53 protein-coding genes, 1 tRNA gene and 2 pseudogenes (2 of these 56 running past the window's edge) are annotated in these 55,905 nt (G+C 65.7%); 25 read left to right on the top strand and 31 right to left on the bottom strand.

All coding sequences use genetic code 11. The features are described 5' to 3' along the window. On the top strand, positions 1-305 hold the 3' portion of the coding sequence (locus tag C1720_RS01145; protein ID WP_102282949.1) for an integration host factor subunit alpha. Its footprint begins 19 nt before the window's first position; the window shows 305 of its 324 coding nt (coding positions 20-324); the start codon falls outside the window, past its left edge; the stop codon is at positions 303-305. A 789-nt stretch (positions 306-1,094) separates the two neighbouring features. Here C1720_RS01145 and C1720_RS01150 read toward each other — a convergent pair. Further along, positions 1,095-1,784, bottom strand: coding sequence for an ankyrin repeat domain-containing protein (locus C1720_RS01150; protein WP_102282950.1), 690 nt, complete (start codon positions 1,782-1,784; stop codon positions 1,095-1,097). Further along, entirely contained in the window at positions 1,781-2,587 is an 807-nt protein-coding gene (locus tag C1720_RS01155; protein ID WP_102282951.1) for a TatD family hydrolase, read from the bottom strand. Before C1720_RS01155 ends, C1720_RS01150 begins: the two co-directional genes overlap by 4 nt. A gap of 225 nt (positions 2,588-2,812) precedes the next feature. Here C1720_RS01155 and C1720_RS01160 point away from each other — a divergent pair, with 225 nt between their 5' ends. Both C1720_RS01160 and C1720_RS01165 read left to right on the top strand, forming a co-directional pair. Beyond that, the gene (locus C1720_RS01160) at positions 2,813-3,283 is read left to right on the top strand and encodes a hypothetical protein (protein ID WP_102282952.1); all 471 of its coding nucleotides are present in this window, start codon (positions 2,813-2,815) and stop codon (positions 3,281-3,283) included. A 355-nt stretch (positions 3,284-3,638) separates the two neighbouring features. Beyond that, the gene (locus tag C1720_RS01165) at positions 3,639-5,429 is read left to right on the top strand and encodes an acyl-CoA dehydrogenase C-terminal domain-containing protein (protein WP_102282953.1); all 1,791 of its coding nucleotides are present in this window, start codon (positions 3,639-3,641) and stop codon (positions 5,427-5,429) included. Between the two features lie 288 nt (positions 5,430-5,717). Here the strand turns inward: C1720_RS01165 and prmB are convergent, their stop codons facing one another. The 4 genes and pseudogenes from prmB to C1720_RS01185 all read right to left on the bottom strand — a co-directional run bounded on the left by prmB (position 5,718) and on the right by C1720_RS01185 (position 10,181). Beyond that, positions 5,718-6,611, bottom strand: coding sequence for a 50S ribosomal protein L3 N(5)-glutamine methyltransferase (prmB, locus tag C1720_RS01170; RefSeq protein WP_102282954.1), 894 nt, complete (start codon positions 6,609-6,611; stop codon positions 5,718-5,720). A gap of 269 nt (positions 6,612-6,880) precedes the next feature. Continuing rightward, on the bottom strand, positions 6,881-8,569 hold the full coding sequence (locus C1720_RS01175; RefSeq protein WP_102282955.1) for a PhoH family protein: 1,689 nt from the start codon (positions 8,567-8,569) through the stop codon (positions 6,881-6,883). Between the two features lie 647 nt (positions 8,570-9,216). Beyond that, a pseudogene (locus C1720_RS14100) lies at positions 9,217-9,705 on the bottom strand (peroxiredoxin); the annotation flags it as partial. A gap of 98 nt (positions 9,706-9,803) precedes the next feature. Then, on the bottom strand, positions 9,804-10,181 hold the full coding sequence (locus C1720_RS01185) for an Mth938-like domain-containing protein (RefSeq protein ID WP_050715885.1): 378 nt from the start codon (positions 10,179-10,181) through the stop codon (positions 9,804-9,806). 51 nt (positions 10,182-10,232) lie between these two features. On the opposite strand from C1720_RS01185, the gene C1720_RS01190 reads away from it, so the two are divergent. After that, entirely contained in the window at positions 10,233-11,534 is a 1,302-nt protein-coding gene (locus tag C1720_RS01190) for a pyridoxal phosphate-dependent aminotransferase (protein ID WP_050715884.1), read from the top strand. A 253-nt stretch (positions 11,535-11,787) separates the two neighbouring features. On the opposite strand, the gene C1720_RS01195 is transcribed toward C1720_RS01190, so the two are convergent. Continuing rightward, the gene (locus tag C1720_RS01195) at positions 11,788-12,189 is read right to left on the bottom strand and encodes a YccF domain-containing protein (RefSeq protein ID WP_050716568.1); all 402 of its coding nucleotides are present in this window, start codon (positions 12,187-12,189) and stop codon (positions 11,788-11,790) included. 388 nt (positions 12,190-12,577) lie between these two features. Here C1720_RS01195 and C1720_RS01200 point away from each other — a divergent pair, with 388 nt between their 5' ends. The 8 genes from C1720_RS01200 to C1720_RS01235 all read left to right on the top strand — a co-directional run bounded on the left by C1720_RS01200 (position 12,578) and on the right by C1720_RS01235 (position 19,125). Then, entirely contained in the window at positions 12,578-13,885 is a 1,308-nt protein-coding gene (locus C1720_RS01200; protein ID WP_102282956.1) for a replication-associated recombination protein A, read from the top strand. Positions 13,886-14,192: 307 nt separating this feature from the next. Continuing rightward, entirely contained in the window at positions 14,193-14,555 is a 363-nt protein-coding gene (locus C1720_RS01205) for a roadblock/LC7 domain-containing protein (protein ID WP_050715882.1), read from the top strand. A gap of 21 nt (positions 14,556-14,576) precedes the next feature. Beyond that, positions 14,577-15,074 (top strand): PAS domain-containing protein, encoded by a 498-nt coding sequence (locus C1720_RS01210; RefSeq protein ID WP_102282957.1) that lies wholly within the window; start codon positions 14,577-14,579, stop codon positions 15,072-15,074. After that, entirely contained in the window at positions 15,071-15,823 is a 753-nt protein-coding gene (locus C1720_RS01215) for a phosphate/phosphite/phosphonate ABC transporter substrate-binding protein (RefSeq protein ID WP_050715880.1), read from the top strand. Before C1720_RS01210 ends, C1720_RS01215 begins: the two co-directional genes overlap by 4 nt. Positions 15,824-15,857: 34 nt before the next feature. Continuing rightward, a complete protein-coding gene (locus tag C1720_RS01220) occupies positions 15,858-16,457 on the top strand; it encodes a hypothetical protein (RefSeq protein WP_102282958.1) in 600 nt (199 codons plus the stop codon). Then, the gene (locus tag C1720_RS01225) at positions 16,454-17,677 is read left to right on the top strand and encodes a hypothetical protein (RefSeq protein ID WP_102282959.1); all 1,224 of its coding nucleotides are present in this window, start codon (positions 16,454-16,456) and stop codon (positions 17,675-17,677) included. The genes C1720_RS01220 and C1720_RS01225 overlap by 4 nt, the downstream gene beginning before the upstream one ends. Before the next feature lie 6 nt (positions 17,678-17,683). Beyond that, positions 17,684-18,229, top strand: coding sequence for a GTP-binding protein (locus C1720_RS01230; RefSeq protein WP_050715877.1), 546 nt, complete (start codon positions 17,684-17,686; stop codon positions 18,227-18,229). 23 nt (positions 18,230-18,252) lie between these two features. After that, the gene (locus C1720_RS01235; protein ID WP_199170925.1) at positions 18,253-19,125 is read left to right on the top strand and encodes a hypothetical protein; all 873 of its coding nucleotides are present in this window, start codon (positions 18,253-18,255) and stop codon (positions 19,123-19,125) included. Between the two features lie 380 nt (positions 19,126-19,505). On the opposite strand, the gene cobJ is transcribed toward C1720_RS01235, so the two are convergent. After that, positions 19,506-20,525, bottom strand: coding sequence for a precorrin-3B C(17)-methyltransferase (cobJ, locus tag C1720_RS01240; RefSeq protein ID WP_082203252.1), 1,020 nt, complete (start codon positions 20,523-20,525; stop codon positions 19,506-19,508). Between the two features lie 4 nt (positions 20,526-20,529). Continuing rightward, positions 20,530-20,970: a cobalamin biosynthesis protein gene (locus tag C1720_RS01245; RefSeq protein WP_102282960.1), complete on the bottom strand. Its 441-nt coding sequence runs from the start codon at positions 20,968-20,970 to the stop codon at positions 20,530-20,532. Between the two features lie 155 nt (positions 20,971-21,125). Between C1720_RS01245 and C1720_RS01250 the strand changes: the two genes are divergently transcribed. After that, complete coding sequence (locus C1720_RS01250) at positions 21,126-21,485, top strand: DUF4870 domain-containing protein (protein ID WP_156304136.1); 360 nt, start codon at positions 21,126-21,128, stop codon at positions 21,483-21,485. Here C1720_RS01250 and C1720_RS01255 read toward each other — a convergent pair. From C1720_RS01255 to C1720_RS01265, 3 genes are read right to left on the bottom strand one after another with little or no spacing between them, the layout of a single operon-like run. Continuing rightward, positions 21,455-22,246: a cobalamin biosynthesis central domain-containing protein gene (locus C1720_RS01255; RefSeq protein WP_346429786.1), complete on the bottom strand. Its 792-nt coding sequence runs from the start codon at positions 22,244-22,246 to the stop codon at positions 21,455-21,457. The two genes, C1720_RS01250 and C1720_RS01255, sit on opposite strands and share 31 nt — an antisense overlap. Before the next feature lie 59 nt (positions 22,247-22,305). Then, complete coding sequence (locus C1720_RS01260; RefSeq protein WP_050715874.1) at positions 22,306-23,085, bottom strand: oxygen-binding di-iron domain-containing protein; 780 nt, start codon at positions 23,083-23,085, stop codon at positions 22,306-22,308. Between the two features lie 39 nt (positions 23,086-23,124). After that, positions 23,125-23,946 carry a PP2C family protein-serine/threonine phosphatase gene (locus C1720_RS01265; RefSeq protein ID WP_050715873.1) on the bottom strand — a complete coding sequence of 274 codons (822 nt, stop codon included), beginning with the start codon at positions 23,944-23,946 and terminating at the stop codon, positions 23,125-23,127. Between the two features lie 159 nt (positions 23,947-24,105). Between C1720_RS01265 and C1720_RS01270 the strand changes: the two genes are divergently transcribed. Then, positions 24,106-26,226, top strand: a complete 2,121-nt coding sequence (locus C1720_RS01270; RefSeq protein ID WP_233199728.1) for an ATP-dependent DNA helicase — start codon at positions 24,106-24,108, stop codon at positions 26,224-26,226. 226 nt (positions 26,227-26,452) lie between these two features. Here C1720_RS01270 and C1720_RS01275 read toward each other — a convergent pair whose 3' ends face one another. The 9 genes from C1720_RS01275 to tolB form a co-directional block, all read right to left on the bottom strand. Continuing rightward, positions 26,453-26,785, bottom strand: a complete 333-nt coding sequence (locus C1720_RS01275) for a cupin domain-containing protein (protein WP_050715871.1) — start codon at positions 26,783-26,785, stop codon at positions 26,453-26,455. 55 nt (positions 26,786-26,840) lie between these two features. Further along, entirely contained in the window at positions 26,841-28,358 is a 1,518-nt protein-coding gene (gene dnaB / locus C1720_RS01280; protein WP_102282961.1) for a replicative DNA helicase, read from the bottom strand. A gap of 617 nt (positions 28,359-28,975) precedes the next feature. Further along, positions 28,976-29,431, bottom strand: coding sequence for a 50S ribosomal protein L9 (gene rplI, locus C1720_RS01285; protein WP_102282962.1), 456 nt, complete (start codon positions 29,429-29,431; stop codon positions 28,976-28,978). Positions 29,432-29,457: 26 nt separating this feature from the next. Then, complete coding sequence (rpsR, locus tag C1720_RS01290) at positions 29,458-29,739, bottom strand: 30S ribosomal protein S18 (protein WP_102282963.1); 282 nt, start codon at positions 29,737-29,739, stop codon at positions 29,458-29,460. A gap of 10 nt (positions 29,740-29,749) precedes the next feature. After that, positions 29,750-30,043, bottom strand: a complete 294-nt coding sequence (priB, locus tag C1720_RS01295; RefSeq protein WP_050715868.1) for a primosomal replication protein N — start codon at positions 30,041-30,043, stop codon at positions 29,750-29,752. A gap of 45 nt (positions 30,044-30,088) precedes the next feature. Further along, the gene (gene rpsF, locus C1720_RS01300) at positions 30,089-30,460 is read right to left on the bottom strand and encodes a 30S ribosomal protein S6 (protein ID WP_102282964.1); all 372 of its coding nucleotides are present in this window, start codon (positions 30,458-30,460) and stop codon (positions 30,089-30,091) included. A gap of 112 nt (positions 30,461-30,572) precedes the next feature. Beyond that, entirely contained in the window at positions 30,573-31,397 is an 825-nt protein-coding gene (gene ybgF, locus C1720_RS01305; RefSeq protein WP_050715866.1) for a tol-pal system protein YbgF, read from the bottom strand. Between the two features lie 3 nt (positions 31,398-31,400). Beyond that, positions 31,401-31,913, bottom strand: a complete 513-nt coding sequence (pal, locus tag C1720_RS01310; protein WP_102282965.1) for a peptidoglycan-associated lipoprotein Pal — start codon at positions 31,911-31,913, stop codon at positions 31,401-31,403. Positions 31,914-31,956: 43 nt separating this feature from the next. After that, a complete protein-coding gene (tolB, locus tag C1720_RS01315; RefSeq protein ID WP_102282966.1) occupies positions 31,957-33,252 on the bottom strand; it encodes a Tol-Pal system beta propeller repeat protein TolB in 1,296 nt (431 codons plus the stop codon). Positions 33,253-33,606: 354 nt separating this feature from the next. On the opposite strand from tolB, the gene map reads away from it, so the two are divergent. The 3 genes from map (at position 33,607) to C1720_RS14105 (ending at position 36,867) form a co-directional block, all read left to right on the top strand. Continuing rightward, positions 33,607-34,407: a type I methionyl aminopeptidase gene (map, locus tag C1720_RS01320; protein WP_102282967.1), complete on the top strand. Its 801-nt coding sequence runs from the start codon at positions 33,607-33,609 to the stop codon at positions 34,405-34,407. A gap of 97 nt (positions 34,408-34,504) precedes the next feature. Further along, complete coding sequence (locus tag C1720_RS01325) at positions 34,505-35,308, top strand: SDR family NAD(P)-dependent oxidoreductase (RefSeq protein WP_102282968.1); 804 nt, start codon at positions 34,505-34,507, stop codon at positions 35,306-35,308. A 359-nt stretch (positions 35,309-35,667) separates the two neighbouring features. After that, positions 35,668-36,867 (top strand): mechanosensitive ion channel family protein, encoded by a 1,200-nt coding sequence (locus C1720_RS14105; protein ID WP_102282969.1) that lies wholly within the window; start codon positions 35,668-35,670, stop codon positions 36,865-36,867. 11 nt (positions 36,868-36,878) lie between these two features. Here the strand turns inward: C1720_RS14105 and xerD are convergent, their stop codons facing one another. After that, entirely contained in the window at positions 36,879-37,811 is a 933-nt protein-coding gene (gene xerD / locus C1720_RS01335; protein ID WP_102282970.1) for a site-specific tyrosine recombinase XerD, read from the bottom strand. A gap of 148 nt (positions 37,812-37,959) precedes the next feature. Beyond that, positions 37,960-39,318, bottom strand: a complete 1,359-nt coding sequence (locus C1720_RS01340; protein ID WP_102282971.1) for a 3-deoxy-D-manno-octulosonic acid transferase — start codon at positions 39,316-39,318, stop codon at positions 37,960-37,962. 215 nt (positions 39,319-39,533) lie between these two features. Between C1720_RS01340 and fdxA the strand changes: the two genes are divergently transcribed. The 4 genes and pseudogenes from fdxA to ptsP all read left to right on the top strand — a co-directional run bounded on the left by fdxA (position 39,534) and on the right by ptsP (position 43,312). After that, positions 39,534-39,863, top strand: coding sequence for a ferredoxin FdxA (fdxA, locus tag C1720_RS01345; protein WP_050715859.1), 330 nt, complete (start codon positions 39,534-39,536; stop codon positions 39,861-39,863). Between the two features lie 27 nt (positions 39,864-39,890). After that, on the top strand, positions 39,891-40,979 hold the full coding sequence (locus C1720_RS01350) for an NAD(P)/FAD-dependent oxidoreductase (protein WP_102282972.1): 1,089 nt from the start codon (positions 39,891-39,893) through the stop codon (positions 40,977-40,979). A gap of 205 nt (positions 40,980-41,184) precedes the next feature. After that, positions 41,185-41,283 (top strand): annotated as a pseudogene (locus C1720_RS14685) (amino acid transporter); the annotation flags it as partial. A 232-nt stretch (positions 41,284-41,515) separates the two neighbouring features. Next, a complete protein-coding gene (gene ptsP / locus C1720_RS01360; RefSeq protein WP_102282973.1) occupies positions 41,516-43,312 on the top strand; it encodes a phosphoenolpyruvate--protein phosphotransferase in 1,797 nt (598 codons plus the stop codon). A 25-nt stretch (positions 43,313-43,337) separates the two neighbouring features. On the opposite strand, the gene C1720_RS01365 is transcribed toward ptsP, so the two are convergent. Beyond that, positions 43,338-44,225, bottom strand: coding sequence for a fumarylacetoacetate hydrolase family protein (locus C1720_RS01365; RefSeq protein ID WP_102284430.1), 888 nt, complete (start codon positions 44,223-44,225; stop codon positions 43,338-43,340). Between the two features lie 353 nt (positions 44,226-44,578). Here C1720_RS01365 and serS point away from each other — a divergent pair, with 353 nt between their 5' ends. The 3 genes from serS to C1720_RS01380 all read left to right on the top strand — a co-directional run bounded on the left by serS (position 44,579) and on the right by C1720_RS01380 (position 48,791). Beyond that, positions 44,579-45,880: a serine--tRNA ligase gene (serS, locus tag C1720_RS01370; RefSeq protein WP_102282974.1), complete on the top strand. Its 1,302-nt coding sequence runs from the start codon at positions 44,579-44,581 to the stop codon at positions 45,878-45,880. Between the two features lie 373 nt (positions 45,881-46,253). After that, positions 46,254-47,348, top strand: coding sequence for a redox-regulated ATPase YchF (ychF, locus tag C1720_RS01375; protein WP_102282975.1), 1,095 nt, complete (start codon positions 46,254-46,256; stop codon positions 47,346-47,348). Between the two features lie 21 nt (positions 47,349-47,369). Further along, positions 47,370-48,791: a DUF2130 domain-containing protein gene (locus tag C1720_RS01380; protein WP_102282976.1), complete on the top strand. Its 1,422-nt coding sequence runs from the start codon at positions 47,370-47,372 to the stop codon at positions 48,789-48,791. 299 nt (positions 48,792-49,090) lie between these two features. Here the strand turns inward: C1720_RS01380 and C1720_RS01385 are convergent, their stop codons facing one another. From C1720_RS01385 to cysM, 7 genes are all read right to left on the bottom strand, one after another. Further along, entirely contained in the window at positions 49,091-50,314 is a 1,224-nt protein-coding gene (locus C1720_RS01385) for a hypothetical protein (protein WP_146006807.1), read from the bottom strand. Between the two features lie 115 nt (positions 50,315-50,429). Further along, positions 50,430-51,674: a hypothetical protein gene (locus C1720_RS01390; protein ID WP_102282978.1), complete on the bottom strand. Its 1,245-nt coding sequence runs from the start codon at positions 51,672-51,674 to the stop codon at positions 50,430-50,432. An 87-nt stretch (positions 51,675-51,761) separates the two neighbouring features. Then, complete coding sequence (locus C1720_RS01395; RefSeq protein WP_102282979.1) at positions 51,762-52,733, bottom strand: hypothetical protein; 972 nt, start codon at positions 52,731-52,733, stop codon at positions 51,762-51,764. Between the two features lie 245 nt (positions 52,734-52,978). Then, complete coding sequence (locus C1720_RS01400) at positions 52,979-53,875, bottom strand: DMT family transporter (protein WP_102282980.1); 897 nt, start codon at positions 53,873-53,875, stop codon at positions 52,979-52,981. Positions 53,876-53,982: 107 nt separating this feature from the next. Then, positions 53,983-54,288 (bottom strand): hypothetical protein, encoded by a 306-nt coding sequence (locus C1720_RS01405; RefSeq protein WP_146006808.1) that lies wholly within the window; start codon positions 54,286-54,288, stop codon positions 53,983-53,985. A 199-nt stretch (positions 54,289-54,487) separates the two neighbouring features. Continuing rightward, positions 54,488-54,733, bottom strand: a complete 246-nt coding sequence (locus tag C1720_RS01410; protein WP_102282982.1) for a sulfurtransferase TusA family protein — start codon at positions 54,731-54,733, stop codon at positions 54,488-54,490. Positions 54,734-54,860: 127 nt separating this feature from the next. Beyond that, positions 54,861-55,757, bottom strand: coding sequence for a cysteine synthase CysM (gene cysM, locus C1720_RS01415; protein WP_102284431.1), 897 nt, complete (start codon positions 55,755-55,757; stop codon positions 54,861-54,863). A gap of 86 nt (positions 55,758-55,843) precedes the next feature. Here cysM and C1720_RS01420 point away from each other — a divergent pair. Then, positions 55,844-55,905: transfer RNA gene (locus C1720_RS01420), tRNA-Leu, on the top strand (it continues 25 nt past the right edge of the window).

The following is a 55,905-nucleotide window of genomic DNA, read 5'->3' on the forward strand; positions in this document are numbered from 1 at the left end:
ACACCCTCACCAAAGCCGAACTGGCCGATGCGCTATTCGAGCAAATCGGCCTGACCAAGCGCGAGTCCAAACAAGCCGTGGACGCCTTTTTCGCCCTCATCAGCGAACGCCTCGCCGCAGGCGAAGAAGTCAAGCTCACCGGCTTTGGCAACTTCAGCACCCGCATGAAAGCCCCCCGCCCGGGCCGCAACCTGCACACGGGCGAAACCGTGCCCATCGCCGCCCGCCGCGTGGTCACCTTCCACGCCAGCCAGCGCCTGAAAGAAGCGGTGCAACAGGCTCAGAGCAGCGACGGCGGGCGCTAAAGCGTCTGTCCGCAGCCCGGCCGTGGGCGCTAAAGCGCCGTCTTGCAAATCCTCGGCCGGCTGCAAACAAGCGCAAAAGCTCCGCCTGCGCCTTGCCGCCCATTCCAATCCGCGCTTTCGCCCCTTGCGGCCAGACTCTGGGCAAGTTCCCGGTTTTTCGGCCCGAAGAAGAAATTCGCCGCAGCCCCGCCGTCAATCAAAAAGCCGCTGTCGCTGATACAGCCGCCGTTCGGCCTCATGATGAATTCGGCCTGCGGGCTGAAGACGATGCCGGGGCTAAAAACCTGTTCCCCGCTTGTCCGTGAAGGCAGAAAGCGCAAACGAACCTTGAACAGATTCCAGACCGGCCGGGGCGCAGCACGGTGCAGTCCAGGCCGCAGGCTTCACCACGGCGGCAGAGTCGCGCCAAGAGCACGCTGCGGCAGGGCAGGCCAGGCGCTTCGCCGCAGGCAGATGATGCCCATTGAGCTGATGAAGAAGCGCCGCTTCCGCTCCCCCTGGCTCTGCCGTATCACACGCCCGCGCTGGCAAGGAAAGGGCGAAGACGAAAGGCTACAGGGGGAAGAGAATCAGCTCTTCAATTGATAGCATGACGTCCTAGTGGAACGTGCGCAAAAGCCGTTTTCATGCCCCTGAATTCGCTCCGCTTTTTGAGAACGAAGCGCCCGTGCTGGCAGCCAGGGAAAGCCGGCTGGCCGCGCGTCAAACCCTGGAGCCAAGTTCTGAAAACCCGTTCGCAACCAAGCCGCAAGCTGGTTTCGCGGGCTTGGCTGGCGCAGGCGCGGCCCGTCACCACTGGCCGCGTTGCGCGGGCGGGGTGCTTTGCTTTTTCACTTTTTGCAAGATGGCGCGCGCGTCGGGGCGTTCGTAGCGGCGGGCAAAGTCCAGGGCTGTCATGCCTTTCTGGTTGCGCAGCTGCGCATCTGCGCCTGCCTTGAGCAGGCGCTGCACGGCCTCGGGGCTGCCGTAGCCGGCGGCCATCATCAGCGGCGTGGTGCCGTTGGGCGAGGGGGCGTTGAGGTCGGCGTGGTGTTCCAGCAGCAGCTCCAGCATGGGCATGTGGCCGCTGGATGCGGCGTAGTGCAGCGGCGTCCAGCCGGTTTTGTTCACGGCCGCGCCTTGCGCGATCAGGCGGCGGGCCACGTCAAGCTGGCCTTTGAGCGCGGCCATCATCAGCGGGGTTTCGCCGCTGGCGTTTGGCTCGTCGGGCCGCAGGCGGGGCGAGGCCATGAGCGCGTCAGCCGCTTTCATGGACTCTTCCTGCAAGGCCACGAACAGGCCGGGGCGGCCGCGCTCGTCGCGCGTGTTGGGGTCCATGCCCTGATCCAGCAGCTCACGCATGGCGCTGGCGTTGTCGGATTTGATGGCGCGGAAGAATTCGCCAGGGCTTTGCGCCAAGGCGCTGGCGGCAAAGGCGGAAAACGCGAAAAGGGCCGCCAGGGCGGCGGCGCGGGCGCGGGCAGGCAGGTGTTGGGTCATGACTGGGCGGCTTTGGTGAAAAGACGGCTGAAATTGTCGCTGGTGATGCGGGCGATGTGTTCCACGCTCTGGCCGCGCAGCTCGGCCAGGCGCGCGGCCACCAGCGGCACCCAAGCGGGCGAGTTGGTTTTGCCGCGATGCGGCGCGGGGGCCAGGTAGGGGCTGTCGGTTTCAATCAGCAGGCGGTCATCGGGCACGTAGCGGGCGCTTTCATGCACGTCATGCGCGTTTTTGAATGTGACGATGCCGGAAAAAGACACGCAGTAGCCCAGCTCCAGCGCGGCGCGGGCCACTTCGCGGTTTTCGGTGAAGCAGTGAAACACGCCGCCGGCGCACTGCGGGCCGGCTTCGCCTTCTTCGCGCAAGATGGCCAGCGTGTCATCGGCTGCGGCGCGGGTGTGAATGACCAGCGGCAACCGCGCGGCCTGCGCGGCGCGGATGTGGGTGCGAAAGCGATCGCGCTGCCACTGAAGCTGCGCCACGCTGCGCCCGCCCTTGCGCTCGGCCAGCTGGTAGTAGTCCAGCCCCGTTTCGCCCACGGCCACCACGCGCGGCAAGGCGGCGGCGGCCAGCAGGTCGGCCACGGCAGGCTCTTGCACGCCTTCGCTGTCAGGGTGCACGCCCACGCTGGCCCAGATGTGCGGATGCGCCGCCGCCAGCGCCCGCACGGCGGGAAATTCCTCCATCGTGGTGCTGATGCACAGCGCGCGCGTGACTTGCGCGGCCTGCATGGCCGCCAGCACGTCCGGCAGGCGCTGCGCCAGTTCGGGGAAGTTGAGATGACAGTGTGAGTCGGTAAACATGGTTCAGGTCTCAGCGGAGAACGCCGCGTTCATGCGGCGATTGTGCTGCGCCGCAGGCCGGGCTGGCGCCTTCCGTGGCGCTTTCCGTGCGCCTTCCCGCAAGGTTGCCGCTCAATAACCGTTTCATTGACCAGAATAGGTAAAACTTCTATAGTCAATTCAGGTTCGTGAAACAGCTTGCGGCCTGTGTCTATTTCAGAGTTTTGCAAATATCAGGGTGTTTCAATGAAGCGTCGCTTATTCGTTCTGTGCCTGGGCTGCCTGGGCTGCCTGGGCTGCCTGGGCGCTTGCCACCTTGCCGCGCAGGCGGCAGAGCGCATTTCAGCGGCCGATCCGCGCCACTTCATGCAGCCCGTGGAGCCGGGCCGCTTTGCCGAAGAAATCCAGGCGCTGGAGAGCAGCGGCACAGTCGCACTGCTGCAATCGGGCTACGCCATCACGCGGCGCAGCTATTACCTCGCGCCTTCTGCCGAATGGAACTCTTTCGTGACCCAGGGCGACAGCGCGGCGGCGGCCTGGAAGGGCGAGCGCCAGAAACTTCCGGGCCGGCGCGTGGGGCAGGACTGGGTGGAGCTGTGGGCCGACGCAAAGCGCCTGCGCGCCGAGGCGCTGGTCATGAGCCAGCAGCCGGTGGACAGCAGCGGTAATTGCCTGATCGGCTACTACACGCTGGCGCGCAACCCCTCATTGAATTGACCTGAATCAACCCAAAGGCAGAGGCCTGGCAGGGCTTGCCGCGCGTGACGGCAAGCCCTTTTTTTCAGTACCTGCCTGCAATCTGGCCGTGAAGGGCCATGAAGCGCAATGAGCTGCAAGGCGCAGACGGGCCAGATGCCTGCGCGCGGCCCGGCAAAGACTGACAACGCCGCAGAACGCCTGGGGCCGCGCTTTTCCCATTCACTCACGGGCAGCTTTTGAACAGTCTCTCAGCTCGCGCGGGTGGCCGCCCAAACGCTCGCAAATCGTCGAAACGCCCTCTGCCAGACTTACACTCGCAATGTCCCTTGCGCCCGGCGCAAAGGCGTTTTTCCCTAACTTTCAGGAGACAACCATGAGCTTTCAGGCTCCCGTCAAGGATTTGCTGTTCAACATCGAGCACCTGGCCCGCATCGACCAGGTGGCCAAGCTGCCCGGTTTTGAGGAGGCCGGGCTGGAAACCGCCCAGGCCGTGCTGGAAGAGTGCGCCAAGTTCAATGAAGGCGTGGTCGCGCCGCTGAACGTGGCCGGCGACAAGCAACCCGCCACCTTCGCCGACGGCAAGGTGACCACCACCCCCGGTTTCAAAGAGGCTTACCGCCAGTTCACCGAAGGCGGCTGGCAGGGCGTGCAGCACCCCGAAGCCTATGGCGGCCAAGGCCTGCCCAAGACCATCGCCGCCGCGTGCGCCGAAATCCTGCACTCGGCCAACATGAGCTTTGCCCTGTGCCCGATGCTGACCGACGGCGCCATCGAGGCGCTGCTGATTGCGGGCTGCGAAAAGCTCAAGAGCACCTATCTGGAAAAACTCGTCTCCGGCCAATGGACGGGCACCATGAACCTGACCGAGCCGCAAGCCGGCAGCGATCTGGCGCTGATCCGCAGCCGCGCCGAGCGCCAGGCCGACGGCACCTACAAAGTGTTCGGCACCAAGATCTTCATCACCTACGGCGAGCACGACATGGCGGAAAACCTCGTGCACCTTGTGCTGGCCCGCCTGCCGGATGCGCCCGAAGGCGTCAAAGGCATCAGCCTGTTCATCGTGCCCAAGTTCCTGGTGAACGCCGACGGCAGCCTGGGCCAGCGCAATGACGTGCATTGCGTGAGCATCGAGCACAAGCTGGGCATCAAGGGCAGCCCCACGGCCGTGCTGCAATTTGGCGACCACGGCGGCGCGGTGGGCTACCTGGTGGGCGAAGAAAACCGCGGCCTGGAATACATGTTCATCATGATGAACGCCGCCCGCTACGCCGTGGGCCTGGAAGGCGTGGCCATTTCGGGCCGTGCCTACCAAAAAGCCGTGGCCTATGCCCGCGAGCGCGTGCAAAGCCGCCCCGTGGATGGCAGCCTGCCCGGCAGCGCGCCCATCATTCACCACCCCGACATCCGCCGCATGCTCATGACCATGCGCGCCCTCACCGAAGGCACGCGCGCCACCGCCAGCGTGGCCGCCGCCGCGTATGACACCGCGCACCACTCGCCCGACGAGGCTACGCGCAAGCAAAGCCAGGCTTTCTATGAATTCCTGGTGCCGCTGGTCAAGGGCTACAGCACGGAAATCAGCCTGGAAGTCACCAGCCTGGGCGTGCAGGTGCATGGCGGCATGGGCTTCATTGAAGAAACGGGCGCCGCGCAGTACTACCGCGACGCGCGCATCCTGCCCATCTACGAAGGCACCACCGCCATTCAGGCCAATGACCTGGTGGGCCGCAAGACCGCGCGCGATGGCGGCCAGTTCGCCAAGGGCGTGGCCGCGCAAATCGAAGCGACCGAAAAAGAGCTGCTGGCCAGCGGCAGCGAAGCCGCCAAGTCCACCGCCAAGAACCTGGCCGCCGCCCGCAAGGCCTTCCTGGACGCCGTGGAATACGTGGCCGCCAACGCCAAGCCCAACCCCAACGGCGCTTACGCCGCCAGCGTGCCTTACCTGATGCTGACGGGCAATCTGGTGGCGGGCTGGCAACTGGCGCGCGCGCTGCTGGTGGCCGAAAAGCAACTGGCCGCCGGCCAAGATGCCGAGTTCATGAAGGCCAAGATCGCCACGGCCCGCTTCTATGCGGAACACATCCTGCCGCGCACTTCGTCGCTGCGCGACGCCATCACCGGCGGCGCCGCCAGCGTGATGGAAATGGCGCTGGATTCGTTCTGAGCCAGAAAACGGACTCGCCTAGAGCCTGAAGGGCCTTGAATGGCCCTTTCCTCCCAGCCGCCAGCGCCGCAAGCCGGACTGGCGGCTTTTTTTGCGCTCTGCCCTGCCCTTTCATCCGGCGCCATGCCAACCCGCAAGCCGCTCTTTTCATCAGAAAAAGGAGCAAATTCAGGGACGCCAAAACCCGTTTTGCGCTGGTTTCACTAGGACCTCATGCTATGAATCGAGGAGCTGAATCAGCCTTCAGCCCAAGACGTTTGGCCTGCTGGCGGGCGAAAAGCCGCGCCGTCACGCGGCCTGCAACGCCTCGCGAGTGAGCAGCAGCACTTGATCGTCGCCCGCGCTGGTGGGCAGCCACACGGGGTTCAGGCTGGGAAAGGCCGCCTCGAAGTGCCCGCGCTCGTGGCCGATTTCCAGCACCAGCGCCGCCTGGGGCTGCATGCGGGCGGCGGCTTCTTGCAGCAGGGGGCGGATGAAGTCCATGCCGTCGCGCCCGCCGCGCTGGTTGCCGCTCAAGGCCATGTGCGGCTCGGCGCGGTATTCGGGCGGCAAGGCAGCCATGCTGTCCGCGTTCACATAGGGCGGGTTGCACAAGATGAGGTCGTACGCCGGCCGGCCCTGGCAGGCGGCCAGCCCGTCGCCTTGCAGCAGGCTGATGCGGCCTGCCAGCGCATGTTTGGCCACGTTGATGCGGGCCACTTCCAGCGCATCGGCGCTGAGGTCGGCGGCGTCCACGGCGCAGCCGGGCCAGGTCAGCGCGGCCAGCACGGCCAGGCTGCCATTGCCCGTGCACAAGTCCAGCGCGCGGCGCGGCTCGTCCGGCAGCCAGGCGTCAATTTGCCCCTCGGCCAGCGCTTCGGCGATCAGGCTGCGGGGCACGATGGCGCGCTCATCCACATAAAAAGGCACGCCTTGCAGCCAGGCTTCGCGGATGAGGTAGGCCAGGGGCTTGCGGCTGGCGATGCGCTCTTGCAGCAGCGCGGCGGCGCGGGCTTGCGCTTGGGGCGGCACGGCCGCCGCGCCCGCATCGCCCGCCAGATCGGTTTCCAGCGGCCATTGCAGCGCATGCAGCACAAGCCAGGCGGCTTCATCGCGCGCGCAGCAGGTGCCGTGGCCGTAGCTGACGGCGGCCGCTTGCAGTTGGCGTTCGGTGTCTTGCACGAGCTGGGCGAGGGTGATCATGGCGTTTGGTTCATGAAAAAAGCGTTGCGGGCGCTGGTTTTGCCAGAAGCCTGCTCGCCGCCTGGGCGCAAGTGCCCGCAGGCCGGGCTGCGGGGCGCACCCCGCTTGCGGGCAGCCCTTTCCGCCTGGCCTCTTGCTGGCCAGGGCGCATCAGAAAAAGGAGCGAATTCAAGGGCATCGAAATGCCGTTTCGCGCTGGCTACACTAGGACGTCATGCTATGTAAAAAAGAGCGAAACAAGGCTCTTTTCCTGTGCATGCCAGCCCGCCTCACAGCACCTCGCTGGCGTAATCGGCCAGGCGCGAGCGCTCGCCACGGGCCAGGGTGATGTGGCCGCCGTGGGGCCAGCCTTTGAAGCGGTCCACGGCGTAGGTCAGGCCGCTGGAGCCTTCGGTGAGGTAGGGGGTGTCGATTTGCGCGAGGTTGCCCATGCAGATGATCTTGCTGCCGGGGCCGGCGCGGGTGATCAGGGTTTTGATTTGCTTGGGGGTGAGGTTCTGCGCTTCGTCAATGATGACCCAGCGGTTGAGGAAGGTGCGGCCGCGCATGAAGTTCATGCTCTTGATCTTGATGCGGCTGCGGATGAGGTCGCCCGTGGCGGCGCGCCCCCAGTCGCCAGCGGCGCTGCCCGCGCCCTGGGTGAGAAATTCAAGGTTGTCGTCCAGCGCGCCCATCCACGGGGCCATTTTTTCTTCTTCGGTGCCGGGCAGAAAGCCGATGCCTTCGCCCACATTGACGGTGGCGCGGGTCATGATGACTTCGGTGTAGCGGCGCTCGTCAAGCACTTGCGCCAGCCCGGCGGCCAGGGCCAGCAGGGTTTTGCCGGTGCCCGCAATGCCGGTGATGGTGACGAAGTCAATGCCGGGGTCCATGAGCAGGTTGAGCGCGTGGTTTTGCTCGCGGTTGCGGGCCGTGACGCCCCAGACGGCGTTTTTGGGGTGGGTGTAGTCCTTGAGGGTTTGCAAGGTGGCGCTTTGGCCGTCCACTTCGGTCACGCGGGCGTAGAGGCTGCTTTGGCCCGGGGCTTCGTACCAGACGAACTGGTTGGGCAGCAGGCTGGCGGCGAGCTTGCCGCTGATGCGATAGAAGGTGTGCGCGCCGTCGGGCCAGCTTTCAAGGCGGCTGCCCTGATCGGCCCAGAAGTTTTCGGGCAGCGCAAGCGCGCCGCTGTAGAGCAAGTCGCCATCTTGCAGGGTTTTGTCGTTTTCATAGTCTTCGGCGGCCAGACCGAGGGCGCGCGCCTTGACGCGCATGTTGATGTCTTTGGTGACGAGAACGACAGGGCGGCCCGCGTGTTGCTGCGCGAGGGCGGCGACGACTTCCAGAATCTGGTTGTCGGCCTTGCCCTGCGGCAGCAGCTGGGCCGTGGCGGCGTGCAGCGGGGCGGTCTGAAACCAGAGCTTGCCGCCCGCCTCAAGGTGCCCGCTGGCGGACAGGGGCAGGCCGACGGCCATGTCGGCATGGGCCACGAGCAGGTCAAGCTGGCGGCTGACCTGGCGCGCGTTGCGGGCGATTTCGCTGGCGCCTTTTTTGTGCGCATCCAGCTCTTCGAGCACGACCATGGGCAGGAAGATGTCGTGCTCTTCAAAGCGGAACAGGGCCGTGGGGTCGTGCAGGAGCACATTGGTGTCCAGCACGAAGAGCTTGACGGCTTCCGGCGCGGCGGCGCGGCGGGTTTTTGCGGGTTTTGCGGCCTTCGCGGGCTTTTTGACGGCGGGCTGGACGGCAGGCGGCTGGCTTGCAGACGGCTGGGTGGCGGGCTGCGCTGCGGGCACGGCGGCGTTCAGCGCAAGGGCTGGCGCTTGCGCGGCCTGCGCGGCGGTTTTTCTGCTTTTGGCGGGCGCGGCCTTGGCGCTGCGGGCTTTGCGGGCGGCGGCGTTATGGGCATCACGATCGGCATAAGCCTGCGCAGGCAAAACGGCGGCGCGCTTGGCTGGGGCGGGTGGCAGGGGCGGCATGTGTGTTTCTCCGGATCATGACCAGCGCGCTCAAAAAAGCCGCAGCGCGTGAAGGCATGAAAAGGTTTGAATGTGCGGCGAAAAGAAAGCCGCTCCGTTTTGGGGCGGAGCGGCTGCATGCATTGGAACGGTTGGGGCGGCTTGAACGGTCAAGCTGGCGCTCAGGCGCTGGCGGATTTGGCCGCCCTGCTTGCCGGAGCGGCTTTTTTCACGGCTTTTGCCGTTTTGGCGCTGGCTGCGGTTTCAGGGGCTTTTTCAGCTTTTGCGGCCTTTTCAGCTTTCACGGTTTTCGTGGTTTTTGCAGCCTTCGCGGTTTTTGTGGTTTTCGCAGTTTCCGTGGTTTTAGGGGTTTTTTCAGGCGCTTTTTCAGCTTTGACGGCTTGGGACGTTTTCCCGGTTTGCGTGGTTTTTTCAGCCTTGGCGGTTTTGGGCGCTTTTACGGGTTTATCTGCTTTTGCGGTTTTGGCAGTTGAGGCCGTTTTTTCGCTCTTTTCCGCTTTTACGGGCTTTTCAGCCTTTGCGGTTTTGGCCGGTTTCTCCGCCTTGGCCGTTTCTTCAGCCCTGGCTGGTTTTTCAGCCTTGGCTGGCTTTTCACTTTTTGCGGGCTTTTTCACGGCTTTTTCGGCCGTTTTCCGAGGAGCGGATTTTTCCTTATGCCCGCTCAAGGCTCTGACGGCCTCAAGCACTTCGTCCACGTGGCTGTGATCATCGTCCTTCACGCTCACGCGGCGCCATTCCTGCACGAGCACGCCTTCGGCATTAATGAGGAAAGTGCTGCGCTCAATGCCTTTTACCTTGCGGCCATACATGATTTTGTTTTTGACCACGCCGAACATATGGCACATTTTCTCTTCGGTATCGGCAATCAGCTCGAAGGGCAGTTTCAGCTTGGCCTTGAAGGCGTCGTGCGATTTCATGTTGTCGCGGCAGACGCCGAAAACGGTGGCGCCCGCCTTGACGAATTCTTCGTGCTGATCGCGAAAATGCGAGGCTTCAGCCGTGCAGCCGGGGGTATCGTCCTTCGGGTAGAAGTAGAGCACCAGCACCTGCCCCGCATGAGAGATGTTGGTGACCTGGACTCCTCCGGTGGCCATGGCTTCAAATTCGGGCAGAGGTTTGTTGATGACGATCGCCATTGAAATTCTTGCTTTCTTGGAGGAGGGACCAGACAGCGCCTTGTTTTGGGCCTTTTGAAGCCTCAAGGCATGCGCACTGCACATCAAAGCGGGCGATTTTAACCGATTGGCTCCATCAGTAAGGCCAGCAATACGCGCCTGCCTTCATCGGCCAGGATGTTGAAGGTGCGGCAGGCGGCGGGCGTGTCCATGGTTTCCAGGCCGATACGTTTTTCCACCAATGGCCTGATCCATGCGGGCTTGGGAAAACGCAGCCGCTGCCCGCTGCCGAAAATGACCAGCTCCGGCCCTTTTTCGGCCAGGCCGGCAAAAGCGGCTGCATCCAGCGCCTCGAATGAATTCACGCCCCACGGCGTCCACGGCTGGCCTGCTTGCAGGATCAGGCTCTGGCCGATGCGCTCCGCGCCAAGGGCGATCCAGCCGGGGCCGTAGGCGGTAATGGTGTGGGCGTGAGCGGGTTCGGGCTGGAATTTCATGGAGGCAGGTTCAAAATGGCGGCTTTTTTCCCGCGATTTTGCTCCGCAGCCATGAACCCCATCCGCAAATCAGCCAAGCTGGCCCACGTGCTTTATGACGTGCGCGGCCCCATCGTCGATGCCGCCCGGCAGATGGAAGACGAGGGCCAGAAGATCATCCGCCTGAACATCGGCAACATGGCGCCCTTCGGCTTTGACGCGCCCGAAGAAATCCAGCAGGACATGATCCGCAACCTGCCCAATTCGGCGGGCTACTCCGACAGCAAGGGCCTGTTTGCCGCCCGCAAGGCCGTCATGCACTACTCGCAGCAGCAGGGCGTGGCGGGCGTCACGCTGGAGGACGTGTACCTGGGCAACGGCGCCAGCGAGCTGATCGTGATGGCCACGCAGGCGCTGCTCAACGATGGCGATGAGCTGCTCGTGCCTTCACCCGACTATCCGCTGTGGACGGCCGCCGTCAGCCTGGCTGGCGGCAAGCCCGTGCACTACGTGTGCGATGAAGAGCAAGGCTGGCTGCCCGATCTGGACGATATGCGCCGCAAAGTCACGCCGCGCACGCGGGGCATCGTCGTCATCAACCCCAACAACCCCACCGGCGCGCTCTACCCTGATGAAACGCTGCGGGGCATCATCCAGATCGCCCGTGAAAAGGGCCTGATGCTGCTGGTCGATGAGGTGTACGACAAGATTCTTTACGACGGCGCGCGCCACACCGCCCTGGCCAGCCTCTGCACGGATGTGCTCGTGCTCACCTTCAACTCCCTGTCCAAGGCCTACCGCTCCTGCGGCTACCGCGCCGGCTGGATGGTGATTTCGGGCGACAAAAGCATGGCGCGCGACTACATCGAGGGCCTGAACATGCTCGCCAACCTCAAGCTGGGCAGCAACGTGCCCGGCCAATACGCCATCCAGACCGCGCTGGGCGGCTACCAGAGCATCCAAGACCTCGTCAAGGAAGGCGGCCGCCTGCGCCGCCAGCGCGATCTGGCCTGGCAGCTCGTCACCGCCATACCGGGCGTCACCTGCGTCAAGCCCCAGGCGGCGCTGTACATGTTCCCCCGGCTGGATGCGCGCATGTACCCCATCGCCGACGACCGCCAGTTCTTCATGCAAGTGCTGCGCGCCACGCGCGTCATGCTCGTGCAAGGCAGCGGCTTCAACTACCCGGACAACCACCACTTCCGCCTCGTCTTCCTCCCTTATGAAGACGACCTGCGCGAGGCCCTGGGGCGCCTGGCGCGCTTTCTGGAGCAATACCGCCAGCGCCACACGGGCGAAACCCTTGCCGCGCCCGCCAGCCCGGGCGCAGCCAAAGCCGCCCCGAAAGAAACGAAACCGGCGCCCGCCGCATAAGCCCGCCCGCGATCCGCCCGCCCGCGATCCGCCCGCGAGGCGCAAGCCAGCAGGCAGCCCGCGCCGCAAACCTGCCCGCCAGAATGAACCAAAAACAGGAGCGAATTCAGGCCGGTCGAAATACCGCTTCGCACAATATCCACTAGGACCTATTGCTACGAATAGAGGAGCAAACTAGACGCACCCGCCCAGCCCTTGTCGCGGCCTGCACTCCGCTCCACGTGCGGGCCTGCCGCTTGCCCTGAACCGGCTCTCAGCGCCTGACCACGATGGTTTTGCCTATGGGCATGAGCGCGATGGCAGCCAGCTTCAGATGCTGCCAGCCGAAGGGAATGCCGATAAGGGTGACAAAGCACACCAGCGCCGAACCAAGATGGCCCAGGGCCAGCCAAAGGCCCGCAAACACGAACCAGACGAGATTGCCCAGCAAGCCCAGCGCGCCCGTGCCCAGGTCATCGCGGCCCGTGACCTGGCGGCGATCCACCGCCTCGCGCCCGAAAGGCCACAAGGCAAACTGCCCAATAACAAAACACGCCCGCGCCCACGGCAGGCCAATGAGGGTGATGGCCATGATCACCCCCGCCAGCCACCAGCCCAGCGCCATGGGCAAACCGCCCAGAATGAACCAGAGAAGATTGAACAAGAAGCGCAGCATGGCGTTTTCGTCTTTCAGAAAGTGGGAAGGGAGCAAGCGGGCAGGCCAACCCCGCAAGACCGCCAGCCCGGCTGGCGGCGGCCGGTGGAATATAGGCAACGCCAGGCAAGGCGCATGCAGGTCAGCGTGCAAGAAAGCAGACGGGCTATGGTCAGCAGGCTCTTTCACCCTGTTTTTGCTCCGTTATACATAGCATGATGTCCTAGTGGATACTGCGCAAAGGCCGTTTTCAATCCCTTGAATCCGCTCCTGTTTTTGATGTGAAGCTGCTTGCGGCGGCGGCCCGGGCCGTCTGGAAGAACAGGGCGCTGGCGCGCATGGAGCCAGGCCGCGCGGCAAGGCCGCAGCGCAGGGCTGGCGCGCTTTCGCGTATGGCATATTTCTCTTCATGCCCCAAGCTCTCCACGTGCCCCTGCCTGAACGCCTGCGTCCGCGCACCCTGGCGCAAGTGGTGGGGCAGCAGCACCTGCTGGGCGAGGGCATGCCGCTGCGGCTGGCGTTTGAATCGGGGCAGCCGCACAGTTGCATTCTCTGGGGGCCGCCGGGCACGGGCAAAACGACCATCGCACGGCTGATGGCGCAGGCGTTTGACGCGCAGTTCATCACCATCAGCGCCGTGCTGGGCGGCGTGAAAGACATCCGCGAAGCCGTGGAGCGCGCCCAGGCCGCGCAAGAGGGCCTTGCGCCGCAGGCCACCATCGTGTTTGTGGATGAAGTGCACCGCTTCAACAAAAGCCAGCAAGATGCCTTTTTGCCGCACGTAGAAAGCGGCTTGTTCACCTTCATCGGCGCGACCACGGAAAACCCCTCGTTTGAAGTCAATTCCGCCCTGCTTTCGCGCGCGGCGGTGTACGTGCTCAAGGCGCTGGAAGAAGCGGATTTGCGCGAAATCCTGGCCCGCGCCCTGGCCGCGCTGGACGGCCTGGCCGCCGAGCCGGCCGCATCTGACCGCCTGGTGGCCTATGCCGATGGCGACGCGCGCCGCCTGCTCAATACGCTGGAGACGCTGGCGGTGGCCGCGCGCGCCGAAAAACGCGCGCGCATCACGGATGAGTGGCTGCTGAAAGTGCTGGGCGAGCGCCTGCGCCGCTACGACAAGGGCGGCGAGCAGTTCTACGACACCATCAGCGCCCTGCACAAAAGCGTGCGCGGCAGCGACCCGGACGCCGCGCTGTACTGGCTGGCGCGCATGCTCGATGGCGGCGTGGACGCGCGCTACATCGCCCGCCGCCTGATCCGCATGGCCAGTGAAGACATCGGCCTGGCCGACCCGCGCGCCTTGCGCCTGGCGCTGGACGCTGCCGAGGTTTATGAGCGCCTGGGCAGCCCCGAAGGCGAGCTGGCGCTGGCCCAGTGCGCGCTGTATCTGGCCGTGGCCCCCAAGAGCAACGCCGCCTACGTGGCCTACAAGCGCGCCCGCGCCTTCGTGCGTGAAGACGGCACCCGCCCCGTGCCCATGCACTTGCGCAGCGCGCCCACCCAGTTGATGAAGCAGCTGGGCCACGGCGCGGGCTACCGCTACGCGCATGACGAGCCGGACGCTTTTGCCGCCGGCGAGCGCTATTTGCCCGACGGCATGGCGCCGCCCGGCTTTTACGAACCCGCCCCGCGCGGGCTGGAAATCAGGATTGGCGAAAAACTGGCCGAGCTGGCGCGGCGCAATCAGGCCGCAGCAGGCAGCTCACCAGCGGAATGAAGCCGCAGCCGGAGCGAACGCGCGCGGGCAAGGCCAGACAAGCCCCGGCAAGCCAAGGGCAAACCCGAAATCCGGCGGCAGGGGTGTTGCTTACAAACCATCAAACCCTGTAACTATTTGGCATTTCCCAAATGAATTTGCGCCCGGCCCCGGCAGCGGGGCCATAAACGGCGGTGGCCTAGGTATCATGCGGAAATCCGCCGGTTTTCTTGCGGATACAACTGGCATGAAGTCTGTAACACATTCTGCGCAGCGCATGCCGGTCTCCCCTTTCGTTTCACGCCAACTCCAAAGATAGGAAAAACTCATGCGCACTGACATGTTTCAACAGGTGCTGGAAGAACTCAAAGGCTCTTCCGCAGACGTCGAAGCCTCGGCTTTGATCTCGACCGACGGTCTGATGATTGCCTCCTCCCTGCCCAACGGCATGGACGAAGACCGGGTAGGCGCCATGTCAGCCGCCCTGCTGTCCCTGGGTGACCGCGCAGCGCGCGAACTGGCTCGCGGCACGCTGGAGCGCGTGCTGCTGCAAGGCGAGCGCGGCTACGTGATCATGAGTTCCGCTGGCAGCGAAGCCGTGCTGACGGTGCTGGCGCGCCACAACGCCAAGCTGGGCTTGCTGTTTCTGGACATCAAGCGTGCCGCCGAAGCCCTGGCCAAGATGGTCTGATTGCAGGAGGCTTGAAACATCATGGCCATGCCAACCATGCAGCCGCCCGCCGAGCCGGCGCGGCAATGTGAATACAAGTACTTTGACGGCACAACCCGCACGCTGTACGTGACGGAAAAGGAATTTCCCTATCCGGAAGGGCGCCTCATCATCTCGCGCACGGACCTGAACGGCATCATCACCCACGCCAACGAGGCGTTCGTGGAGCTTTCAGGCTGGAACCGCGAAGACCTCATCGGCCAGCCCCACGCCATCTTGCGCCACCCCGACATGCCCGCAGCCGCCTTCAAAGACCTGTGGGACACCCTCAAGGCCGGCAAGAAGTGGTTCGGCTACGTGAAGAACCTGCGCAAGGACGGCGGCCACTACTGGGTGTACGCCACGGCCGTGCCCAACGTGCGCAACGGCCAGGTGGTGGGCTACACCTCCGTGCGCCGCGAGCCTTCGCGCAAGAAGATCGAGGAAATGACCGCCCTGTACAAGAAGATGCTGGCGGAAGAAAAAGGAGGCCAGGCATGACGCTGAACTTGTTGATTGCTCCCGACTTCGCGCCTGAACGCTTTGCGGGCTGGCACATGCTCAACACGCTGCTGCAAAAAAAATCGGGCATTCACATCCATCTGATGACGCCCGCTTCGGCCGCCGAGCAGGCCGAGCTGATTGCTTCCGGCAAAGTCGATGGCGTGTACGCCAATCCGTTTGACGCGGCTTCCATGATTCGCGATGCTGGCTACAAGGCCATCGCGCGCCCCATCGCCAAGTCGGACGAAATGGTGATCGCCACTGGCGCCAACACGGCCTACGAAACGGCGCGCGACCTCAAGCCCGGCTGCACCATTGCCCTCACGGACAACCGCGACGTCAAGCTCATCGGCCTGCGCCTGCTGGAAGTGGCTGATTTGAAAGAGCCTGACATCAAGTGGAATCTGGTGGAAAACTACCAGGCCGCTGCGCGCCTGGCCATCAAGGGCGAGGTCGATGCCGCTTTTTTCCTGGCCGAAGCCTACAACTCGCTTTCCGGCCTGACGCGCAAGCAGATGAAGGTGCTGGTGGAAAGCAAGCTGGCCGACATCACCCACGTCTTTCTGCTGAATTCGCGCATTTCCGCAGAAGACAGCGCCCGCTTCGCGCAGGCCCTGTTGGAGCTCAAGGGCACGCCAGACGGCCAGCCCGTGCTGGACGAGCTGGGCATGAGCGGCGGCTTCGAGGTCATGGCCGAAGAAGACGCCGAATTCATGATCGACCTGATGGACACCTTGCTGGAGTGAGCCTGGCTTTCGCCCCGCTTGCCTGACGCCGCTCATGCAAACCCCTTTGCCACAAGCGCCGGAAACCGCCAGCTGGCGCGCGCGCGCCAGCTTTCGCGCCGCCGGGCGGCGCGTGCTGCGCGATCCGGCCCGGCGCGAAGCGCATTGGCAGCGGGTGCAGGCCGCGCTGGCGCTGCCCGGCAGCGAACCCGTTCAGGGCGCGCTGGTGGACATGCTTCACGCCTGCCCGCCTGACGCCGCAGACTTTGAGACGAAGTGGCAGCAGTTGGGCGTGGCCAGGCGGCTCGCCCCTTTGACAGCCAAGTCTCTCCATCAGGCGGGCCGCAGCGGGCAGGCGCTGCCCCGCGTCAGCCGCTATGCCACGCGCTGGTGCGTACTGGCCGCGCCCGCGCTGGACGGCCCGCGCCGCGCGCTGCTGTGCGGCGCGGATGACTCCAGAAACATGGCTGCCACGGCCTTGCGGGCCATCGGCAGCGGAGACACCTCGGAGGAGCAGCATTTTCTGGCGCATTGCGAGGGCGCCCACGATGCACTGGCCTTCATGCTGGCGCGCCGCGCGTTGCTGCGGCAGGGCATAGAGCCAGGCCCCGAATGGATGCGCGTGTTTGCCTTTCTCCAAGGAGAAAAAGAATGAAGAAGATACTGTTGGTCGGCCTGACGGACCAGGAAGCGGCCGCCATCGAAATCATGATTGGCATGAACTGGCGCGATGCCCAATGCACCGTGCTGCGCCGCAGCCTTTCGCTGGCCATGCCCGAGCAAACGCCCGAGGCGCTGGCCTGCACGCATTGCGTGGTGGACTTGTTCGGCCTGGGCATGCGCAAATACAGCGCCGAAAACGCCGAGCGCCTCATGGCCTTTCTGGGCGGCCGCTCCGCCGTGGCGCTGGCCTGGGGCGCCGATGGCGGCGGCTGGACGGGGCAAAAGCTGCCTCTGGCTGCCGGCCAGGTGCTGGAGCTGCTGGTCATGCCCTATTCCAGCCACGACATGAAAACGGCGCTGGGCAAGGTGCGGGAAGGCAAGGCGCCGGCGGAAATGGCCGCAGCGCCAGCGGGCCGCGCCTCTGCCGCGCCTTCCGGCGGCCTGGGCCAGATCCTCAGCCAGGCCCGCACGGGCAGCGGCTCCGCGCCCGAGCCTGCGCCCGACAAGGAAGTCGGCCTGCTCAAAGGCGCCATCCCCATTCTTCTGCATGCGTTTCCCGACTTGCAGGGCAATCCGTTTTTCAGGCTGGTGCAGCAAATCATCAGCCATGAAGGTCCGCAGGTTCTGACCTTTGGCGATGAAATGTTCTTCATCCTCGCGCCGCGCGAGGGCTGGATCGCCTCGCCCCTGCCGCTGGCCAGCATGGCCAAGATGGCCGCCTCTTCCAGCCTGCTGGGCAGCGCAAAGGCAACGCCGCTGCCCCCGCATCAGGTGGAAGAAGAGCTGCGCCGGCACTTTGGCGAAGGCTTCCGGCAGGCGCAAAAGCCGCTGGATTTTCTGTGCTGGGTGCTGGCCGACAGCACGCTCCGGCAGAACCCGCCGCAGCGCAGGGCCGATCTGCGCTTTCGCCTGCGGCGCTTTCCCAATTTCACGCTGCTGCCCAACACCAGCAACTTTGAAATCCAGCTGGCGGCCATCTGCTCGCGCGCGCCCCAGTCGCTGGAAAAACTCTGCCGCAGCTTTCCACAGCACGACCCAGCCGACATTGCGCGCTTTGCCATTTTGTGCATCGTCTCCGGTTCGGCCGTGGCGTTGCCGGCTTCCGCGCCCATTGCCGCGCCCGCGCCCGTGCCTGCGGCAGCTGCCAAGCCTGCCCACGCCCAGGCCGCGCGCAAGGGCTTTTTCAAATCACTGCTCGACAAGCTTTTCTGATCTTTTATGGCGAATGTTTACAAGCTCGTATTTGCCGGCCCGGTGGGCGCTGGCAAAACCACGGCCATCCAGTCCCTGTCGGACATCGAAGTGGTGCGCACGGAGGCCAACGCCACCGACGAAGTGCGCCTGCTCAAGCAAACCACCACCGTGGCCATGGACTACGGGCGCATGAACCTGCCCAACGGCGATCAGGTGCGCCTCTTTGGCACGCCTGGCCAAAAGCGCTTTGATTTCATGTGGGACATCCTCACTGAAAACGCCCTGGGCCTGGTGCTCATGCTCAATGCCGCCTCGCCCGACCCGGTGGATGACTTGCGCTCTTACGTGAACGCCTTCCGCAGCTTCATAGACAGCACGGCGCTCGTGGTGGGCCTCACGCACGTTGAAAACGGCAGCTGGGACACGCGCCAGCGCCTGGCCCGCGAGCTGGACCAGATGGGCCTGTCGGCCTCCGTCATGGACACCGACGCCCGCAGCCGCGCGCACATGTCGGCGCTGGTCAAAGCGCTCATCTACGGCATTGATCCCTTCACTGGCGTCGAGTCCTGAACCGGCAGCCTGCCCCGCTCACCATGCTGAACCCGCAAGCCCCGCAGGGCGCGCAAGCCGCCCCACGCGACCCGTTTTTGATGCTCACGCCCGCTGGCGCGCTGCGCGCCCATGCCAGGGCGCAGCCTGACAAAGACGGCGCCGAGCTGCAAACGCTGATGAACGGCCTGGGCGCGCCCCTGCGCAGCGCCTGGCTGGCCGAATCGCCCGCCCGCCGCGCCCTGCTGACCGAGGCGCTGCAAAAAGGCTGGGTGCAGGAAATGGCCCATCCCCTGGCCGCGCCCAACGTCTCGCTGGACAGCTACCTGCCGCACGCCATCGCGGGCCTGTCAGGCGAGCGCATGGCCGCGCTCTCATCCGACGAAGGCTTTTGCCTGGCCCGCGTGGGCTACAGCGAAGACGAAGCCGAGACCCTGTGCGCCGCCGCCGTGGAGTTCTTTGACTTCGCCGCCCGGCAAAAGCAGCGCGGCTGGCGCGGCGGACAGGCCATTTGCATGCACGAAGACCTTGACATGCTCATGCCCCGCACCACCTTCATGCTCTTCTGGGTGGACGGCATCGGCTACTGGATCATCGTGGGCGGCGAGCCGCTGCTCAACAACAACGCCTTCGTGGAACTGGTGTGGGGCCTGCGCGCGGCAGGCGTGCGCTTCAGAATGAAAACCGAGCGCCGCCCCTCCATCCTCAAAGGCGAAGTTCAAGACACGCACAAACCTTCCATTCTCAAAGGCGAGGTCACGCTGGAGCAGGCGCCTTCCATCCTCAAGGGCGAAGTGCGCATTGAACAAGCACCCTCCATCCTCAAAGGCGAGGTTCAGGACACGCACAAGCCCTCCATCCTCAAAGGCGAAGTTGTGCTGGAGCAAGCGCCCTCCATTCTCAAGGGCCAAGCCTGAGCTTTTGAGCCTGCGGGCAAGGGGCTGATTCAAGCAGCAGCGTCCCGCCATCCGCCCGCTGCGCGGAAAACGCGGCCCGGAACAGGCGCGGCATTCACAAAGAAGAAACCAAGCTATTTCGCTCCTGAATCCATAGCGTGATGTCCTAGTGGAAAGTGCGCAAAACGGCATTTCAGGCCCTCATATTTGCTCCTGTTTTTAGGGCCTGTTCAGCGTCTGGCCGTGAGGGGCTGCGGATCGGAAGGGCTGCAAGACGCAGACGGGTCTGGTGAGCCGAGGGTTTGCAAGACTCACGAGCGCCTGAGGCCGCGCCTTCCGCGCCCGCAGGCAGATTGCCTACAGGCGCCCTGAAGCTGCGGGAAGTCCGCTTTCCGCCTTCGTCAGTCTTGGCCCGTTTCGGCTGCCGCAGCGTCTTCCGGAGGGTCGGCCAGGGCGGCTTGCAGGTAATCCGCCGGCAGGCCGTCGCGCGCGGCCAGGGCTTGCAGGCTGTGCCCGGCGGCCAGGTCTTCGCGCAGCGATTGCAGCCAGCCGTCCAGCCCGCTGGAGAGCGAGCGGCCCGCTTTTTCGCCTTCGTGGGTAACGCGGCCTTCGCCGCTGACGCCGTATTTGTTGGCGTAGCCGCGCGGGGTGACCATCAGGCCGTGGCGCGTGAAGGTGTGGCTGTTGCCAATGAGCACGGTGCTGAGCATGCCGATGTCGGCTTCGGCCATGTGCGCCAGCGTGGTGTGCGCAATGTGCTGGCGGCGGCGCCACGCGCTTTTGACGATGGCCACGGGCGTGCCGGGGCTGCGGTGGCGCAAGAAGATGCGCTGCGCCTGCACGATCTGGCGCGTGCGGCGGCCGCTTTTGGGGTTGTAGAGCGCAGTGACGAAATCGGCCGCCGCCGCCGCTTCCAGCCGGCGGGCAATGGCGGGCCAGGGCGTGAGCAGGTCCGAGAGCGAGATGGCGCAAAAGTCGTGCGTGAGAGGCGCGCCCACCAGCGCCGCGCAGCTGTTGAGGGCCGACGCGCCGGGGATGATTTCAACCGTCACGTCGTCATCGGGCGTCCAGCCGGCCTGAAAGAGCACTTCATACGTGGGGCCGGCCATGCCGTAAACGCCCGCGTCGCCCGAGGAGATGAGCGCCACTTTCTTGCCCTGGCGGGCTTTTTCGAGGGCGCTGATGGCGCGGTCAATCTCTTCGGTCATGGCCTTGCGGATGACTTCCTTGCCCTCCAGCAAATCGGCCACGAGCTTGATGTAGGTGACGTAGCCAATGACGACATCGGCCTGGGCAATGGCTTCGCGCGCGCGCGCAGTCATGTGCGCGGCATGGCCGGGGCCGATGCCCACCAGCGCGATGGAGCCGCTGCGGGCGGGCGCGGGTGAAGAAGAAGGGGAAAGCGGGTTGGCGTCGTTCATGGGTTCAGTCATTGGGCAAAGCGGCCGATTCTGGCGGCACGCGCGCGATGGAGACCGTGGCGTTGCGCCCGTCGGGGCCGCGCAGGCGGTGTTTTTCCACCACCAGCGCGCTCATGGGCGCGGGCTGCTGCCCGCCGCCCGCTGCCAGCAGCGCGGCTGCCTCGCTGACCGATGGCGTGCCGGTGTAGCGCAGCACGGTTTCAGACGGATTGGGCACGGGCACGGCGGCCAGTTCGGCGGGCGTGTAAAAGCGCATGGGCCAGCCGCGCTCGGCCACCAGCGCCAGCAGGCCCGGCTCTTTTGCCTTGAGCGTGATGCTGGCGGCCGCCACGATGTGCCCGGGCGCAATGCCCGCGCGCGCCAGCGCCTGCTCCAGCGCGGTGCGCAAGGTTTCAAGGGGCGTTCGGCTGTCGCAGCCCAGGCCCACGGCAAAGAAAGAAGTCATGCGGCTGAATCCAAGATCAATGAAAACAAAATCGTGGCATATGCCTTGAATATCCATCCGGGGCCATTCCGGGAGCGGCATTTCAGGCGCAGCCCGTCAGATTCCGAACAGGTTCTTACAATTTGCGCCGCCTCATTTTTCAGGAGCAACGCGCCGTGCAACCGCCTCTTTCTCCCATGCCGCCCCGCCGCAGCGGCAGCAGCAATCTGTTCGCCGTTTTCGCCCATCTGGGCTGTTTTTTCTTTCCCATTCTCGTGCCGCTGGTCATTTACCTGCTCACCAAGGATGAACCCGGCGAACAATTCGCCGCTGGCAACGCGCGTGAATCGCTCAATTTCCAGATCACGCTCTGCATTGCGGGCATGGTGTGCGGCATTCTGATTTTTGCCGCCATCGGCCTGGTTTTGCTGCCCCTGCTGGGCCTTTACGGCGGCGTTTGCATCATCATCGCCGCCATCAAGGCGGCCAACGGCCAGATCTGGCGCTATCCGCTGACTTTGCGGCTCATCAAATAAAGCGGCTCTTTGTCTTTCCGGAGTGACGATTCGGGCGGGGTCAAATAAAGCACCAGGCGGCCTTTGGCCTTTTCCCACCATTCAGACTGGATCGCCGCAGCGTCCGCCGTGGCCCAGAGCACGGCGGCGAAAGCATCCAGCGGCACGTCGGTCATGCGGCTGAAAACACGGATGTTGGCGGGCAGCGGCGCGGCGTGCGGCCACCAGTGGCGCAGGCAGCCCGCTTCCTGCACGAAGGCCACCGGCTCGCCATTGACCACACAGGCTGCGGCGCGCGTGAGGTTTTCCTTGGGCGCAATGGCCCGCCAGCCGTGCTCGCGGCCCAGAATGTCCACGGCCAGCGTGCCCATGACGTCTGATGCAGTGGTGATGACCGGCACAGCCCCCAGCAGCGCCGCCACGCGCTGCGCCCATTCATTGGCGCCGCCCACGTGGCCGGAGAGCACGGCAATGGCAAAGCGCCCCGCTTCATCCACCACCACCACGCCGGGGTCCTCCGCCTTCGACTTGAGGTGCGGCGCCAGCAGCCGCACCATCGCCCCCAGCGAAACAAAGCACACCAGCTGCTCATGCGCGGCCAGCAGCGGGCCGATTTCGCCGCGCAGCGCGCCTTCATAAATGCGCCGGGGGTTGGGCAGCTCCGCCAGCGGCGCGGCCCACCTGGCCGGAGCGCACACTGTGGCCTGCGGCCAGTGCCGCGCCAGCCGCGCGGCCAGCGCCACGCCCTGGCGGGTGATGGCCAGCAGGGCAATGCGGGGCAAGGCGCCAGGTGAAGACGGGGAGTTCATGGCGATTCGCCGCGCCGGGGGCAAAGCCGGTTTCAGAGCAGCTTTTTGGCGGGCAGGCGGTAGTTTTCCTGCGTCATCAGATCCAGCCCGCATTCCTGCTGCTCCACCCAGTCAATGAAGCGGCGCGACATGGTGCGGCCGCGAAACCAGGAACCATGCTGGGGCACGATCATCTTGATGTCCAGCCCGCGCACCATCTGCGCCCAGTACTGGCAGGCCTTGCGCGAACTCATGTAGCGCCTGTGAAAGCCCAGCATGTTGGGAATGTGTGCGTCAAAGTCGGTCACGGGCTGGCCCGCTTGTTCGTTGCTGACCAGCGATGCGCCCAGATCGCCCGAAAACAGGATTTTGGAGATGGGGTCGTAGAACTGGAAATTGCCTTCGGAGTGCAGAAAGTGCGCGGGCAGCACGATGATGTGCGCCTCGCCCAGCGGCAAGATGCCGCCGGCGTCAGGCACGGGCACCAGCCGGTTTTCAATGCTGTGGGTGCAAAAGTGCGGCACGAAGCGCGACCACACGGCGGGAATGACGAGCTTGCACGTGGTTTGCACCAGCCAGCGGTTGAGCGAAGCCACCACGTCAGGGTCGGCGTGCGAGGCCATGATGTAGTCCACCTGCGACTTCGGAAAGCACTGCATGCGCCGCAGGAAGATGGCGTTGTAGGTCATCATGCCGCCGGGGTCGATGACGGCCATGTGGTCGCCGTGGCAGACGATGAACTGGTTGGACTGCACGGCGTCGGCGTCAGCCTGCACCAGGTCGTGAAACATGATGCATTCGTGGCCGTCCTTGGCGTAGAGCTGAATGGTCATGGCGGCAAGGCCGGCGCAAGCCCGAAGGCGTGCCCGCGCTCAATGCTGGGTGTTGGCGCCCAGTTGAACGAAGCCGGAGCCGATCATGGGCTTGTCCGCCTGCAGCGGCTCCAGCTTGACGATGATGAGCGAGAGGTTGTCGCCGCCGCCCATCGCGCGCTCGCGCGCCTTTTCCACCAGGAATTCGCTGGCGTCGCGCGGCGGCAAGGCGTTGAGCACGGAGCCGATTTCATCGACCGTGAAGTAGTGCCACAGCCCGTCGCTGCACGCCATGATGGTGTCGCCCAGTTGCAGGCGCGGAATGTAGTGCGCATCCAGCCGGGGCGGCTCGTCCGCGCCCAGGCAGCTGAGCAGCATGTTGGACTGCGGATGGGTGTTGGCTTCTTCGGCGGTGATTTCGCCGCGCTCGACCAGCGCCTGCACGTAGGAGTGGTCCAGCGTGCGGCGCAGCAGCGTGCTGCCGCGAAAGTGATACAGGCGCGAATCGCCCGAATGCACCCAGTGGCAGGCGCCCTTGGCGGTGGTGAGAAAAGCGGCCAGCGTGCTGTGCGGCTCCTGCTCGGCGGCGATGGCGGTGAGGCGGATGACCAGATGCGCCTCTTCGCCAATCTGGCGCAGCAAGGCGGCGGCGTCTTCGTGGGCGGGGTCGTAGCTTTCAAAGAGCTGGCGCGCGGTCATGATGACCTGGTCAGACGCCTTGCGCCCGCCGGTGCGCCCGCCCATGCCGTCGGCCACCACGCCCAGCACGCAGCCGGGCACGCGCGGGTGGGCAAACAGGCCGAGCTGATCTTGCTGATAGTCCCGGTCGCCCTTGTGCAGGCCTGTGGCGGCAGCGAGCCGGAAGCCCTTGTCCTTGTTCATGTTGTGCGCAATGTGTGCTTATGTATATGACCTGATTTTTTGGCGCTGCCAAAAGTGAAGCTGCGTATTATCAGTTGTAAAGCTGAATGAAACAGGCGCGAGGTCTTTCCATTCGGCCTTTCGTCGCCGCCTCGCGTCTTTTTTCCGCACCCTTTCGCCTTGCCTGATCTCGCCAGCCGTGTTGCCGCCGTTTTCGCGCCCGATGGGCCGCTGGCTGCGGCCGATGGCGCTTTTTGCCCCCGCCCCGGCCAGGTGCAAATGGCGCTGGCCGTGGCGCAAACGCTGCGCGAAGGCGGCGCGCTGGTGGCCGAAGCGGCCACGGGCGTGGGCAAAACCTTTGCCTATCTGGCGCCCGTGCTGCTGGGCGGCGAGCGCGCGCTGCTGTCCACGGCCACCAAAACGCTGCAAGACCAGCTGTATGGCCGCGATTTGCCGCGTCTGATTGGCGCGCTGGGCCTGCCCGTGCGCACGGCCCTGCTCAAAGGCCGCAGCAGCTACCTGTGCCTTTACCGGCTGGAGCTGGCCCGGCATGAAGCGCCCGCCAGCGCCACCGCCGCGCGCGAGCTGGCCCGCATCGAGCGCTGGGCGCAGGCCACGGCCACGGGCGATCTGGCCGAGCTGCCAGAGCTGGACGAGCGCTCGCCCGTCATCCCCCTGGTCACTTCCACGCGCGACAACTGCCTGGGCAGCGAATGCCCCCGGTTTCGCGACTGCCACGTGGCCCGCGCGCGGCGCGAGGCGCTGGCCGCCGACGTGGTCGTCATCAACCATCACCTTTTTTTTGCCGATCTGGCCATTCGCGAATCGGGCATGGCCGAGCTGCTGCCCGCCGCCCGCGCCGTGGTGTTTGACGAAGCGCACCAGCTCAACGAAACCGGCATCCAGTTTCTGGGCCGCCAGCTCGGCCACCGCCAGTTGCAGGATTTCGCGCGTGATTTGCTTGCCGCCGGTTTGCAGCACGCGCGCGGCCTGCAAGACTGGAGCGCGCTGGCTGGCGGCCTTGAAAACGCCTTGCGCGATTTGCGGCTGGCCGCTGGCAATCCGCCTTCCAGCCCGCCCGGCGGCAATACCCGCCTGCGCTGGAACGCTCTCGCGCCCGAAGGCGTGCCTGAAGCAGGCTGGCTGGCCGCCCTGGCCCGCCTGCAAGCCGCGCTGGAGTCCATTGCCGCCGCTTGCGAAGCCGTGCAAGACGCCGCCGCCGACTTTCCCCGCCTGCTCGCCCGCGCCCAGCGCCTGGCCCGGCTGGCCGCGCACTTTGCCCAGCCCGCCACGGCGGATGCGGCCCGCTGGCTGGAAGTGGGCCTTTACACCCTGCAACTGACCGAATCGCCGCTGGACATCGCCCAGACCGTGCGCGAGCGCCTGCTGGGCATCGCGCCGCCAGATTCGTCAGATTCGTCCGATTCGCCAGCCCCGCCTGAAGGCCTGCCGCCCTTCGCCGCCGTGGGTGAAGAAGACCCCTTTGCCCCGTCCGCCGCCCCGGCCGCGCCGCGCGCCTGGGTTTTCGTCTCCGCCACGCTGGGCGATGACGCCCAGCTCACCTGGTTCACCCGCCCCTGCGGACTGGAAGGCGCGGCGCGCATCCTGCGCGTGGGCAGCCCGTTTGACTACGCCCGCCAGTCCGTGCTCTACATCCCGGCGCCCGCCGCCTTTCCCCGCCCGGCAGACGCCGCACACCCGGCCGCCGTGGCCCGCCTGGCGGGCGACGCCGCGCTGCGCCTGGGCGGGCGCACCCTCGTGCTCACCACCACCTTGCGCGCGCTGCGCGGCATCAGCCAGGCGCTGGCCGAACGCTTTCGTGGCGAAGGCGCGCCCATCACCGTGCTGGCGCAAGGCGAATACCCCAAGCGCGTGCTCATGGAGCGCTTTCGCGCGGCCGGGCAAAGCAAGGCGCAAGGCTGCGTGCTCGTGGCTTCTGCTTCTTTCTGGGAAGGCGTGGACATTCCCGGCCGCGCGCTGCAATGCGTCGTCATCGACAAACTGCCCTTTCCGCCGCCGGGCGATCCGCTGATTGAAGCGCGCTGCCGCCGCATCGAAGCCGCAGGCGGCAGCGCCTTTGCCGCCATTTCCCTGCCCGAAGCGGCCGTGGCCCTCAAGCAAGGCGCGGGCCGCCTCATCCGCTGCGAAACCGACACCGGCGCGCTGGCGATTTGCGACACCCGCCTCATCAGCATGGGCTACGGCAAGCGCCTGCTCGCCGCCCTGCCGCCCATGCGCCGCCTGGCAGACGAAGCCCAGCTCATGCAGGCGCTGGACGTGCTGGCCGTCAGCGAAGCCTGAAAAAGGCCCGCCTTCCAGGCAAAGCGCCGGAATGAGCAAAGCGCAGACGGTTGATGTTCATATTTCGCTCTTGAAATCAGAGCATGAGGTCCTAGTGGAACGTGCGCAGAACGGCATTTGCTGCCCTTCAAATTCGCTCCTGTTTTTGATGCATTCAGGCTGCACGGGCCGCTTCGGGGCGGCCTTTTCGCGTCCACGGGCGGGTTGAGCGGGGCCGCCAGTGCGGCTATGGCTGCGGCAGGCTGACGGTGACCAGCAGCGATGCGTCGGCTTCGGCGCGCAGGGCGTGCGGCTCGCCTGCGGGCAGCCAGAGGAAGTCGCCAGCCTGCATGGCATGCGTTTGGCCGGCGGCTTCAAATTGCACGCGGCCTTCCAGGCATTGCACGGTGATTTCGCCCGGCGCGCTGTGTGCCGGCAGGGCCTTGCCTGCGGGCAGCACCAGGCGCATGACTTCCAGCTGGCGGCCTTTGACCAGCGCGAAGGAGGGCGTGCTGGCGGCAGCGGCGCCCAAAGGGGCCACGCTGCCGAGCTGGCCGGGAGTGAGATGGGGCTGGGCCATGGTGAGTGCTCCTTGAAAGTGAAAAAACAGCCGGGGCGGCGGGCGCCGCGCCGCTTCAATAGTCGTCCGGCGAGCCTAGCGCCAGATTCTCAAAACGGGTGAGGGGCTTGACGAAGGTGAGCTTGACGGTGCCGGTGGGGCCGTTGCGCTGCTTGCCGATGATGATTTCGGCCACGCCCGGCTCGGGCGATTTTTCCTTGTTGTAGTAGTCGTCGCGGTAGATGAACATGATGATGTCGGCGTCTTGCTCGATGGCGCCCGATTCGCGCAAGTCGCTCATCATGGGGCGCTTGTCGGTGCGCTGCTCCACGCTGCGGTTGAGCTGCGAGAGGGCCAGCACGGGGCATTGCAGCTCCTTGGCCAGGGCCTTGAGGCCGCGCGAGATTTCGCCCAGCTCGGTGGCGCGGTTTTCGCCCTCGCTCACGGAGCCGGTCATCAGCTGCAAATAGTCCACCACGATCAGGCCGAGCTTGCCCTGCTGGCGCGCCAGGCGGCGGGCGCTGGCGCGCAGCTCCGACGGGGTCAGGCCCGGCGTTTCGTCGATGTGCAGCGAAACCGTGCGCAGGCGCTCGATGGCCTCGGTCAGGCGCGGCCATTCCTCATCGGTCAGGCGGCCCGTGCGCAAGTGGCTCTGGTCAATGCGGCCGATGGAGCCGACGATGCGCACGGCCAGCTGCGCCGCGCCCATTTCCATGGAAAACACGGCCACGGGCAGGCCCGCTTCCAGCGCCACGTGCTCGGCAATGTTGATGGCGAAGGCGGTTTTGCCCATGGAAGGGCGCGCGGCCAGCACCACCAAGTCGCCCGCCTGCAAGCCGGCGGTCATGCGGTCCAGGTCAATGAAGCCGGTGGGCACGCCGGTGATGTCGTTGGGGTTGTCGGCCATCTCCTGCACGCGGTCAATCAGCTGGGTGACCAGCAGGTCCATGGACTGAAAGCCCTCTTTCATGCGAGAGCCTTCTTCGCCAATCTTGAAAATGCGCTGCTCGGCTTCGTCCAGGATCTTGTCCACGCCCCGGCCCTGGGGATTGAAGGCGCTGGTGGCGATTTCGTCGCTGGCGGCGATCAGCTTGCGGCGAATGGCGCGCTCGCGCACGATTTCGGCGTAGCGGCGGATGTTGGCCGCGCTGGGCACGTATTGCGCCAGCGCGTTGAGGTAGGCAATGCCGCCTGCCGCTTCGGCGCGGCCCTGGCGCTGCAATTCCTCGAAAACGGTGATGACGTCCGCCGGCTTGCTGTCGTTGATCAAACGCCCGCAGGCGGCGTAAATCAGCTTGTGTTCGAGGCGGTAGAAGTCGCTGTCGATGAGCAGATCGCCCACGCGGTCCCAGGTGCCGTTGTCCAGCAGCAGGCCGCCCAGCACGCTGGATTCGGCCTCCAGCGAATGCGGCGGAATGCGCAGCTGGGCCACTTGCGGATCTGCGGGCGGCGGCAGATCAGCAGGCTCTGGCAAATCGGCAGGCTCCAGCGCAGCGGCATAGGAGGCGTCGTCAGGCGGGCCGGGATGGCCGCTTGCTGCGGGCGGCGGCGCGTCAGACGCGTCGAATGGGGGAGGGTTCAGTTCATCAGGCATGGGCGGCGAGCATAGGCAGCGTGGGCGCGCCTGTCATTGCGCAAGGCTGTGGATGCGCGGTGGATAAACCGTGGACAGGCTGGGGAGAAGCTGGGGAGAAGCAGAAGCCGGTCTGGAAACCGGGGCCGGGCGGCGGGGCCTGGAAGGCAGCGGCCCGGAAGCCAAGAATCAGTTCAAAGTCCGCCCGCAGGTGCGAAAAGCGCGAACTTGGGCGGTTTGGGCCTTGCTGCCTCCATCCCGATCCGCAAGGCTCCACGGGCAGACTCTGAACAGGTTCTTGAGGCAGAGAGCGAAGCTACATCAAGAAAAGGAGCAAATTCATGGGGCCGAAAATGTGCTCCGCGCTCTTTCCACTAGGACATCACGCTATGAATCAAGGAGCGAAATATGGCCTTTGAATCTGCCCACGATGAGTCTGCGGGCGCGAAAGCGCGGATTCGGGCGCTCTGCGGCGTTGCAAATCCTCGCCGGGGTGCAAGACCCGTCTGCGCCTTGCCGCCCATCCCGATTCGCGCTTTTGCCTCTCCCGGCCAGATCATGAACAGGCTGCCCAGGCTCAAAGAAAAAAGCCGCCAGGCATGGCCCAGCGGCTTTGGCATGACGGGCCAGCGCCCGGATCAGGCTGTTTCGCCGTAAACGGCCACGGTGATTTCAGCCAGCACGTCCGTGTGCAGGGCGATGACGACTGTGGAATCGCCCACCGTCTTGATGGGGCCGGAAGGCAGGCGGATTTGCGACTTGTGCACTTCCACGCCGTGCTGCTTTTTCAGCTCTTCGGCAATGTCGTAGTTGGTGACAGAGCCGAACAGGCGGCCATCGACGCCAGCCTTTTGCGTGAGCTTGATGATGGCGCCAGCCAGCTTTCCGCCCTGCTGCTGGGCAGCGGCCAGTTTTTCGGCGGCCTGCTTTTCCAGCTCGGCGCGGCGGGCTTCAAACTCGGCCTTGTTGGCGGCGGTGGCGCGGCGCGCGCGGCCAGAAGGAATCAGGAAGTTGCGGGCATAGCCGTCTTTGACTTTGACGATGTCACCCAGACCGCCCAGGTTGGTGACTTTTTCCAGAAGAATGATTTCCATGGTGTGTTTCTCCTTTCAGCCCCGGGTCAGACGCGATGCTTGTCGGTATAGGGCAGCAGGGCCAGGAAACGCGCGCGCTTGATGGCGGTGTTGAGCTGGCGCTGATAGAGGGCGCGCGTGCCGGTCAGGCGGGCGGGGATGATCTTGCCGTTTTCGGCGATGAAATCGCGCAGGATGTCGATGTCCTTGTAGTCAATTTCCTCGACGCCGGCAACGGTGAAGCGGCAAAAGCGCTTGCGCTTGAACAGCAGCGACTGGGTGTTGCGCTTCGGGCGCTTGTCTTTGTTGAATTTCTTGAACGTGGCCATGGGGGCCTCCTTAAAACGAATCTTGCTGAAAATCCTGAATGTGGAACACAACCTGGCGTGACTGGCGGGGGCTGGCGAGAAAGCCCGTGAAACGCGCCTGAGCGCCTGCCGCCTGACGGTCCAGCCGCTGCGCCACCTGGCCGATGGCGACAGCCTTGAGCGTGAGGCTGACTTTGCGCGGCTGCCCGGCTTCGGGCTGCTCGGACTCATGGCAAAGGCGCAAATCCAGCGCGGGCAGGCCCGCCGGGGTGTGGCGCAATGCGCCGCGCTCTTCGATGACGCCGGCAATGTCGATGCGGTTCACGCTCGCCTTGTCTTGCAGTCTGCCTGGGAGGTGTGCGTGACGGCCTTATTCGGTGGCTTGCTCGGCGGTTTGCTGGGCCTTGCGGGCTTCTTCGCGCTCAACAGTCTTCATCATGGAAGACGGGCCGGTTTCAGCTTTGGCTTTTTGCACGGTGAGGTGACGCAGCACGGCATCGTTGAAGCGGAAGGCGTGCTCCAGCTCGTCCATCACGTCCCGCCCGGCCTCGATGTTCAGGCACAGGTAGTGGGCCTTGGAGAGCTTGTTGATCTGATAGGCCAGCTGGCGGCGGCCCCAGTCTTCGACGCGGTGCACCTGGCCGCCGCCGCTGGTGATCATGCCCTTGTAGCGCTCGAGCATGGCGGGCACTTGTTCGCTCTGATCCGGGTGGATGAGCAAAATGATTTCGTAATGACGCATTCAGACTCCTTGTGGATGCAATGAGTCCGGAACCCCGCAAGGCGCAAGGCCCCAGACAGAAAAAGCCGCCCCCGGCGTCGGCAGGGTGCGGCAAGGCGAAAATCGCGGGATTTTAGCGCAGGCGCGTCAGCCGCTCGCGGCCAGCCTGGGCGGCTTCAGAGCGCGGATAGGCCTTGACCAGCTGGTTCAGCGTGGCGCGGGCAGCGCGTGTGTCTTTCAGCTCAATCTGGCAATTGGCAATGGACAGCAAGGCTTCGGGGGCCTTGTCATGCTTGGGCGCACTGCTCAGCAGAGAGCGGAAGTTGGTGATGGCTTCCTTGTAGTCGCGCGTGGCGTATTGCGCATTGCCCAGCCAGAACAGGGCCGATGGCGCGTAGCTGCTTTGCGGATATTTCTTGACGAAGCGGGCCAGCCGGGTTTGCGCGTTGCGGTAGTCGCCGGAACGAAAGGCGGCGAAGGCGGCGTCGTATTCCTTGCGTTCGGCGGCGCTGCGGTCCGGCTCGGCGCTGGCCTGCTGGGGAGCTTGGCTGCGGGCGCTGGCGTCATCAGCGGCTTCAGCGCCGTCCGTGCCGCTGGCAGGCGGCGCATCACCGGATTCCATTTTTCGCAGCCGGTCTTCCATGCCCTGCGCAGCTTCCTGCTGGCGCCGGCGCAAGTCTTCCAGTTCGCGCGAAGCTTGTTCCTGGATGCCGCGCGACTGGGCCAGCTCGTTACGCAGTGTCTCGATTTGCGTTTGCAGATCAAGCATGCTGCGGCGCATTTGCTCGTTGTCTTCCACCAGCTTGTTCTGGGCCGTGATGGCGGTGTCGAGCCGCTGGCGCAAATCCAGAATGGCGCGGCGGGCATCGTCATCGCCAAACAGCGCGTGGGCGCTGAAGCTGGCTGCCGCCAGCGCCAGCGCCAGCGCCGTCAGGCGCAGGGGTTTTGCGTGCTTCACGGCTTAGCGGTACTTGATTTCAACGCGGCGGTTTTGCGACCAGGCGCTTTCGTCGCTGCCCATCACGGCGGGCTTTTCTTCGCCAAAGCTCACGGCTTCGATTTGCGCGTCAGAAGCGCCGACCAGGCCCAGCGCGCGGCGCACCGCTTCAGCACGCTTTTGGCCCAGCGCCAGGTTGTATTCACGGCCTCCGCGCTCGTCGGTGTTACCTTCCAGCACGACATGGCGGCTGCGGTTGGCTTGCAGGTGGCGGGCGTGCCCGTCAATGACGGACTGGTATTCAGGCTTGACCACGAAGCTGTCGAAGTCGAAGTAGATCACCTTCGCCACGCCAGCGGGGCCGTCGGCTTCCTGCATGGCATGTTCTGCCTGCACGGGGGCGACGTGGCTGTCGCCCGGCAGGGTAGTGCGCGATGCGTCGCCTGCATTGCTGGCAGACGTGTCCAGGTTGTCGGTGGTGCTGCAGGCGCTCAGCAGGGCCAGGGCGGCGGCGGCAATGAAATAGCGTTTGAACATGGGTTTGCTCCTTTGCTTGAAATAAAACGCTGTCGTTGGAAAATCAGTTCTGGAACGGTCCCCAGGCCGGTTCGCGGATGTCTCCGCCCTTGCCTGCCAGGCGCGCCTTGATCTTGCCGTCCAGCGTGGTGGTCATCAGCGCGTCGAGGCCGCCCTGGCGGGTGGCATACACGATCAGGCGGCTGTTGGGGGCGAAGCTGGGGCTTTCGTCTTCGGTTGTATCCGTGATGGCCGTGGTGTTGCCAGTGGCCAGCTCCATCACGTGCAGGCGAAAGCCTGCCGAGCGGCTGATGTAGGCCATCCAGCGGCCATCCGGGCTAATGGAAGGCGAGATGTTGTAGTTGCCCGAAAAGGTCACGCGCTGCGCGGCGCCGCCGCCAGCGGGCATGCGGTACACCTGCGGCGCGCCGCCACGGTCGCTCACGAAATAGATGGAGCTGCCATCCGGCGAGAACACGGGTTCGGTGTCAATGGCGCTGGTTTTGGCCAGGCGGCGCGGTTCGCCGCCGCCGGCGCTGATGAGATAAAGCTGCGAGCCGCCATCGCGCGAGAGCGTGACGGCCAGGCTGCGTCCGTCGGGCGACCAGGCGGGCGCGCTGTTGGAGCCACGGAAGTTCGCCAGCAGGCGCCTGCGGCCCGAGGCCACGTCATGCACGTAAATCACGGGCTTGCGCGATTCGAATGACACGTAGGCCAGTTGCCGCCCGTCAGGCGACCAGCTGGGCGAGATGATGGGTTCGGGGCTGGAGAGCGCCGCCTGGGCGTTTTCGCCGTCGGAATCAGCCACCCATAGCGTGTAGCGCGAGCCGGCCTTGGTTACATAGGCCAGGCGCGTGGAAAACACGCCTTTTTCGCCCGTCAGCTTTTCATAAATGTAGTCGGCCACCTTGTGCGAGGCCAGCCGCAAATCGGATTGCGGCACGGTGTAGCCGCGCCCGCCCAAGTCCTGCCCCTGCACCACGTCCCAGAGGCGAAAGCGCACTTGCCAGCGGCCATCGCCCTGGCGCTGCACGCTGCCGGCAGCCAGGGAGTCAGCGCCGCGCTCGCGCCACACGGCCATGTCAGGCGCAGTGGTTTCATCAGGCGCCTGGCCGCTGGCGTTCACCGCACGAAACAGGCCGCTGCGCTCCAGGTCGGCCTGCACGATGGCGGCCGGTTTCTGCGGCGCGCCATCCTCGCCCCGGAAGGCAGGCAGCGCAATGGGCATTTGCCGCAGGCCCACGCCCGAGACTTCCACCCTGAACTGCGCCAGCACGGGCGCGGCGGATGGAAGGGCCAGCGCCACGGCAATCGACTGCGCCAGGCGGCGGCGGGTGATGCGAGCAAGAAAACGTGTCATGCAGTGCAAATCCTGTCGTGCAGATTCATTCATTAAAAGCCGCCTCCGCAGCGCAGTGCGAAGGCGGCATTGCGGGCGGGATGGTACACAGTTGGTTCAAAACACCGTTGCCAAAAGTGTCTACGGTTGTGACTTGCGCATATTGGCGTAAGAGCCTGTTTCATAAATAAGCTGCCAGCTGCGGCGCAGCAGATTCCGGACGCCGGAAAGCGATCGCTGCCTGGCCGCAGCGATCGCTTTCGCAGTGAAAGAGTCGCATGGAGTCCGGCTGTTGCTGACGCAGCGCAAAGAGCGCCCACAAAGGCGCGCGCGCGGCGGCATTGCGCGCGGAGCGCTCACGATAATCGCCGCCCCATGAGCATCATCATCAAAGACGCGGCAGGCATTGCCGCCATGCGTGAAGCGTGCCGCCTGGCCTCTGAAGTGCTGGACGCCATCACGCCGCACATCCGCCCCGGTATCACCACGCTTGAAATCGACCGGCTGGCCGCGCAGCACATGCAACAGCAGGGCACGCGCTCGGCCACCATCGGCTACCAGCCGCCGGGCTATCCGCCCTATCCGGGGCACGTGTGCACCTCCGTCAATCACGTGGTGTGCCACGGCATCCCCAACGAGCGCCCCCTGAAAAAAGGCGACGTGCTGAATGTGGACGTCACCGTCATCAAAGACAGCTGGTTTGGCGACACCAGCCGCATGTTCGAGCTGGGCGAATGCTCGGTGGCCGCGCGGCGGCTCAGCCGCCTGACGTACGAGGCCATGTGGCTGGGCATCATGCAAGTGCGCCCCGGCGCGCGGCTGGGCGACATCGGCCACGTCATCCAGAAATTCGCCGAAGGGCACGGCCTGTCGGTGGTGCGCGAATACTGCGGCCACGGCGTGGGCCAGAACTTTCACGAAGACCCGCAGGTGCTGCACTACGGCAAGGCGGGCACGGGCGAAGAGCTGGAGCCGGGAATGATCTTCACCATCGAGCCGATGATCAACCTGGGCCGCCGCGACGTGAAATCGCTGGGCGACGGCTGGACCGTCGTCACCAAAGACCATTCACTTTCGGCGCAATGGGAGCACTCCGTTCTCGTCACGCCCACGGGCTACGAAGTGCTCACGCTCTCGGCCGGCAGCCCGCCGCCGCCAGACTTCGTCAAGGCGTGAATTAGCTCCTTTTCCCATAGCATTACGTCCTAGTGGAAAGAGCGCCGGAGCCATTTTCCACCCCTCTTGATTTGCTCCTTCTTTTGAGTAGGCCGCCATGACGGAACGACAGGAAAAGCTCTTCATCCTCACCGGCGCGTCGCGCGGCCTGGGGCGGGCGCTGGCTGAGCAGCTGCTGCGCGAGGCGGGCTGCACGCTGCTGACCCTCTCGCGCCAGCCGCTGGCGGCGCTGCAAGAGCAGGCGCGGCAAAGCGGCGCGCAGCTGGTGCAGTGGCAGCAGGATTTGACGGACGCGCCCGCCGCCGCCCGCCGCCTGGCCGAGTGGCTGCAAGCCGTGCCGCCGGGGCGCTTTGGCTGCGCCGCGCTCATCAACAACGCGGGCGTGATTCCGCGCATCAGCAGGCTGGGCGACACACGCTCGGCCGGCAGCGACGCGGCCGATCTGGCCGGGCTGTCGCAATCCATCCGCGCCGGGCTGGAAGCGCCGCTGCTGCTGTGCGCGGCCTTTCTGTCGGCCACGCGCCAGTGGCCCGCCGGGCGCAAGGTGCTCAATATTTCATCGGGCCTGGGCCGCCGCCCGCTGGCCGCGCAAGCGCCCTACTGCGCCGCCAAGGCGGGGCTGGATCACCTCACCCGCTGCCTGGCGCTGGAAGAGGCCGCGCGCCCGGATGGCCAGGGCGCGCGCGTGTGCGCCATCGCCCCCGGCGTGATCGACACCGATATGCAGGCCCAGCTGCGCGGCGCCAGCGCGCAAGACTTTCCGGGCCAGGGGCGCTTTGCCGCCCTCAAGGCCGAAGGGCAGCTGGCCAGCGCCGAAGACACCGCCCGGCGCCTGCTGGCTTATCTGGCGCGGCCCGATTTCGGCAGCGAAGCGGTGGACGACATCCGCCGCCACGGCTGAACCAGCGCCGCCAAGGGCCGGTTCACGGCCGGTTCACGTTACGCATTCCCGGGAAACCTGTTTCCAGTCTGTCCATGGGTGCGGAAAGCGCGGCACGGCCCGGAACCCGAAGCCCGCTGCGCCCCGCCGTCATGCCTTTGCGGCCAAACCGTGAAGAAGGCTGAATCACATCAAAAACAGAAGCAAATTCAAGGGACTGAAAACGGCGCTTGCGCCCGCCACACCAGGACCTCATGCTATTGATGCAGGAGCAAGCCATCTTGCTTTCCGGCGCCTGCCAGCGCCCGTTGGCGCACGCAGCCGGGTGACAGAATCGCGCCCCTCACCCGCCCTGCCCTGCCCCGTTTCCGCTGCTCCTTATGGAACTCATCGCCCCTTACTTCAAGCTCTCGCCTGACCCGGCCATCTGGACCGTGCAGCTGCTGCTCATTGGCGTGATCACCATCTGCTGCAACTTCGTGCTGCTGCGCCTGCTGGACTTTTTTGGCCGCAAGGAGAAAAAGCGCCATGCCCCGGGCGTGTGGGACGGCGCCTTGCTGAAAGCGGCGCGCCTGCCGCTGCGGCTGCTGATGTGGGTGGGCGGGCTGTCGGCGGCCGTGAGCCTTCTACACGCCATTGAGCCGCTGTGGCTGCACAACTTTCTGCTGCAAGCGCGGCGCGTCATGCTGATTGGCATTGCCGCGCTGTTCATCACGCGCTTTATCGCCAACATGGAAAAAGGGCTGCTGCGTGCGGGCAGCGGCCATCGCCTGCCGGATGCGACAACGGTTTATGCGGTGGGCAGGCTGCTGCGCCTGTGCGCGCTGGCCATTGCCGCGCTGGCCGTGGCCGAAGCGCTGGGCATGTCCATTTCGGGTTTGCTGGCTTTTGGCGGCATTGGCGGCATGGCCATTGGTTTTGCCGCCAAGGACATGCTTTCCAATTTTTTTGGCGGCCTGATGATTTATCTGGACAAGCCTTTTACCGTGGGCGACTGGATTCGCTCGCCCGACCGCAATATCGAAGGCGTGGTGGAAGAAATCGGCTGGCGCATGACCCGCATTCGCACTTTCGAGATGCGGCCGCTTTATGTGCCCAATTCGATTTTCAGCAGCATTGCCGTTGAAAACCCCTCGCGCATGAGGAACCGGCGCATTTATGAAACGCTGAGTATTCGCTATTCTGATGCGGACAAAATGGCCGCCATTTGCGACGATGTGCGCGGCATGCTTGAAAAGCACCCCGATATTGCAAATGAGCAGACGATTATTGTTCATTTCATGACCTGCAATGCCTCCAGCCTGGATTTCATGGTGTATTGCTACACGCGCACGACTGAATGGGTGCCGTATCACGCCGTCAAGCAGGATGTGATGCTGAAAATCATGGACATCGTCGCCCGCCACGGCGCCGAATTCCCCTTCCCCACCCGCACGCTCTACATGGCTGGCGGCGAAGGCGACGCCGCCGCGCAAGCCGCCATGCAGGCCGAAAGCCCGCGCCAGGCCATGAGCGCTGCCGCAGCGCCCCCCGGCAGCGCCGCGCCATCGCGGCCCGCGCCCGGCGCTGGCGCGCAATAGCGCACTGCCCGTCACGCGCGCGGGTGATGCTGCGCGTGCAGCTCCTTGAGCCGCTGACGGGCAATGTGGGTGTAGATCGTGGTGGTTGAAATATCGGCATGCCCCAGCAGCAGTTGCACCACGCGCAGATCGGCCCCGTGGTTGAGCAAGTGCGTGGCAAAGGCATGGCGCAGCGTGTGGGGCGACAGCGGCGCGGCAATGCCCGCCTGCACGGCGTAGCGTTTGATCAGGTTCCAGAACATCACGCGCGACATGGCGCGGCCCGGCGCAGGGCCGGCGCTGGTCACGAACAAGTCATCACTCTGGCGCGGCCCCAGCAGCCCGGCGCGCGCCTCTGTCAGGTAGCGGCGCAGCCAGCGCCCGGCCTCTTCGCCGAAAGGCACCATGCGCTCCTTGCTGCCTTTGCCCGTCACGCGCAGGGCGCTGTCGTTCAGGCTGATGTGAAAGACCTTGAGCGACACCAGCTCGCTCACGCGCAGGCCGCTGGCATACATCAGCTCCAGCATGGCGCGATCGCGCAGGCCCAGCGCAGTCTGCGTGTCAGGCGCGGCCAGCAGCGCCTCCACCTGCGCCTCGCCCAGCGTTTTGGGAATGCGCGCAGGCGTGCGCGCAGGCAAAAGCTTGAGCGTCGGGTCATCCGCCCTCAGACCGCCGCGCAGCGCCCACTGGAAAAAGCGCCGGAATGCCGCCAGGCGGCGGTTGGCCGTGGTCGCGCGGCTGCTGGCGTGGCTGTCAGCGAAGTAGCGCTGCAAGTGGCGCTCTTGCGCCGCCAGCAGCGCCACGCCGTACTGCTGGCGCAGCCAGCGCGCCAGCCGGCCCAGATCGCGCCGGTAGGCGGCCAGCGTGTTGGCCGCCAGGCCGTCTTCCAGCCAAAGCGCATCGCAAAAAGCATCAATATCTGGCAAATCCGGCCCCGCCGGGCCGGGTGAAGATGTATCAGGCATGCAGCAAAGATACACGGCAGCCGTTTTCTTGCGTGCGCTCTCCAGCAAGGGCTTGATGCGCTTGAATTGCTCACAGCTGATGTCGCTTGAGTCACTTTTCTTTCCCCTTGAACTTCTCATTTCTCGGGGGAAGGCTTTGAGCAGACTTTCACGGCGGCGTCTGGCGCAAGCCTTCGTCCATCAGCGTCAGCACGGCATCGGCTGTGCGATCGGCTGCGCCGCGATGGGCGGCGATGAGGGCGAGTGCGGCCTGGGCGGCCCGCTCGTGCGCAGCTTCGTCGCGGGCCAGCGTGAGGGCGGCGGCCAGGGCGGCGGGCATGTCGGGCGCGCGCAGGGCGGCGCCTGCGGCCTGGGCGCTTTCGGCGGCCTGGGCGAAGTTGAAGGTGTGCGGCCCCATGACCACGGGGCAGGCGCAGGCGGCCGCTTCAATCAGGTTTTGCCCGCCCAGCGGCGCAAAGCTCGCGCCCAGCAGGGCCACGCGGGCGGCGGCGTAGTAGGCGGGCATTTCGCCCAGAGAGTCACCCAGCCAGAGGTCGGCGGCGGGCGGCGCGGCATTGGCGCTTCCGCTTTCGTTTGCGCCTGTGCCTTCGTTTGCACTTTGCGGCCAGGCGCTGCGGCGGCTCACGCGCAGGCCGTGGGACTGGGCCAGCCTGGCCACTTCGTCAAAACGCTGGGGGTGGCGCGGCACGATGAGCCACTGAATGCCTGCCAGGCCCGCCGCATCAGCCGCCCGCGCCTGGACGATGGCCTGCATGAAGGCGGCTTCCTCGCCGTCGCGCGATGAGGCCAGCATGACGATGGCGCGGCCCGCCTGCCGGGCCTGTTCGCGCCAGCGCTGGCCGAGCGCGAGCAGGGCCGGGTCAGGGCGCGCATCGAATTTCAGGTTGCCGAACACGCCTGCCACGGGCGCGCCCATCTGGCGCAGGCGGGCGGCGTCGGCATCCGTCTGCGCCCAGGCGGCGGCCAGCCGTGCGTAGGCGGGGCGCATGAGCCAGGCGGCGCGGCGCGCGGCGCGAAGAGACTTTTCTGACAGCCGCGCGTTGGCCAGCGCCAGCGGCACGCCTTGCGCGGCGCTTTGGGCGATGAGGTTGGGCCAGATTTCGGTTTCCATCAGCACGCCCGCGCGGGGGCGAAAGTGCGCCAGAAAGCGCGCCACGGCAGCGGGCGTGTCCCACGGCTGCCAGGCTTGCGCGTCGCCAGCTTGCAGCAGCTTGGCGCCTTCGGCGCGCCCCGTGGCGGTGCCGTGCGTGAGCAGCAGGCGCAAGCCGGGCCGCCTGGCGCGCAGCGCCTGCGCCAGGATGGCCGCCGCGCGCGTTTCGCCCAAAGAGACGGCGTGTATCCACAAGGGGCTCTCGTCTTCGCGCGAAACGGCGGGGGCGGCATAAGCGCGCCCGAAACGCTCGGCTACCCACTGGCCATACAGCGGCTCGGCGCGCGCGCGGGCAGCCAGTTTGCGGCGCAGCAGCGGCTGGGCCATCCAGGCGGCGAGGTTGTAGAGGGCGTGCATGGCGGGCAGGTTACTTCATTATTGATAGCTGCCTGCGCCCGTTTCGCGGGGGCTGGCGGGCGAATGGGCGTGCATCGCGCTGCCATGCGCATCGCCATATCCATATAACCCCGTCTGGCAAGTGAAATTCTTAGAATCCCGCCATCCAGCGCCGGACACGTTTGCAAACATGCGGCATCCGGCCTTGTTCCTTTTCCCGACCCTAAAAAAAGCATATGGCCCACGTCGTTACCGAAGCTTGCATCCGCTGCAAGTACACCGATTGCGTAGATGTCTGCCCCGTGGACTGCTTCCACGAAGGCCCCAACTTTCTTGCCATTGACCCGGACGAGTGCATCGACTGCGGCGTGTGCGTGCCCGAGTGCCCGGTGGACGCCATCTTCGCCGAAGAAGACATTCCCAGCGGGCAGGAGCACATGGCCGAACTCAACGCCGAGCTGTCGCACCTGCCGGACTGGAAGCCCATCACCAAGCGCAAAGGCAGCCTGCCGGATGCCGAAGAGTGGCGCGACCGCACCGACAAACTGGGCGAGCTGCTGCGCTAAGCGCTTTTTTCTCCCTGATCACCCGCCATGCCCATGACCGAACCCGCCGCCGACTGCTTTGAAACCGACGCCATCATCATCGGCGCAGGGCCGGTGGGGCTGTTTCAGGTGTTCGAGCTGGGCCTGCTGGAAGCGCGCGCCCACGTCATTGACGCACTGCCGCAAGTGGGCGGCCAGCCGGTGGAGCTGTATCCCGACAAGCCCATCTACGACATTCCCGCCGTGCCCGTATGCACGGGCCGCGAGCTGGCCGAGGCGCTGATGAAGCAGATTGCGCCCTTCAAGCCCGTGTTCCACCTGGGCCAGCAAGTCAGCCGGCTTCAGCGGCAGGCCGACGGGCGCTTTCTGGTGGAAACCACACAGGGCGTGCGCGGCCTGGCGCGCGCCGTCTTCATCGCCGCAGGCGTGGGCGCATTCCAGCCCCGGCCGCTGAAAGTGCCGGGCGTTGAAGCCTTTGAAGGGCGGCACGTGCTCTACCGCGTGCAAAAACCCGAAGCCTTCGCGGGCCAGCAAGTGGCCGTGGCCGGCGGCGGCGATTCGGCGCTGGACTGGGCCAACCACCTGGCCGGGCTGCCGCCGCAAACGGCCCCGGCGGGCGTCATCCTCATTCACCGGCGCGATGCCTTCAGCGCCGCCCCGGCCAGCGTCAGCCGCATGCGCGCGCTGTGCGAGCAAGGCCGCATGCAGCTGGCCATCGGCCAGATCACCGGCCTGGAAGGCAGCGCAGGCGACGCCAGCCGCCTGGCCGCCCTCAAGCTCACGAGCGCAGACGGCGTCACGCGCCGCCTGCCGCTGGATGCGCTGCTCGTCTTTCACGGCATGAGTCCGCGCCTGGGGCCTATTGCCGACTGGGGCCTGGCCATCGAGCGCAAGCAGCTGGCGGTAGATACCGAAAAGTTCTCCACCAGCGAGCCGGGCATCTTCGCCGTGGGCGACATCAACACCTACCCGGGCAAGAAAAAACTCATCCTCAGCGGCTTTCACGAAGCCACGCTGGCCGCCTACGGCGCGCTGCCCTTTTTGTTTCCGGGCAAAGACGTGTTCTTCCAATACACCACCACCAGCCCCAACCTGCACCGCGCGCTGGGCGTATCGCCCGATTTGTCGGACTTGTGAGACCCGCGCGGCGGCTCCCGGGGCCTGTTCGCAAGCGGAGCGCGGGAAGATGGGGCGCAGGCTGCCTTTTAGCTCTGTTTTCCATAGCATGATGTCCTAGAGAAACGGGCGCAAGAGCTGTTTTTGGCCCGCTTGAATTTGCTCCTGTTTTGGATGCATAGCTGCCGCTTCTCCCTTTGGCGCAGCGCGGCGGCCCGCTTCTTGTCTGGTGCCGCTCGCCTCATTCATTCAGGGCATGGCCACCACGCGGGGCCTGATCGTCGCCATTGGCGCGCAAAACGCCTTCGTGCTGCGGCAGGCGCTGGATGCGCTCCTCGGCCTGCTCATGTGGGCGCTGGCCGCCGCGCTGGCGCGGCATGTCTGGCTGGCCGCATGGGCGGCCCTGCCGCAATGAAGTAACCTGCCGAGGCTGACGCCTGTTTGGGCCATGCTTTTTTGACGCTCCTGCGCTTTTCTCTCCCCCTGTTTTCCGCTCCTGTTTTCCGCTCTGCCTGCGCTGCATGGCTGAACGGGCGCAACCCCGTCTTTCCGCTCCCATGAACACGCCCACGGACACCCAAACGAGCTTCACCCTCGCAGGCCAGCCTGCCGCGCGCGGCATCGCCATAGGCCGCGCCGTGCTGGCGCCTTCCAGCCGCATGGACGTGGCGCATGACTTCATCACCCCCGCGCAAGTGCCCGCCGAGCTGGCCCGGCTGGCTGCCGCGCGCGAGGCCGTGGCGGCCCGCTTGCAGCGCCTGCGCGCTGACATGCCGCGCGACACGCCCGCCGAGCTGTCGGCCATGCTGGATGTGCACCTGATGATGCTGCTCGACGAGGTGATGGCCGCCGAAACCGCCCGCTGGGTGCGCGAGCGCCACTACAACGCCGAGTGGGCCATTGCCACGCAGCTGGAAGTGCTCTCGCGCCAGTTCGACGAGATGGAAGACGCCTACCTGCGCGAGCGCAAGGCCGACGTGGCGCAGGTGGCGGCGCGCCTGCTGCGCGAGCTGCGCGGCGTGCCGGCTTCGCCCCTGTCCGCGCCCGCGCCGCTGCAGGCCCTGCAAGACGGCGCGGCAGCGGCCCTGCCCGCGCCAGCGGGCGGCAGCGAGGCCAGCCTGGTGCTGATTGCGTCTGACCTTTCGCCCGCCGACATGCTGCAATTCAAAAAGCGCGTGTTCGCCGGCTTTGCCACCGACGAGGGCAGCAGCGCCAGCCACACGGCCATCGTCGCCCGCAGCCTGGACATTCCTTCCGTCGTGGGCGCGGGCCAGGCCAGCCAGCGCATCCGGCAAGACGACGTGGTCATCATCGACGGCGATGCGGGCCTCATCCATGTGAACCCCGGCCCTGCCATGCTGGAGGAATACCGGGGCAGACGCCAGCAGGCCGAGCGGCAAAGGCAGCGCCTGGCGCAAATCGCCAGCACTCCCGCCGTCACGCAAGACGGCCAGCCCATCGAGCTGCTGGCCAACATCGAGCAGCCCGCCGACACCGCCGCCGCCCTGGCCGCCAGCGCCGTGGGCGTGGGCCTGCTGCGCAGTGAATTCCTTTTCATGGGCCGCGAAGGCCGCCTGCCTGACGAAGAAGAGCAATACGCCGCCTACAGCGCCGCCGTGCAGGGCATGCGCGGCCTGCCCGTGACCATCCGCACCGTGGACGTGGGCGCAGACAAGCCGCTGGACACGCGCCACCCCAGCCCGCACCAGAACCCGGCCATGAGCCTGCGCGCCATACGCTGGAGCCTGTCAGAGCCGGCCATGTTCCTGGTTCAGCTGCGCGCCATCTTGCGCGCCGCCGCGCACGGCCCCGTGCAAATGCTCATTCCCATGCTCGCGCACGGCAGCGAAATCCGCCAGACGCTGGAACTCATCGCCAGGGCGCGCGCGCAGCTTCAGGCGCGCGGGCAGGCGCACGGCCCCTGCGCGGTGGGCGCGATGATTGAAATTCCGGCCGCCGCCCTCACCGCGCCGCTGTTTCTGCGGCATTTCGACTTTCTGTCCATCGGCACCAACGACCTCGTGCAGTACACCCTGGCCATAGACCGCACCGACCCCGCCGTGGCCCACCTGTACGACCCCCTGCACCCCGCCGTGCTGCGCCTGATTGCCGGCACCATCGCCGCAGGGCGCGCCCACGGCAAGCCCGTGTGCGTGTGCGGCGAAATGGCGGGCGACGCCGCCATGACCGCCCTGCTGCTGGGCCTGGGCCTGCGCAGTTTTTCCATGCACCCGGCGCGCATCCTCGCCGTCAAACAGCAAATCCTGCAATCCGACGCCTCCCGCCTGGCCGCCTGGGCGCAGGCCGTCATCGCCAGCGACGAACCGGCCGAATTGCTGGCGCAGCGGCCTTGAGCGCCCGCTTGCCCTGAACAGGCGCTCAGGACAGACGCAAGTCAATGGCGCCAAACAGGGGCGCGCCGTCTTTGGCCCTGGCTTGCAGGTGCAGGGCGTCGCCAGCTTGCAGCCAGGCAGCTTGCAGGCCGCTGGCGCGGCGCTGCTGAATGCTGGAGTGGCCGGAGGCGGCAGGCGTGGGGCCTGCGCCCAGCAGGCTGCCGGCCGTCAGCGCGCGGGTGCGGGCGCAGGCGGCGGCCAGCTGGCCCAGCGGCCAGGCGCGGCGGGTATCGAGCAAGCCGGTTTTGCGCCCGTTCAGGCTGGCCTGGAGAGTGAGTCTGGCCACGCCCGCCTGCCAGGCGGGGCCGAGTTCATCGGGCGTGAGGGCAACGGGGGCGAAAGCGGTGGCAGGGCAGCTATCGGCCCAGGGCGCTTCGCGCAGGCGCAAGGGGCAGGCCAGCGCAAGCAGGCGAATGGCATCCTGCCCCTGATCGGCGGTGGCGGCGCGGGGCGCATCGGCCACGATGGCGGCCAGCTGCGGCTCAAAGTCCAGCGCGCCGGGCAGGGCGGGCAGAGGGCCGCAAGGGCCGCGCAAGGTATCCCCCGCAGCCAGAAAGAGAGCGGGAGCGGCGCCGTCTGGCGCGTGGCCTGGCGGCGCGCTCTCCTCTGGCGCGCAGCTTGCCAGCGCCCACTGAAAGGCGCGCGGCAGCGGGGCCAGACACAGGGCGGGGTCGAAGGCAAAGGCGTGACGGGCGTGGCCGCTGTTGAGCGCGTCAGACAGCGTTTGCAATTGCGGAGCGATGAAGTTCCAGTCTTGCAGCGCCTGCTGCAAAGTGGCGGCAATGCCGCTGGCGTAGCAGGCGCTGCCCAGATCGCGCGAGACGACAGCGAGCTGCCCGTCGCGCGAGCCGTCGTGGAAAGAGGCCAATTTCATGCGGGCAAGTATGGCGGCTTTCCCTTGGCCAAAGAGCAGGCCCTGCGGCGCTCTGGGCAGGCCCTCATGCCTGGCGCGGGGCGCCAAAAGAGCGGTTCAGGTGGCTCAGGGCGCGCCAGCACATGAGCAGAAGCGGGCTGCTTTTCGCTCCTCTATCCATAGCATGATGTCCTAGTGGAAACTGCGCTGAGAGCATTTTTAACCCGCCCAATTCGCTCCTGTTTTTGATGTCTTTCAGCAGGCAGCCTGGCGGCGGCCGGTGACAACGGGGCTGAAAACCGGGCTGAAACTGGCGCGGCGGGCCTCTGGCAGCGGGCCTGGGCCGGGCAAGCGCCTTCCTACAATCGCGCTCCATGCTTGATCCCCAACTCCTACGCAAAGACCTGGAGGGCGTGCTCCAGCGCCTGGCCACCCGCAAAAACCCGCAGCCTTTTCTGGACGAAGCGGCCTTCCGCGCGCTGGAAGCCGAGCGCAAAGCCATCCAGACCCGCACCGAAGAGCTGCAAGCGCAGCGTAACGCCGCCAGCAAGCAAATCGGCCAGCGCAAGGCCAAAGGCGAAAGCGCCGACGACTTGATGGCGCAAATGGCCGCCCTCAAAAGCGGGCTGGACCAGTCCGCCGAACGCCTGGCCGCCATTCAGCAGCAAATGGAAGCGCTGCTGCTGGCCGTGCCCAACCTGCCGCATGAAAGCGTGCCCGTCGGCGCCGACGAAACGCAAAACCTCGAAGTGCGCCGCTGGGGCGAGCCGCCGCGCTTTGCCTTTGCCGTGCGCGACCACGTAGACCTGGGCGCGCCGCTGGGGCTGGACTTTGAAACCGGCGCCAAGCTCTCCGGCGCGCGCTTTGCCTTTCTGCGCGGCCCCGCCGCCCGCCTGCACCGGGCGCTGGCGCAATTCATGCTCGACGTGCAAACGCAGCAGCACGGCTACACCGAGTGCTACACGCCCTACATCGTCAATGACCGGGCGCTGCGCGGCACCGGCCAGCTGCCCAAGTTCGAGGCCGACTTGTTCGCCGCCCAAAAAGGCGGGCAGGAAGGCCAGGCCGAGCCGATGTACCTCATTCCCACCGCCGAAGTGCCGCTGACCAACTACGTGCAAGGCGAAATCCTGGCCGAAGCCAGCCTGCCCCTCAAACTCACCGCGCACAGCCCGTGCTTTCGCTCCGAAGCCGGCAGCGCCGGGCGCGACACGCGCGGCATGATCCGCCAGCACCAGTTCGACAAAGTGGAAATGGTGCAAATCACCCACCCCGCAAAAAGCTACGAGGCGCTGAATGAAATGGTCGGCCACGCCGAGCATGTGCTCCAGCTGCTGGAGCTGCCCTACCGCGTGGTGCTGCTGTGCACCGGCGACATGGGCTTTGGCAGCGCCAAAACCTTCGATCTGGAAGTGTGGCTGCCCGCACAAAACACCTACCGCGAAATCTCCTCCGTCAGCAACTGCGAGGCCTTTCAGGCGCGCCGCCTGCAAGCGCGCTTCAAAACGGCGCAGGGCAAAAACGAACTCGTGCACACCCTCAACGGCAGCGGCCTGGCCGTAGGCCGCGCGCTGGTGGCCGTGCTGGAAAACCACCAGCAGGCCGACGGCAGCATCCGCATTCCCGCCGCGCTGCAACCCTATCTGGACGGCAGGCAAACGCTTCAGGCAGCCTGAGAACCTGCTCAGAAAACCCGCTCCGAGCGCCCTCTTTCCGCCGCCAGCCGCCTCGCCCGCATGGGAACAGGCGGCTTTTTTGCGCCAGCGGGCAGGGCAGAAAAGAGCAAAGAAACGGGTTCTGGCGCGCTCCGTCTGCCTGGAAGATACCAAAAGAAGGAGCAAATCCAGAGGGGTCGAAATGCCGCTTTGCGCACGCTCCACTAGGACCTCATGCTATGGATAAAGTAGCGAAATATCACGGTGCGCCCGCCGCCCGCTCCCGGCCTGCGGACAGGTTGCCGAAAAGCAGGAGCGCCAGGCCTTCCGCCACAGGGCCTGCGGCGGGGCGCGCCCCTAGAATGCCCGCTTTTTCCCTCTACTGGACCCCCTCATGAGCCTCCAATGCGGCATCGTGGGCCTGCCCAACGTGGGCAAGTCCACTCTTTTCAACGCGCTGACCCGGGCGGGCATTGCCGCCGAGAACTACCCGTTTTGCACCATCGAACCCAACACCGGCGTGGTGGAAGTGCCCGACCCGCGCCTGAAACAGCTGGCCGAGGTGGTCAAGCCCGAGCGCGTGGTGCCCGCCATCGTCGAATTCGTGGACATCGCCGGGCTGGTGGCCGGCGCCAGCCAGGGCGAAGGGCTGGGCAACCAGTTTCTGGCGCACATCCGCGAGACAGACGCCATCGTGAACGTGGTGCGCTGCTTTGAAGACGCCAACGTGGTTCACGTGGCCGGCAAGGTCGATCCCATTGCCGACATCGAAGTCATCCAGACCGAGCTGTGCCTGGCCGATCTGGGCACGGTCGAAAAAGCCGTGCAGCGCTACACCAAAGCCAGCAAAAGCGGCAACGACAAGGAAGCTGCCGCCATGCTCAAGCTGCTGGAGCCGGTGCAGGCCGCCCTGAACGAAGGCCGCCCCGTGCGCACCCTGGCGCTCTCGCCCGAAGACCAGGCGCGCCTCAAGCCCCTGTGCCTCATCACCGCCAAGCCCGCCATGTTCGTGGGCAACGTCAGCGAAGACGGCTTTGAAAACAACCCGCTGCTGGCGCGCTTGCAGGAATACGCCGCCAGCCAAAACGCCCCCGTGGTGGCCATCTGCGCCAAGATGGAAGCCGACATGGCCGACATGAGCGACGAAGACAAGGCGCTTTTCCTCGAAGAAATGGGCCAGAGCGAGCCGGGCCTGAACCGGCTGATCCGCGCGGCTTTCCGCCTGCTGGGCCTGCAAACCTACTTCACCGCCGGCGTCAAGGAAGTGCGCGCCTGGACGATTCACATTGGCGATACCGCCCCGCAAGCGGCGGGCGTCATCCACGGCGATTTCGAGCGCGGCTTCATCCGCGCCCAGACCATTTCTTTCGACGACTTCATTCGCTACCAGGGCGAGCAAGGCGCCAAAGAGGCCGGAAAAATGCGCGCCGAAGGCAAGGACTACGTCGTCAAAGACGGCGACGTGATGAACTTCTTGTTCAACGTGTGAGGGGACAAAGGAAGGGCCGCCATGCACGACATCATCTGCCCGCATTGCAGCAAGGCATTCAAGATTGACGAATCGGGCTATGCCGACATCCTGCGGCAGGTGCGCGACCGCGAATTTGACAAGCAGCTGCACGAGCGGCTGGAAATGGCCGAGCGTGAAAAGCAAACCGCCCTCAAGCTGGCCCGCAGCGAAGCGGCCAGCCAGTTGCAGCGGGCCGCCGCTGAAAAAGAAGCGCAGATTCAGGCGCTTGAGGCCCAGTTGCAGGCCAGCGGCAAAGATCAGCAGCTGGCCGTGGAACAAGCGCGCCACGCCGCCGAAAAAGAGCGCGACGAACTGGCCCGCCAGCTGGCGCAGCAGCAACAGGCCCAGAAAGCCGCCGCGCAATTGGCCGAAGCGCGGCTGGCAAGCGCATTGCAGCAGGCCGCCGCCGAAAGCGCGGCGCAAATCCAGGAGCTGAAGGCCCGGCTGCAAACGGCTGACGCGGCGCACGAATTGAATATTGCCAAGGCCGTCAGCGAAATGCAGCAGGAGCGCGATGCGCTGAAAAGCCAGCTTGAGCAGGCAGAGATGGCCAAAAAGCTGTCCGAGCAATCCCTGAAAGAACGCTACGAAATCCAGTTGAAAGATCGCGACGCGGCCATTGAGCGCCTGCGCGACATGAAGGCGCGCCTGTCCACCAAAATGGTGGGCGAAACGCTGGAGCAGCACTGCGAAACCGAATTCAACCGCCTGCGCGCAACGGCTTTTGCTCGCGCCTATTTTGAAAAAGACAATGACGCCAGCAGCGGCAGCAAGGGTGATTTCATTTTCCGCGAACAGGACGAATCGGGCGCGGAAATCGTTTCCATCATGTTCGAGATGAAAAACGAAAATGAAACCACGGCCACGAAGAAGAAAAACGAGGATTTTCTGAAAGAGCTGGACCGCGATCGCAACGAAAAGAAATGCGAATATGCCGTGCTGGTTTCGCTGCTGGAGCCCGATAGCGAGCTTTACAACGGCGGCATTGTCGATGTTTCGCACCGTTATCCAAAAATGTACGTGATCCGGCCGCAGTTTTTCATTCCCATGATCACGCTGCTGCGCAATGCGGCGCTCAATGCCGCCCAATACAAGGCCGAATTGGCGCTGGTGAAGGCGCAGAATGTGGATATTACGAATTTTGAAAACCAGCTCGAGGCTTTCAAGACCGCTTTTGGCAAAAACTACGATCTGGCTTCGCGGCGCTTTCAGACGGCGATTGACGAAATCGACAAATCCATCGACCACCTGCAAAAAACCCGCGATGCCCTGTTGGGCGCCGACCGCAATTTGCGTCTGGCCAATGACAAAGCGCAGGATGTGACCATCAAGAAGCTCACGCGCGGCAACCCCACCATGAAGGCCCGCTTTGACGAGCTGAAAAACCGCGAAAACCCGCAGGAGCCGCCGCGCGCAGGCTGAACCCGCCAGCCGATCACCCGCCAAGGCGGCGAGAGGAGCGAAAGCGGTTCCGGCGCGCCCCGTGCGTTTGATCTGACGCTGCACCTGTCCTTCTGACCCGGCCAAAGCGCCCAGACGCGGGCGTTCATTCCGCTCGCGTCTTGCTCCGCCCTTTGATTTTGCTCCTTTAATTGGAGCATGAGGTCCTAGTGGAAAGGGCGCAAGAGCCGTTTTTGACCCCGCCAAATCCGCTCCTCTTTTCAAGAAGCATGAGCGGGCTGTGAGCCGCAGAAGAAACGGCCCCGGGCCGGGCAGCGGCCTCAGTGCGCCTGCGGCGCTGGCTCCAGCCGCTGCACCACCTGCCACTGCCGCCCGTCGCGGCTGTGCAGCAAGGCCGTGGCGGCGGGGGCTTCCTCCTCCCATGTCAGGGTGGCGGCGTAGCCGAAGGCGGGGTGGTAAATGGCGTCAAAGTCACACAGCATGGCTTGCGCGGCCTGCGGCGGCAGACCGGCAATGCTCAAAGGCTGCGGCGCGCCCAGTTGCGCCGCCGCGCCATCCCAGCAGCTCACGTGCAGCTGGCTTGGCCAAGGCAGGTACGCACGCTCCAGCTCGCGCCGCGCCGTAAACACCAGCGCGCCGCACGCGTCGCCCGTGCTACAGCAGCCGATCAGGCTGAAGCCGTCCAGCACGCGCATCAGCGTCAGCGGCGGCGGCTCGCTGGCGGCAGCAGCGGCCAGACCATCAACGCGCGCCAGCAGCAGCGCCATGTAGTCGTCTGGCGCGGGCGGGCCAATCATCCAGAAAAAGTAGTCAATCGGGCCATGCAGGCCGCGCGTGAGCGGCGCGCCCAGCAGCCAGCGCGGGCCGCTTTCAACGCCAGGCAGGGCAGCCAGCCAGGCTTCCGCGCCGAGCACGTCCGACCAGCCTGCGGCAGAGGCGCCCAGTTCGTTGACGCGCCACACATCACGCCCTTGCCAGCGGGCGGCTACAGCCAGCGGGCGCACGCTCCAGCGCAGCAGCAGCGCCTCGCTGAAGTCGTAATCATCGTCTCTGCCAGCTAGCAGGCGCGGCGCCATGCCCGCCGCCCAGAGCTGGCCCGCGCAGGACCAGGCGGCAAAAATTTGCGCGTCGTCCACCGGCTCCAGCTCCACCGCCTGCTTTGCATCGGCGGCAAATACGCGCACCTGCCGCGCGGTGTTGGCGAAAAACACCGTCAACCCGCCCACTTGCGCGCTGACTACGGATGGATAGGGCGGCAAAACGGACAAACCCCAGCCTGTGGCAGGAGCCACGGTGAGCGGCCTGTGCCCATCCAGCAGCGCCCAGATGCGCCGCGGCGAGGCCAGCCACGGCACGCCATCTTGCGGGGCGGCATGGCCCCAGACGTACACGGTGCCGCCCTGATCGTCTCGCGGCCAGAGCCGCGCACCAATGGCCGCGCCGCCTGTGCCTGGCATCACCGTGACGGCCTGCCCCTCCGGGCCGCGCAGCACGGGCTGGGCCAGCGCCAGAAACAAGGGGTCGATTGGGGTTGATGCATCCATGCAAAGTCCATCCTGAAAATTGCCTTTGGCTCCAGCGAGACACTCTGCGGGCTGCCCCAGAGGCGAGGGGGCAAGGCCAGCAACCCTGGCAGCCCCGGCAAGACGGGCAGCGGCTTCAGTCCGGCTCCGGCGCTGGCTCCAGCCGCTGCACCACCTGCCACTGCCGCCCGTCGCGGCTGTGCAGCAAGGCCGTGGCGGCAGTGATTTCGTCCTCCTTCCACGTCAGCGTGGCAGCGTAGCCGAAGGCGGGGTGGTAAATGGCGTCAAAGTCCCGCAGCATGGCTTGCGCGGCCTGCGGCGGCAAACCGGCAATGCTCAGCGGCTGCGGCGCGCCCAGCTGCGCCGCCGCGCCATCCCAGCGGCTGACGTGAAGCTGGCTTGGCTGGCACGAGTTGTACGCATTCTCCAGCTCGCGCCGCGCCGTGAACACCAGCGCGCCGTCCGCGCTGCCGCCCATGCCGCAGCAGCCAACCAGGCTGAACCCGTCCAGCACGCGCATCAGGGTCAGCGGCGGCGGCTCGCTAGCAGCGGCCGCCGCCAGGCCATCAACACGCGCCAGCAGCAGCGCCATGTAATCGTTTGGCGCGGGCGGACCGAGCAGCAACCAGTAGGGATAGTCAAGCGGGTCATGCACGCCGCGCGTGATCGGCGCGCCCAGCAGCCAGCGCGGGCCGCTTTCCGCGCCGGGCAAGGCTGTCAGCCAGGCTTCCACGCCGAGCACGTCCGACCAGCCAGCGGCAGATGTGGCCAGTTCGTTCACGCGCCACAGATCGCGCCCTTGCCAGCGGGCGGCCACGGCCAGCGGGCGCGTGTCCCAGCGCAGCAGCAGCGCCTGGCTAAGGTCGAAATCATCGCCGCCGCCAGCCACCAGGCGCGATGTCATGCCTGCCGTCCAGAGCTGGCCCGCGCAGGACCAGGCGGCGAAGATTTGCGCGTCGTCCACCGGCTCCAGCTCCACCGCCTGCTCGGCATCGGCGGCGAACACGCGCACCTGCTGCGCGGTGTTGGCGAAAAACACCGTCAGTCCGCCCACTTGCGCGCTCACCACGGACGGATAGGGCGCTTTAGGCGGCCCGCCGTTCCATCCCCAGCCGGTGGCTGGAGCCACGGTGAGCGGCCTGTGCCCGTCCAGCAGCGCCCAGACGCGCCGCTGCGAGGCCAGCCACGGCACGCCATCTTGCGGGGCGGCGTGCCCCCAGGCGTACACGACGCCGCCCTGATCGTCGCGCGGCCAGAGCCGCGCGCCAATGGCCGCGCCGCCTGTGCCTGGCGTCACCGTGACGGCCTGCCTCGCCGGGCCGCGCAGCACGGGCTGGGCCAGCGCCAGAAACAAAGGGTCGATTGGGTTTGATGCGTCCATGCAAAGTCCATCCTGAAAAACGGTTCCCGGCGGCGGGCCGTGCGCTCGCAGCCGATCAAGGAGCGGCAGCGCCAGATCCGCGCCGAATCAGTGAGCGGCGGCCTGATACGCGGCTTCACCGCCACGGGAGCCAAGCCAGTAGCCGACGGCTCCTGCCGCCGCGCTCACCAGAAAGCCGGTCACGTTGCCCAGCACCGGCACGATGCTGCCTGAAGCGCTGCCAACCAGCGCGCCCGCCGCCGCCGCGCCCAGCCAGCCGCCCGCCACGCGCGAGACTTCCTTGCCCGTGTTGTCCCAATGGCCGGTCTTCATGCTTTCCTGCACCTGCCGGGTGACGGAGACGCCATCCATCACGGCCCCAACGACAGCCAGCGCACGGCCTCCATGCTTCAGCGCTTTCAGGCTGCGGCTAGCGCTGTCGGCGTTCTGGACGGCGGCATCGAAGGTGGGGTCGCTTTTGCCCGCCGTCTTGATGATCTCCCGCGAGATGGCAATTTCCTTCTGGGCCGCTGACATGGTATTGCCGCCAGCTTTCGGCTTTTCTTCCAATCGGGACGCTTCCTTGTCCCACAGATCCTCGAATGTCAGCGCGTTTTTCTTGGCGCTCTCCGAAGCGACCAGCCCCTTGGCGGAAAGCTGCTCCCGCACGTCCTTCATGATCTGGTTGCGGCTTTCGCTGGCTTCTTTGGCGGCCTGGCGCCAGGCCAGCGGATCGCCCGCCTTGGCCGGGTCGGTGATGAAGAATTTTTCCGGCAGCGTTTTCAGCGGCCGGATGTATTGCTCAATGCGGATACGCGCATCAGCAAACAGCTCGCCCGCAATGGCGTTCAGGCCGCGTTGGGGTATCTGGTAGCCGCGTTCGGTTGCAGCCAATACCTGCTTCAGGGGACGGCTGTCCTTCAGTGAGCTGCCAGCGTCCTGCGCGGCCGCCTCAAGCTGCTCAGGCAGCCAGCCCAGATGCGCGTCAACGGGCGCGGCGCGGGCGTAGCCCAGCAGGCCCGTTCCAACGCCTTTGGCGTCATCCGTACGAGGGGAGAAGGATTGCGCGGCGATGTTCACGATATGGCTCCTGATGGAATAGGGGGACGGGCATGATACATACACGGTACTACTTACATGTGCCTATTCCTGGTTGCCGGCGCGGTTTTCCGTTTGCTGCGCGGCTGGCGGCGTTGCAGCCCATCCCGCCGATTCGCGGCCCCACGCGGCCAGATCGTGAGCAGGTTCTAAAAAACGGTTTCCGGCGACGGGCTGCGTGCGCACAGCCGATCAAGGCGCGCCGAAGCCGCGCCAGATGGGCGCGATCAGGTCGCAGGCCGGGGCGGCGCTGCTGTTTTCAGACGCAGCCGCTTGCGCCAGAGCGAAGCGGCCATGCCGCTGGCGGTGATGAGGATGATGCCCAGCCAGCCGGTCAGCGGCAGGTATTCGCCAAACAGGGCCACGCCATACAGGGCGGCGAACACGATGCCTGAATACTGGAGGTTGGCGACCAGCATGGTGGCGCTGCGGGTGTAGGCGCGTGTGAGGCAAAGCTGGCCGAGCACGGCCAGCAGGCCGACGGGCAATAGCCACCAGGCGCCGGGTGTGTTCAGGCCATGCCAGCCGGTGATGCACGTAGCTGCCGCGCCAGCCAGGGCGGAGCCGAGCGAGAAATAGAACACGGTGCGCGTTTCCGGCTCGCCCAGGCGTCCCAGGGCGGCTACTTGCATGTAGGCCATGGCGGCCAGCATGCCCGAGGCCAGGCCGATCAGGCCGGCCACGTGTTCGTCTTGCGCGATGGCCGGGCGCAGGATGAGCACAACGCCTGCGAACCCCGCCGCGACTGTCAGAGCCAGCGGCCACTGGGCGCGCAAATCGTCCCAGCGGCGCATGAGCAGCGCGCCGCCAAGCACGAAAACGGCGATCCACACGCTGCTCATGTAGTTGAGTGTCATGGCCGTGGCCAGCGGCAGGTGGGCCATGGCGTAGAACCATGCGCTCATGGCGCCCACGCCAACGACGTTGCGCCATGCATGCGCCCAGGGCCAGCGCGTGGCCAGCGGCACGCCGCGCATGCGCACCAGCGCCGCCGTGAAGAGCATGCCGAAAAGGCCCCGGTAAAAAATGATCTCCAGCGGCGTGAAGTGCGCGGCGGCGTATTTCACGCACACGCCCATGCTGGAGAAGAAGAAGGCGGCGGCAAGCATCCATGCGGCCTGCATGACGTGAAGCTCCTGAAAGGCGAAGGCGAAAAAGAAGCTCCGGCAGCCTGTGAAAGGCCGCCGGAGCTTCTGGCAAGAAACAGCCGGATTGTCGCCGCCGCGCGATATCAGCGGCAGCGGGCGGGGTATAGCGAGCAGTTCACGCCTTGGGCGTTGAACATGTAGTTGTTGGTGTTGCGGATGGATGGGTCGGGTATTTCGATATCGGGCCGGATGGGCAGGCCGCTGAGGTCGGCCTCGGGCTGGGGCACGGACACGGGCTGGGCCGGGGCTTGCTGCTTGGCGGGCTGAGCCGCAGGGGCAGGGGCCGCTGCGGGGGCGGCTTGCGCGGCAGGCTGCGCGGCGCTTTCCTGGGCATGTGCGGCAGTCACGGACAGGGCGGCCATCAAGGCCAGTGCAAAAAGGTGTCGCATGTGAGGTGGCTCCTGAAAAGGTTAATGAATGTGCATTGTGCGTTGCCTTGGGCGCTTTCAGGCAGCGCGCGTAGCGCAACAGCGACAAAACGTGACAAGTGTCACGCTTGTGGGGCCTTGGGTGATATCTGGCGATGGCAGCTCATGTGGGCAGGCTCGGGTTCAGCCGCGAAAGAGCCTGCGCAAGCGGTTCTGGCCGCTAGCGCCGCCGCAGCACATGAGTGAATTCGCCTGCGGATTCGCTTTGGGCCACCAGCGTGTTGCCGGTCTGCTGCGCGAAAGCCTGAAAGTCGCGCACGGAGCCGGGGTCGGTCGCCAGCACCCGCAGCAGCTGGCCGCTTTGCAGCGTGGCAAGCGCTTTTTTGGCGCGCAGGATGGGCAGGGGGCAGTGCAGGCCGCGGGCATCTACTTCGGCGGCGGGCGGCGGGCAGGTGTTTTCTTGCATGGCAGCGCGGAGAAGGTGTGGAGGCGCAGATTTTCGCTACTGTATCAATAGCATTATGTCCTAGTGGAGCTTGCGCGAAATGGCATTTCGCGCTCCTGTATTTGCTCCTGTTTTTGATATGACGGAGTCAGGCCGGAAAGACGCCGGTCGAGAGGTACCGGTCGCCCCGGTCGCAGACGATGAACACGATGGTGGCACCGCTCTCGCGTTCGGCCACTTGCTGGGCGGCCCAGCACGCGCCGCCAGAGGAGATGCCGGCGAAGATGCCTTCTTGCCGGGCCAGCTGGCGGCTGGTTTCTTCGGCATCGGCCTGGGTGACGGAAATGAGTTCGTCCACGAGCGAGGCGTCGTAGATGCGCGGCTCATACGCTTCAGGCCACTTGCGAATGCCGGGAATGCGAGACCCCGCCGAGGGCTGCGCGCCAATGATGCGCACAGCGGGGTTGCGGCTTTTCAGATAGCGCGCAACGCCGGTGATGGTGCCCGTGGTGCCCATGGCGCTGACGAAGTGGGTGATGCGCCCGCCGGTCTGCTCCCAGATTTCAGGCCCCGTGGTTTCCACATGGGCGCGGGGGTTATCGGCATTGGCAAACTGGTCGAGCACGCGGCCCTTGCCCTGGCGCTGCATTTTTTCAGCCAGATCGCGCGCGTATTCCATGCCGCCCGAGCGCGGGGTGAGGATGAGTTCCGCGCCATAAGCCTTCATGGTTTGCGCGCGCTCCACGGAAAGGTCTTCCGGCATGACGAGCACCATGCGGTAGCCCATGATGGCCGCCGCCATGGCCAATGCAATACCGGTGTTGCCGCTGGTGGCCTCAATCAGCGTGTCGCCGGGGCGCACCTCGCCGCGCGCTTGCGCGCCCTGAATCATGGCCAGTGCCGCGCGGTCTTTCACCGAACCGGCAGGGTTGTTGCCTTCCAGCTTGCCGAGAATGACGTTGCCCCGCTGCCCGCAGCCGGGCATGCGCGCCAGGCGCACCAGCGGCGTGCGGCCAATGACGTCTTGTATGGTGGGGTACTGAATTTCCTGGGGAGATTGCTTGCTCATGGGGTGAATATACGGCGTGCGGCTGCCAGTGGATGCTGTGCCATAATCCGCCGCTTTCCGCCGCCCGGGTGGCGAAATTGGTAGACGCAGCAGACTCAAAATCTGCCGGTGGCGACACCATGCC

The organism is Ottowia massiliensis (assembly GCF_900240305.1).
Classification (GTDB): domain Bacteria; phylum Pseudomonadota; class Gammaproteobacteria; order Burkholderiales; family Burkholderiaceae_C; genus Ottowia; species Ottowia massiliensis.

Coding starts and splice junctions, on each gene's coding strand:
- C1720_RS01405 (WP_146006808.1), bottom strand. CDS start 54,288: ATGCGACACCTTTTTGCACTGGCCTTGATGGCCGCCCTGTCCGTGACT.
- C1720_RS01155 (WP_102282951.1), bottom strand. CDS start 2,587: ATGTTTACCGACTCACACTGTCATCTCAACTTCCCCGAACTGGCGCAG.
- C1720_RS01260 (WP_050715874.1), bottom strand. CDS start 23,085: ATGACCATTCAGCTCTACGCCAAGGACGGCCACGAATGCATCATGTTT.
- C1720_RS01215 (WP_050715880.1), top strand. CDS start 15,071: ATGACGCTGAACTTGTTGATTGCTCCCGACTTCGCGCCTGAACGCTTT.
- C1720_RS01380 (WP_102282976.1), top strand. CDS start 47,370: ATGCACGACATCATCTGCCCGCATTGCAGCAAGGCATTCAAGATTGAC.
- C1720_RS01325 (WP_102282968.1), top strand. CDS start 34,505: ATGACGGAACGACAGGAAAAGCTCTTCATCCTCACCGGCGCGTCGCGC.
- fdxA (WP_050715859.1), top strand. CDS start 39,534: ATGGCCCACGTCGTTACCGAAGCTTGCATCCGCTGCAAGTACACCGAT.
- tolB (WP_102282966.1), bottom strand. CDS start 33,252: ATGACACGTTTTCTTGCTCGCATCACCCGCCGCCGCCTGGCGCAGTCG.
- C1720_RS01340 (WP_102282971.1), bottom strand. CDS start 39,318: ATGCACGCCCTCTACAACCTCGCCGCCTGGATGGCCCAGCCGCTGCTG.
- C1720_RS01160 (WP_102282952.1), top strand. CDS start 2,813: ATGAAGCGTCGCTTATTCGTTCTGTGCCTGGGCTGCCTGGGCTGCCTG.
- ptsP (WP_102282973.1), top strand. CDS start 41,516: ATGAACACGCCCACGGACACCCAAACGAGCTTCACCCTCGCAGGCCAG.
- rpsF (WP_102282964.1), bottom strand. CDS start 30,460: ATGCGTCATTACGAAATCATTTTGCTCATCCACCCGGATCAGAGCGAA.
- C1720_RS01390 (WP_102282978.1), bottom strand. CDS start 51,674: ATGGACGCATCAAACCCAATCGACCCTTTGTTTCTGGCGCTGGCCCAG.
- C1720_RS01200 (WP_102282956.1), top strand. CDS start 12,578: ATGCCCCAAGCTCTCCACGTGCCCCTGCCTGAACGCCTGCGTCCGCGC.
- C1720_RS01165 (WP_102282953.1), top strand. CDS start 3,639: ATGAGCTTTCAGGCTCCCGTCAAGGATTTGCTGTTCAACATCGAGCAC.
- C1720_RS01225 (WP_102282959.1), top strand. CDS start 16,454: ATGAAGAAGATACTGTTGGTCGGCCTGACGGACCAGGAAGCGGCCGCC.
- C1720_RS01265 (WP_050715873.1), bottom strand. CDS start 23,946: ATGAACAAGGACAAGGGCTTCCGGCTCGCTGCCGCCACAGGCCTGCAC.
- C1720_RS01195 (WP_050716568.1), bottom strand. CDS start 12,189: ATGCTGCGCTTCTTGTTCAATCTTCTCTGGTTCATTCTGGGCGGTTTG.
- C1720_RS01190 (WP_050715884.1), top strand. CDS start 10,233: ATGAACCCCATCCGCAAATCAGCCAAGCTGGCCCACGTGCTTTATGAC.
- C1720_RS14105 (WP_102282969.1), top strand. CDS start 35,668: ATGGAACTCATCGCCCCTTACTTCAAGCTCTCGCCTGACCCGGCCATC.
- C1720_RS01385 (WP_146006807.1), bottom strand. CDS start 50,314: ATGGATGCATCAACCCCAATCGACCCCTTGTTTCTGGCGCTGGCCCAG.
- C1720_RS01410 (WP_102282982.1), bottom strand. CDS start 54,733: ATGCAAGAAAACACCTGCCCGCCGCCCGCCGCCGAAGTAGATGCCCGC.
- C1720_RS01365 (WP_102284430.1), bottom strand. CDS start 44,225: ATGAAATTGGCCTCTTTCCACGACGGCTCGCGCGACGGGCAGCTCGCT.
- map (WP_102282967.1), top strand. CDS start 33,607: ATGAGCATCATCATCAAAGACGCGGCAGGCATTGCCGCCATGCGTGAA.
- C1720_RS01400 (WP_102282980.1), bottom strand. CDS start 53,875: ATGCAGGCCGCATGGATGCTTGCCGCCGCCTTCTTCTTCTCCAGCATG.
- pal (WP_102282965.1), bottom strand. CDS start 31,913: ATGTTCAAACGCTATTTCATTGCCGCCGCCGCCCTGGCCCTGCTGAGC.
- cobJ (WP_082203252.1), bottom strand. CDS start 20,525: ATGAACGACGCCAACCCGCTTTCCCCTTCTTCTTCACCCGCGCCCGCC.
- C1720_RS01205 (WP_050715882.1), top strand. CDS start 14,193: ATGCGCACTGACATGTTTCAACAGGTGCTGGAAGAACTCAAAGGCTCT.
- C1720_RS01275 (WP_050715871.1), bottom strand. CDS start 26,785: ATGGCCCAGCCCCATCTCACTCCCGGCCAGCTCGGCAGCGTGGCCCCT.
- rplI (WP_102282962.1), bottom strand. CDS start 29,431: ATGGAAATCATTCTTCTGGAAAAAGTCACCAACCTGGGCGGTCTGGGT.
- xerD (WP_102282970.1), bottom strand. CDS start 37,811: ATGCCTGATACATCTTCACCCGGCCCGGCGGGGCCGGATTTGCCAGAT.
- dnaB (WP_102282961.1), bottom strand. CDS start 28,358: ATGCCTGATGAACTGAACCCTCCCCCATTCGACGCGTCTGACGCGCCG.
- C1720_RS01245 (WP_102282960.1), bottom strand. CDS start 20,970: ATGACTTCTTTCTTTGCCGTGGGCCTGGGCTGCGACAGCCGAACGCCC.
- prmB (WP_102282954.1), bottom strand. CDS start 6,611: ATGATCACCCTCGCCCAGCTCGTGCAAGACACCGAACGCCAACTGCAA.
- ychF (WP_102282975.1), top strand. CDS start 46,254: ATGAGCCTCCAATGCGGCATCGTGGGCCTGCCCAACGTGGGCAAGTCC.
- C1720_RS01175 (WP_102282955.1), bottom strand. CDS start 8,569: ATGCCGCCCCTGCCACCCGCCCCAGCCAAGCGCGCCGCCGTTTTGCCT.
- C1720_RS01235 (WP_199170925.1), top strand. CDS start 18,253: ATGCTGAACCCGCAAGCCCCGCAGGGCGCGCAAGCCGCCCCACGCGAC.
- C1720_RS01150 (WP_102282950.1), bottom strand. CDS start 1,784: ATGACCCAACACCTGCCTGCCCGCGCCCGCGCCGCCGCCCTGGCGGCC.
- C1720_RS01185 (WP_050715885.1), bottom strand. CDS start 10,181: ATGAAATTCCAGCCCGAACCCGCTCACGCCCACACCATTACCGCCTAC.
- rpsR (WP_102282963.1), bottom strand. CDS start 29,739: ATGGCCACGTTCAAGAAATTCAACAAAGACAAGCGCCCGAAGCGCAAC.
- C1720_RS01220 (WP_102282958.1), top strand. CDS start 15,858: ATGCAAACCCCTTTGCCACAAGCGCCGGAAACCGCCAGCTGGCGCGCG.
- C1720_RS01350 (WP_102282972.1), top strand. CDS start 39,891: ATGCCCATGACCGAACCCGCCGCCGACTGCTTTGAAACCGACGCCATC.
- C1720_RS01210 (WP_102282957.1), top strand. CDS start 14,577: ATGGCCATGCCAACCATGCAGCCGCCCGCCGAGCCGGCGCGGCAATGT.
- C1720_RS01230 (WP_050715877.1), top strand. CDS start 17,684: ATGGCGAATGTTTACAAGCTCGTATTTGCCGGCCCGGTGGGCGCTGGC.
- serS (WP_102282974.1), top strand. CDS start 44,579: ATGCTTGATCCCCAACTCCTACGCAAAGACCTGGAGGGCGTGCTCCAG.